The organism is Bradyrhizobium sp. AUGA SZCCT0105 (assembly GCF_018129565.1).
In the GTDB taxonomy this organism is placed as follows: Bacteria; Pseudomonadota; Alphaproteobacteria; order Rhizobiales; family Xanthobacteraceae; genus Bradyrhizobium.
Window position 1 is genome coordinate 1 of record NZ_JAFCMK010000019.1, and the last position, 56137, is coordinate 56137.

The 56137-nt window shown below is 64.6% G+C and carries 54 protein-coding genes, 2 tRNA genes and 1 pseudogene (1 of these 57 cut by a window edge); 24 read left to right on the plus strand and 33 right to left on the minus strand.

The window, feature by feature from the left end; genetic code table 11:
* Positions 1-675 (minus strand): annotated as a pseudogene (locus tag JQ573_RS40845) (hypothetical protein); the annotation flags it as partial.
* A 104-nt stretch (positions 676-779) separates the two neighbouring features.
* On the opposite strand from JQ573_RS40845, the gene JQ573_RS40850 reads away from it, so the two are divergent.
* Positions 780-1925: an OmpA family protein gene (locus JQ573_RS40850; RefSeq protein WP_312011753.1), complete on the plus strand. Its 1146-nt coding sequence runs from the start codon at positions 780-782 to the stop codon at positions 1923-1925.
* A gap of 233 nt (positions 1926-2158) precedes the next feature.
* Here the strand turns inward: JQ573_RS40850 and JQ573_RS38990 are convergent, their stop codons facing one another.
* The gene (locus JQ573_RS38990) at positions 2159-3916 is read right to left on the minus strand and encodes an alkaline phosphatase (protein WP_212320099.1); all 1758 of its coding nucleotides are present in this window, start codon (positions 3914-3916) and stop codon (positions 2159-2161) included.
* 104 nt (positions 3917-4020) lie between these two features.
* Positions 4021-4386 (minus strand): nuclear transport factor 2 family protein, encoded by a 366-nt coding sequence (locus JQ573_RS38995; protein ID WP_212320101.1) that lies wholly within the window; start codon positions 4384-4386, stop codon positions 4021-4023.
* Positions 4387-4483: 97 nt separating this feature from the next.
* On the opposite strand from JQ573_RS38995, the gene JQ573_RS39000 reads away from it, so the two are divergent.
* A complete protein-coding gene (locus tag JQ573_RS39000) occupies positions 4484-5071 on the plus strand; it encodes a TetR/AcrR family transcriptional regulator (protein WP_212320103.1) in 588 nt (195 codons plus the stop codon).
* Positions 5072-5302: 231 nt separating this feature from the next.
* Here the strand turns inward: JQ573_RS39000 and argG are convergent, their stop codons facing one another.
* The 6 genes from argG to JQ573_RS39030 form a co-directional block, all read right to left on the minus strand.
* Positions 5303-6640 (minus strand): argininosuccinate synthase, encoded by a 1338-nt coding sequence (gene argG / locus JQ573_RS39005; protein ID WP_212320105.1) that lies wholly within the window; start codon positions 6638-6640, stop codon positions 5303-5305.
* Positions 6641-6719: 79 nt separating this feature from the next.
* A complete protein-coding gene (locus JQ573_RS39010) occupies positions 6720-7502 on the minus strand; it encodes a phosphatase PAP2 family protein (RefSeq protein WP_212320107.1) in 783 nt (260 codons plus the stop codon).
* Positions 7503-7639: 137 nt separating this feature from the next.
* Positions 7640-8140, minus strand: coding sequence for a hypothetical protein (locus tag JQ573_RS39015; protein WP_212320109.1), 501 nt, complete (start codon positions 8138-8140; stop codon positions 7640-7642).
* A gap of 125 nt (positions 8141-8265) precedes the next feature.
* Entirely contained in the window at positions 8266-9480 is a 1215-nt protein-coding gene (gene rlmN, locus JQ573_RS39020; protein ID WP_212320111.1) for a 23S rRNA (adenine(2503)-C(2))-methyltransferase RlmN, read from the minus strand.
* Between the two features lie 74 nt (positions 9481-9554).
* Positions 9555-10112, minus strand: a complete 558-nt coding sequence (locus tag JQ573_RS39025; RefSeq protein WP_229166970.1) for an invasion associated locus B family protein — start codon at positions 10110-10112, stop codon at positions 9555-9557.
* Positions 10113-10352: 240 nt separating this feature from the next.
* Positions 10353-11192: an SDR family oxidoreductase gene (locus JQ573_RS39030; RefSeq protein WP_092121333.1), complete on the minus strand. Its 840-nt coding sequence runs from the start codon at positions 11190-11192 to the stop codon at positions 10353-10355.
* A gap of 105 nt (positions 11193-11297) precedes the next feature.
* Here JQ573_RS39030 and JQ573_RS39035 point away from each other — a divergent pair, with 105 nt between their 5' ends.
* From JQ573_RS39035 to JQ573_RS39045, 3 genes are all read left to right on the plus strand, one after another.
* Positions 11298-12278: an NADPH:quinone oxidoreductase family protein gene (locus JQ573_RS39035; protein WP_212320115.1), complete on the plus strand. Its 981-nt coding sequence runs from the start codon at positions 11298-11300 to the stop codon at positions 12276-12278.
* A 280-nt stretch (positions 12279-12558) separates the two neighbouring features.
* Complete coding sequence (locus tag JQ573_RS39040; RefSeq protein WP_212320117.1) at positions 12559-13377, plus strand: hypothetical protein; 819 nt, start codon at positions 12559-12561, stop codon at positions 13375-13377.
* 18 nt (positions 13378-13395) lie between these two features.
* Positions 13396-14568: a TAXI family TRAP transporter solute-binding subunit gene (locus JQ573_RS39045; protein WP_409334712.1), complete on the plus strand. Its 1173-nt coding sequence runs from the start codon at positions 13396-13398 to the stop codon at positions 14566-14568.
* A gap of 251 nt (positions 14569-14819) precedes the next feature.
* Here the strand turns inward: JQ573_RS39045 and JQ573_RS39050 are convergent, their stop codons facing one another.
* Both JQ573_RS39050 and JQ573_RS39055 read right to left on the minus strand, forming a co-directional pair.
* Positions 14820-15209 (minus strand): YkvA family protein, encoded by a 390-nt coding sequence (locus JQ573_RS39050; protein WP_212320119.1) that lies wholly within the window; start codon positions 15207-15209, stop codon positions 14820-14822.
* Between the two features lie 95 nt (positions 15210-15304).
* The gene (locus JQ573_RS39055) at positions 15305-15610 is read right to left on the minus strand and encodes a 4a-hydroxytetrahydrobiopterin dehydratase (protein ID WP_092121323.1); all 306 of its coding nucleotides are present in this window, start codon (positions 15608-15610) and stop codon (positions 15305-15307) included.
* Between the two features lie 211 nt (positions 15611-15821).
* Here JQ573_RS39055 and JQ573_RS39060 point away from each other — a divergent pair, with 211 nt between their 5' ends.
* From JQ573_RS39060 to JQ573_RS39070, 3 genes are all read left to right on the plus strand, one after another.
* Positions 15822-17228 (plus strand): TAXI family TRAP transporter solute-binding subunit, encoded by a 1407-nt coding sequence (locus JQ573_RS39060; protein ID WP_249132762.1) that lies wholly within the window; start codon positions 15822-15824, stop codon positions 17226-17228.
* 291 nt (positions 17229-17519) lie between these two features.
* Positions 17520-19082, plus strand: a complete 1563-nt coding sequence (locus JQ573_RS39065; RefSeq protein WP_212320121.1) for an alkaline phosphatase — start codon at positions 17520-17522, stop codon at positions 19080-19082.
* A 150-nt stretch (positions 19083-19232) separates the two neighbouring features.
* Positions 19233-20231 carry an N-acetylmuramoyl-L-alanine amidase gene (locus tag JQ573_RS39070; RefSeq protein WP_249132763.1) on the plus strand — a complete coding sequence of 333 codons (999 nt, stop codon included), beginning with the start codon at positions 19233-19235 and terminating at the stop codon, positions 20229-20231.
* A 26-nt stretch (positions 20232-20257) separates the two neighbouring features.
* Here the strand turns inward: JQ573_RS39070 and JQ573_RS39075 are convergent, their stop codons facing one another.
* Positions 20258-21418, minus strand: a complete 1161-nt coding sequence (locus JQ573_RS39075; RefSeq protein WP_212320124.1) for a hypothetical protein — start codon at positions 21416-21418, stop codon at positions 20258-20260.
* A 94-nt stretch (positions 21419-21512) separates the two neighbouring features.
* Positions 21513-21887 carry a response regulator gene (locus JQ573_RS39080; protein ID WP_212320126.1) on the minus strand — a complete coding sequence of 125 codons (375 nt, stop codon included), beginning with the start codon at positions 21885-21887 and terminating at the stop codon, positions 21513-21515.
* 200 nt (positions 21888-22087) lie between these two features.
* Between JQ573_RS39080 and JQ573_RS39085 the strand changes: the two genes are divergently transcribed.
* The 8 genes from JQ573_RS39085 (at position 22088) to JQ573_RS39120 (ending at position 30033) form a co-directional block, all read left to right on the plus strand.
* Entirely contained in the window at positions 22088-22852 is a 765-nt protein-coding gene (locus JQ573_RS39085; RefSeq protein WP_212320127.1) for a Crp/Fnr family transcriptional regulator, read from the plus strand.
* Positions 22853-23053: 201 nt separating this feature from the next.
* The gene (locus tag JQ573_RS39090; protein ID WP_212320129.1) at positions 23054-23773 is read left to right on the plus strand and encodes a prolipoprotein diacylglyceryl transferase; all 720 of its coding nucleotides are present in this window, start codon (positions 23054-23056) and stop codon (positions 23771-23773) included.
* Entirely contained in the window at positions 23754-25199 is a 1446-nt protein-coding gene (locus JQ573_RS39095; RefSeq protein WP_212320131.1) for a radical SAM protein, read from the plus strand. Before JQ573_RS39090 ends, JQ573_RS39095 begins: the two co-directional genes overlap by 20 nt.
* The gene (locus tag JQ573_RS39100) at positions 25196-25462 is read left to right on the plus strand and encodes a hypothetical protein (RefSeq protein ID WP_212320133.1); all 267 of its coding nucleotides are present in this window, start codon (positions 25196-25198) and stop codon (positions 25460-25462) included. Before JQ573_RS39095 ends, JQ573_RS39100 begins: the two co-directional genes overlap by 4 nt.
* Positions 25463-25500: 38 nt before the next feature.
* On the plus strand, positions 25501-26244 hold the full coding sequence (locus JQ573_RS39105) for a hypothetical protein (RefSeq protein ID WP_212320205.1): 744 nt from the start codon (positions 25501-25503) through the stop codon (positions 26242-26244).
* A 17-nt stretch (positions 26245-26261) separates the two neighbouring features.
* Positions 26262-26504, plus strand: a complete 243-nt coding sequence (locus JQ573_RS39110; protein ID WP_212320207.1) for a hypothetical protein — start codon at positions 26262-26264, stop codon at positions 26502-26504.
* 282 nt (positions 26505-26786) lie between these two features.
* A complete protein-coding gene (typA, locus tag JQ573_RS39115; protein ID WP_212320135.1) occupies positions 26787-28613 on the plus strand; it encodes a translational GTPase TypA in 1827 nt (608 codons plus the stop codon).
* 169 nt (positions 28614-28782) lie between these two features.
* Positions 28783-30033, plus strand: a complete 1251-nt coding sequence (locus JQ573_RS39120; protein ID WP_212320137.1) for an NAD(P)/FAD-dependent oxidoreductase — start codon at positions 28783-28785, stop codon at positions 30031-30033.
* A 16-nt stretch (positions 30034-30049) separates the two neighbouring features.
* Here the strand turns inward: JQ573_RS39120 and JQ573_RS39125 are convergent, their stop codons facing one another.
* The 4 genes from JQ573_RS39125 to JQ573_RS39140 form a co-directional block, all read right to left on the minus strand.
* On the minus strand, positions 30050-30955 hold the full coding sequence (locus tag JQ573_RS39125) for an HNH endonuclease (protein ID WP_212320139.1): 906 nt from the start codon (positions 30953-30955) through the stop codon (positions 30050-30052).
* An 88-nt stretch (positions 30956-31043) separates the two neighbouring features.
* A complete protein-coding gene (locus JQ573_RS39130; protein WP_212320141.1) occupies positions 31044-31451 on the minus strand; it encodes a thiol-disulfide oxidoreductase DCC family protein in 408 nt (135 codons plus the stop codon).
* A 59-nt stretch (positions 31452-31510) separates the two neighbouring features.
* Positions 31511-32839 (minus strand): SDR family oxidoreductase, encoded by a 1329-nt coding sequence (locus tag JQ573_RS39135; RefSeq protein ID WP_212320143.1) that lies wholly within the window; start codon positions 32837-32839, stop codon positions 31511-31513.
* A 17-nt stretch (positions 32840-32856) separates the two neighbouring features.
* Positions 32857-33324, minus strand: a complete 468-nt coding sequence (locus tag JQ573_RS39140; protein ID WP_212320199.1) for a DUF2269 domain-containing protein — start codon at positions 33322-33324, stop codon at positions 32857-32859.
* Positions 33325-33697: 373 nt separating this feature from the next.
* Here JQ573_RS39140 and JQ573_RS39145 point away from each other — a divergent pair, with 373 nt between their 5' ends.
* Positions 33698-34207: a GNAT family N-acetyltransferase gene (locus tag JQ573_RS39145; protein ID WP_194457662.1), complete on the plus strand. Its 510-nt coding sequence runs from the start codon at positions 33698-33700 to the stop codon at positions 34205-34207.
* Positions 34208-34372: 165 nt separating this feature from the next.
* Positions 34373-34903 (plus strand): inorganic diphosphatase, encoded by a 531-nt coding sequence (ppa, locus tag JQ573_RS39150; protein WP_024583161.1) that lies wholly within the window; start codon positions 34373-34375, stop codon positions 34901-34903.
* Positions 34904-35088: 185 nt separating this feature from the next.
* Here ppa and folD read toward each other — a convergent pair whose 3' ends face one another.
* The 3 genes from folD to JQ573_RS39165 are packed head-to-tail and all read right to left on the minus strand — an operon-like array spanning position 35089 to position 36625.
* Positions 35089-35973 carry a bifunctional methylenetetrahydrofolate dehydrogenase/methenyltetrahydrofolate cyclohydrolase FolD gene (gene folD, locus JQ573_RS39155; protein WP_212320144.1) on the minus strand — a complete coding sequence of 295 codons (885 nt, stop codon included), beginning with the start codon at positions 35971-35973 and terminating at the stop codon, positions 35089-35091.
* A 1-nt stretch (position 35974) separates the two neighbouring features.
* Complete coding sequence (locus JQ573_RS39160) at positions 35975-36298, minus strand: DUF167 domain-containing protein (RefSeq protein ID WP_097676855.1); 324 nt, start codon at positions 36296-36298, stop codon at positions 35975-35977.
* A 36-nt stretch (positions 36299-36334) separates the two neighbouring features.
* Positions 36335-36625, minus strand: a complete 291-nt coding sequence (locus tag JQ573_RS39165; protein WP_212320146.1) for a YggT family protein — start codon at positions 36623-36625, stop codon at positions 36335-36337.
* Between the two features lie 292 nt (positions 36626-36917).
* On the opposite strand from JQ573_RS39165, the gene JQ573_RS39170 reads away from it, so the two are divergent.
* Positions 36918-36993 (plus strand) — tRNA-Ala (locus JQ573_RS39170).
* Between the two features lie 143 nt (positions 36994-37136).
* Here JQ573_RS39170 and JQ573_RS39175 read toward each other — a convergent pair.
* From JQ573_RS39175 to JQ573_RS39205, 7 genes are all read right to left on the minus strand, one after another.
* Positions 37137-37946, minus strand: coding sequence for an enoyl-CoA hydratase (locus JQ573_RS39175; RefSeq protein WP_212320147.1), 810 nt, complete (start codon positions 37944-37946; stop codon positions 37137-37139).
* A 139-nt stretch (positions 37947-38085) separates the two neighbouring features.
* The gene (locus JQ573_RS39180) at positions 38086-38889 is read right to left on the minus strand and encodes a glutamine amidotransferase (protein WP_212320149.1); all 804 of its coding nucleotides are present in this window, start codon (positions 38887-38889) and stop codon (positions 38086-38088) included.
* 144 nt (positions 38890-39033) lie between these two features.
* Positions 39034-39813, minus strand: a complete 780-nt coding sequence (locus tag JQ573_RS39185) for an SDR family oxidoreductase (protein ID WP_212320151.1) — start codon at positions 39811-39813, stop codon at positions 39034-39036.
* A gap of 227 nt (positions 39814-40040) precedes the next feature.
* Positions 40041-40544, minus strand: coding sequence for a TerB family tellurite resistance protein (locus JQ573_RS39190; protein ID WP_092121262.1), 504 nt, complete (start codon positions 40542-40544; stop codon positions 40041-40043).
* A 160-nt stretch (positions 40545-40704) separates the two neighbouring features.
* Entirely contained in the window at positions 40705-42114 is a 1410-nt protein-coding gene (locus JQ573_RS39195) for an adenylate/guanylate cyclase domain-containing protein (RefSeq protein ID WP_212320153.1), read from the minus strand.
* Positions 42115-42257: 143 nt separating this feature from the next.
* Positions 42258-43643 carry a cytochrome P450 gene (locus tag JQ573_RS39200; protein ID WP_212320155.1) on the minus strand — a complete coding sequence of 462 codons (1386 nt, stop codon included), beginning with the start codon at positions 43641-43643 and terminating at the stop codon, positions 42258-42260.
* 83 nt (positions 43644-43726) lie between these two features.
* Positions 43727-45118 (minus strand): hydrolase, encoded by a 1392-nt coding sequence (locus JQ573_RS39205; RefSeq protein WP_212320157.1) that lies wholly within the window; start codon positions 45116-45118, stop codon positions 43727-43729.
* A 151-nt stretch (positions 45119-45269) separates the two neighbouring features.
* On the opposite strand from JQ573_RS39205, the gene JQ573_RS39210 reads away from it, so the two are divergent.
* The gene (locus JQ573_RS39210; RefSeq protein WP_212320158.1) at positions 45270-46949 is read left to right on the plus strand and encodes an MFS transporter; all 1680 of its coding nucleotides are present in this window, start codon (positions 45270-45272) and stop codon (positions 46947-46949) included.
* A 95-nt stretch (positions 46950-47044) separates the two neighbouring features.
* On the opposite strand, the gene JQ573_RS39215 is transcribed toward JQ573_RS39210, so the two are convergent.
* Positions 47045-47260, minus strand: coding sequence for a cysteine rich repeat-containing protein (locus JQ573_RS39215; RefSeq protein ID WP_212320160.1), 216 nt, complete (start codon positions 47258-47260; stop codon positions 47045-47047).
* A gap of 162 nt (positions 47261-47422) precedes the next feature.
* Positions 47423-47713: a hypothetical protein gene (locus JQ573_RS39220; protein ID WP_249132764.1), complete on the minus strand. Its 291-nt coding sequence runs from the start codon at positions 47711-47713 to the stop codon at positions 47423-47425.
* Positions 47714-47931: 218 nt separating this feature from the next.
* On the opposite strand from JQ573_RS39220, the gene JQ573_RS39225 reads away from it, so the two are divergent.
* Entirely contained in the window at positions 47932-48987 is a 1056-nt protein-coding gene (locus JQ573_RS39225) for a polysaccharide deacetylase family protein (protein ID WP_212320162.1), read from the plus strand.
* 235 nt (positions 48988-49222) lie between these two features.
* On the opposite strand, the gene JQ573_RS39230 is transcribed toward JQ573_RS39225, so the two are convergent.
* Complete coding sequence (locus tag JQ573_RS39230) at positions 49223-49657, minus strand: hypothetical protein (RefSeq protein WP_212320163.1); 435 nt, start codon at positions 49655-49657, stop codon at positions 49223-49225.
* 290 nt (positions 49658-49947) lie between these two features.
* Between JQ573_RS39230 and JQ573_RS39235 the strand changes: the two genes are divergently transcribed.
* Positions 49948-50811 carry a carbonic anhydrase gene (locus JQ573_RS39235; RefSeq protein ID WP_212320165.1) on the plus strand — a complete coding sequence of 288 codons (864 nt, stop codon included), beginning with the start codon at positions 49948-49950 and terminating at the stop codon, positions 50809-50811.
* A gap of 342 nt (positions 50812-51153) precedes the next feature.
* The gene (locus JQ573_RS39240) at positions 51154-52221 is read left to right on the plus strand and encodes a hypothetical protein (protein ID WP_312011754.1); all 1068 of its coding nucleotides are present in this window, start codon (positions 51154-51156) and stop codon (positions 52219-52221) included.
* Between the two features lie 122 nt (positions 52222-52343).
* On the opposite strand, the gene JQ573_RS39245 is transcribed toward JQ573_RS39240, so the two are convergent.
* The gene (locus tag JQ573_RS39245; RefSeq protein WP_212320167.1) at positions 52344-54971 is read right to left on the minus strand and encodes a glycosyltransferase family 4 protein; all 2628 of its coding nucleotides are present in this window, start codon (positions 54969-54971) and stop codon (positions 52344-52346) included.
* Between the two features lie 461 nt (positions 54972-55432).
* Positions 55433-55508 (minus strand) — tRNA-Thr (locus JQ573_RS39250).
* Here JQ573_RS39250 and JQ573_RS39255 point away from each other — a divergent pair.
* Entirely contained in the window at positions 55482-55619 is a 138-nt protein-coding gene (locus tag JQ573_RS39255; RefSeq protein WP_212320169.1) for a hypothetical protein, read from the plus strand. The genes JQ573_RS39250 and JQ573_RS39255 overlap by 27 nt on opposite strands.
* On the opposite strand, the gene JQ573_RS39260 is transcribed toward JQ573_RS39255, so the two are convergent.
* Positions 55616-56137, minus strand: the 3' portion of a protein-coding gene (locus JQ573_RS39260; protein WP_212320171.1) for a heme biosynthesis protein HemY. 1236 nt of this gene lie beyond the right edge of the window; the window shows 522 of its 1758 coding nt (coding positions 1237-1758); its start codon lies beyond the right edge, outside the window; its stop codon occupies positions 55616-55618. The genes JQ573_RS39255 and JQ573_RS39260 overlap by 4 nt on opposite strands.

Sequence of the window (56137 nt, forward strand, 5' to 3'; positions counted from 1 at the left end):
CGGCCGCACCCGCACGGCCCGAACCGCCCGCCGCGCGCCCGGCTCCGCCTCCGCCGGCAGCCGCGCCCGTGCGGCCCGAGCCACCCGCCGCGAAGCCGGCACCATCGCCAGCACCGGCACGGCCGGAGCCGCCCGCGGCTGCACCAGCGAAGCCGACCCCGCCACCGCCGGCGGCAGCGCCCGCACATCCCACGCCGACCCCACCGCCGCCGGCGGCAGCACCGCAGCGGCCGGGCACGCCACCGCCCGGCGCAGGACCCGCGCACGCGCCGCCGACCCCAGCACCAAGTGCCACTCCTGCAGCACCGGCTGCCGCTCCGGCAGCGCGCCCAGGCACGCCGGCTGCGACGCCGACGCCAGCCGCACCGGCGGCTCCGGGAGCTGCAACACCGGCGCCGGCCGAGCGCCGGCCTGGTGATCGTCCGGGTGGCGAACGTCCTGGCGGCGCCAAGCAACCGCCGGGCACGCCGCCCGGTGCGACGTCGCCGGCAACGCCCACGCCATCGACAACGACAACGCCTCCCGCAGCAGGCGGACAGCCGCCCGCACGGCCTGGCACGCCCGGCACCCCACCCGCCGTGACGCCTCCCGGCGCGACGCCGACGCCACCGGCGCCGGGTCAGCAGGGACGTCCTGCCACACCGCCCGGAACTCCAGCGACCCCAGGCGCCGCAATGGGCGCTCCCGGCGCGACACCGGCTCCGGGTCAGCCGGGACGCCCGGGCACTCCGCCGGCCGCTGGTGCTGCGCCCGCAGTGCCGTCGGCCCAAGGAGCGGCCATGGGCGCGCCAGCGGCACGTCCGGCCGGCCCCTCGGCACCGGGTGTCGTCCCCGGCTCGGCGGCCGCAACGCCCCCGCCCGACAAGGCGCAATACGCCCCGCCGACGGTCTCGTCCGCGTTCCGGGCCGCGCCAACGGTCACGGCGCCGCTTCCGCCGGCTCCGCGACGTGACAACGTCTCGCCGCTCGCGATCGGTGCCGCCGTCGGCGTCGGCGTGGTGGCCGGTGCGATCATCGGCGGGACCATCGCCGACCTGCACAACCAGCGGCAGGAAGTCGTCGAAGACGGCCGCACCATCTACACCGAGCCGGACCGCATCATCATCCGCGATCCGGGTGGTCAGGCCTATGTGCGCGGCGACGACGTCTATCGCTTCCGCTATGGCGCGCGCGACATTCGCACCGAGACGATCGGCGGCGAGACTCGCACCATCGTGGTTCGTCCCGACGGCAGCGAGATCATCACCGTGGTCGGTCCCGATGGCCAGATGCTGCGCCGGATCCGCAGGGATCCCGGTGGCCGCGAGCTCGTCATCATCGACAACAGCTATCGCGATCCGGGCGCGGTCGGCGGCTTCTATGTCGACCTGCCTCCGCCGGTGGTCCGCATCCCCTATGATCGCTACATCGTCGAGTCCGACAGCGCGGCGCCGGACGTGATCTACGACACCATGGAGGCACCGCCGGTGGATCGGATCGCGCGACGCTATTCGCTCGACGAAATCCGCTACAGCCCGAACGTCCGCATGCTGATGCCGTCGATCGACGTCAACAGCATCAACTTCGACTCCGGCTCCTGGCAGATCCCGCCGGATCAGGCGGCGAAGCTGCAGGCGATCGCCGACGGCCTCAACCGGGCCATCCAGCGCAATCCGCGCGAGGTGTTCCTGATCGAAGGCCACACGGATGCGACCGGCAACGACACCGACAATCTGTCGCTGTCCGATCGCCGTGCGCAGTCCGCCGCCGAGCTGCTGACGCAGCAATTCGGCGTGCCGGCGGAAAACCTGACCTCGCAGGGTTACGGCTCGCAATACCTGAAGGAGCAGACCGACGGACCGAGCCGTATCAACCGGCGCGTCACCGTCCGCCGCATCACCCCGCTGCTCAACGGCGGCACCGCCTCCGCAGCGCCGCCGCGCTGAACCGGCGCGAGATCACGATACGAAATGGCCGGGAGCGATCCCGGCCATTTTTGTTTGATGAAAGCATGCTGCCAGCCACGCAATCGTTCTGCCCCCTCTCCCGCTTGGGGGGGGTGGGGGTCTCTCCACAAGTCACATCGTGGAAGCAGCCCCCACCCGGATTGCATCTTCGATGCAATCCGACCTCCCCCGCAAGCGGGAGAGGTGCAGCAAGTATTCTGTCGCGTCGTTCGTCACTTCCCCGCCCCCAGCCCCAACGCGTCGACCATCACGCGAAACACCTCGGTGTTGTCCATCGCGCCGTGCACGCGCTCGCTGCCCGGCCCGGTCGCGGTGAGGATGACATCCTCGCCGGAATGCACGCTGGCGCCGATCATCGCCGGCAGATTGCCGAAGCGCAGCACGACGCCGGGAACGTCCTTGTATTTGTCGTTGGCCTTGAAGGTGTCGGGCTGATCGCCCTTCACGCTCGGCTCGTTCGGATCGTCGAGCTTCGGCCGGAACGTCTCGTAATGATCCGGCAGGCTGGCCGAGAAGATCGCGAGCCGCCGGCTGACATCGACGCGTGACGGATAGCCCTCGGCATCCGGCGCCGGGTAATTCGGGAAGCCGGCCTTGTCATAGACGCCGACGCGCTCGCGCAGCGGCACGTTCGGTGTCGCGGCCATGTCGTCATTGATGGTGCCGACCAGGCTGTTCGGATGGTTGTGGTCGGCCAGCACGAGGATCAGCGTGTCGTCGTTGCGCGCCTTGGCCCAGTCCTTTGCCAGCCGCACCGCATTGTCGAGCATGATGGTGTCGTAGACCGCGCGCTCCATGTCGAGCAGATGGGCGTATTTGTCGATCAGGCCGGACTCGACCATCAGGAAGAAGCCGGCATCGTGCTTCGACAGAACCGTGAGCGCCGCCTGGACCTGCTCGGTCAGGTCGGGCTGCTCGGGAAATTTCCTGACGCCGCCGCCCTTGAGGAACTTGCGGTCGAGCGCGCCGTCCATGTTGCCGGTGGCGAACAGGCCGAGCAATTGCCGCGTCTCCGGCCGTGCGGTGAGCGCATTCAACTCGCTGGCAGTGGTCGCAACCGGATAACCGGCGTCGCGGAAACGCGCGAGATAGTCGATGTCGTCCTTGCGTTTCGATCCCGCGGCGGATTGCGGCAGGAAGTTCGCGGCGCCGCCGCCCATCAGCACGTCGGGCTTCGCATCGAAATATTGCGCGACGATCGCATCATAAGCGGCGCGGCGGCGGGTATGCGCGACCATCGCAGCCGGCGTCGCGTCCTCGATTTCGGTATTGGTGACGATGCCGACGGCGAGCCCGGACCGGCGCTTGGCAAGACTCGCAATGGTCTCGACCCTGGGATCGTCGAGCGGATCTGGCGTGCGATCGGCATAGACGCCGAGCGCATTGACCGCGGCCTTGTGGCCGGTGGCGTAAGCGCTCGCGGCATTCGCCGAGTCGGTGATGATCGAATCCGAGCCTGCGGTCGCCACCAACGCCATGTGCGGCATGTCGTCGATGGCGAGCTTGCCGCGGCTCTTGCCTTCCGCGATTCCCTTGGAGAGGATTCTGGCGGCGACGCGATGCGCCGGCGACATCCCATCGCCAATGAACAGGATCACGTTCTTCGCCTTGCGCGGCCCGGTGTCGTAGACGGTCCAGGTCACCGTGCGGCTCTGCGTGCCGTCGCTGGCTTCGACCGTGACCATACCGGGCCAAGCGAGCGAGACATCGCGCAGCAACAACGCCGACTGGTCCCGGCCCGCCTCGCGCGCGATGAATGTACCGCTCTGGCCGAACACTGCGGCATAGTCGGCGCCGTTCAGCGTCACCTTCAGCCGGGCCTGATCGACCACGCCGGGAAATTCGACCTTGAAGTCGAATTTGGCGCCGACGAGGATCTCGGCGCGATCGATCGGATAGATGGTCTGGGCGAGCGCCGACGCCGCCGACAACACCAGCGTGACGGCCACGCCGGCCAGTGACTTGATCATGATCGATGCTCCGCCCCTTGCGCACAATGCGCGCCGGGGCGGAGGCTAGTTGCGGCGGATGACGCCGCAATGAGGCGGCGCCGGGACGTATTGCCGCAAGGGGGTCAGCGCGCCATCTGCTGCGGATCGTAGAAGAAGCGCTCCTCGACCAGCTCCTCGCCGCGCCAGGTCTGCCAGGCAACCTCCTCCATGCTGCGGACCTTGCCGTCCTTGCCGGTGAATTCGAAGCGCCAGCAGATCGCCGAATGATCGCCGTCGAGCAGCAGCGGCCCGAGCCGCGTGGTCTTCACACTGGTGACCGCGGCCAGCACCGCCGCCTCACGCGCCGCCAGCGCCTCGCGGCCGACGCGCCATTCGCCGTCGTTCTCCTGGGTGCGGGCATCGGCGGTATAGAAGTTCCTGATCGCACCGACATGGTCGTTGGATTCGACCGTATCAGCGAAGGCTTGCAGCGTCTTGAGTGAGGGCATCGGGCAATCTCCATTTACCGACTAGCGGTCGGCATTTATCGACTGATAGTCGGTAAGTCAACTGGCGCCGATCCGGAACCTGGGCTAGACATTCGCCATGGCAACCCAGGCCGAACGGCGCGAGAAGACCAGAGCCGCGATCGTCAAGGCGGCGCGGCGCATTTTTGGCGAGCGCGGCTTTGCGGCGGCGACGATGGATGACATCGCCAGCGGGGCGCGCGTCGCCAAGGGCGCGGTCTATCATCACTTCGCGACCAAGGAGGCGGTGTTCGAGGCGGTGTTCGACCAGGTCTCGATGGACCTCGTCGCCGATCTCGACCGCATCTCGCGCGCCGAGAACGATCCGCTCGCGGCGATGGCGGCGGGAACGCAGGGCTATTTCGCGGCGTGCTCAAAAGGCCCGACCGGCCAGATCATCTTGCGCGATGGCCCGGCCGTGCTCGGCTGGGAACGCTGGCGCGAGATCGACGCCAAGCATTTCGGCGGCAAGTTTCCGCGCGCGCTGACGGCCGCGATGGATGCCGGCGTGATCGCCAAGCAGCCGGTCGAGCCCCTGGCGCGGCTGCTGCTCGGCGCGGTGACGGAAGCCGCGGTCGCGGTCTCCGCGGGGCCCGACATCGGCAAGACCGGCACGGATTACGCGCGCGCGTTCCGTTCGCTGCTCGATGCGCTCAGGGCGAAATGAAATTGTACAGCAGCTTGCGCTACAAGCTCATAGTCCCGTCATCCTGAGGCGCGAGCTCTTGCGAGCCTCGAAGGATGAATCGGCCACCAGCCGGGCCGCGCATCCTTCGAGGCTCGCTCCGCTCGCACCTCAGGATGACGGAGATGGATTGCCTCTTTGTCGAGTTGCGAACGAGCTCGCCGAGGGCGGACCCGTTCGCCTGCCCGGGACGACACCGAGTTTTTGGCGACCTCAATCCTTGTCGTTCTCGAGCTGAAAAATCTGCGAGCCTTCGCCGCTCGAGAGCAGGCCGGTCTTGTTGTACAGCCCGAGCTTGGCGCGGGTATCGGCGATGTCCAGGTTGCGCATCGTCAGCTGGCCGATGCGGTCGGCCGGCGAGAAGGCGGCGTCCTCGACCTTCTCCATGCTGAGGCGCTCCGGCGCATAGGTCAGGTTCGGACTCTCGGTGTTCAGGATCGAGTAGTCGTTGCCGCGGCGCAGCTCGAGCGTCACCTCGCCGGTGACGGCGCGCGCCACCCAGCGCTGCGCGGTCTCGCGCAGCATCAAGGCCTGCGAGTCGAACCAGCGGCCCTGATACAGCAGGCGGCCGAGCCGCATGCCGCTGATGCGATACTGCTCGATCGTATCCTCGTTGTGGATCCCGGTGACCAGCCGCTCATAGGCGATGTGGAGCAACGCCATGCCAGGCGCCTCGTAGATGCCGCGGCTCTTGGCCTCGATGATGCGGTTCTCGATCTGGTCGCTCATGCCGAGGCCATGGCGGCCACCGATCGCGTTGGCCTCGAGGAACAGCGCGACCGGATCGGCGAACGTCTTGCCGTTCAGCGCGACCGGCTGGCCTTCCTCGAAGCGCACCACGACCTTCTCAGGCTTGACGTCGCAATCGGCGCGCCAGAACGGCACGCCCATGATCGGATTGACGATGGTGATGCCGCTCGCAAGGCTCTCGAGATCCTTGGCCTCATGGGTCGCGCCGAGCAAATTGCTGTCGGTCGAATACGCCTTCTCGGCGCTCATCTTGTAGGCGAAGCCCTGCGCGGTCATGAACGCCGACATCTCGGCGCGGCCGCCGAGCTCGTCGATGAATTGCTGGTCGAGCCAGGGCTTATAGATGCGCAGGCTCGGGTTGGTCAGCAGGCCGTAGCGGTAGAAGCGCTCGATGTCGTTGCCCTTGAAGGTCGAGCCGTCGCCCCAGATGTTGACGCCGTCCTCCTGCATCGCCGCGACCAGCATCGTGCCGGTCACCGCGCGTCCGAGCGGCGTGGTGTTGAAATAAGTGATGCCGCCGGTCGAGATGTGGAAGGCGCCGGACTGGATCGCGGCGATGCCCTCATGCACCAGCTGGGTGCGGCAATCGACCAGGCGGGCCTTCTCGGCGCCGAAATCCATCGCCTTGCGCGGGATCGCGTCGTAATCGGCCTCGTCGGGCTGCCCGAGATTGGCGGTGTAGGCGAAGACCTTGGCGCCCTTCAGCTTCATCCAGAGCAACGCCGCTGACGTGTCGAGCCCGCCCGAGAACGCGATGCCGACTTTCTCGCCGGTGGGCAGGCTTTTCAGAATCGTACTCATGGGACGGTCCAATCGGTCGAAATCGATGAGGTTTCTGGGGTGGCGATATCAAATTTCGGAAGGCGGAGCACGCCTTTAATCAGGCTTCCGTACCGCCGGGCTCGGCCTTGCCGTCCCGGCGCCAGCGCTGCATCAGGCGGTAACCGGGCATTGCCAGCCGTGTCAGCGCGGCATCGACCTGGGCGTCGGTCAGCCGGGTCGCGGCCCAGCGGTAGATCAGCGCATAGAACAGCCAGACGGTGAAGAACGACACCAGGCCCGCAATCGCCACATCGGTGAAGAAGTGCCCGCCAAAGGCCATTCGAAGCCCGCTGGTGACGATGCCAAACACGGTTGCCCCGGCAAAGGCCAGCGGCCGCCAGGCGGGCGGCGTCAGCGCCGCCGGCGCATAGGTCCAGAATGCGGTGGCGCCCTCGCCGGAGAAGAACGAGCAGTTGCGCGGGCAGCCGCCGCGCGGGTCCCACCACGGCATGAATTGCAAATCGCCGCCGAACTGCGTCACGAACACCGGCCGCGGCCGGCCCCAATAATTCTTGAAGGTGAGGTTGGTGAGCACGCCGGCCGAGAGCAGCATCGTGGTGAGCAGGAACACCGCGGCGCGGCCGGACATCAGCATCGGCCGATCCGGCCGGATGAATTTCCAGACGATGGTCACGATCGCCGGCAGCACCAGCGCCCAGGCGATCCACATCGCCGCGTCGCGCGCGAATGACGCCACCGCGTCGAGCTTCAGCGGGAAGGTGTTCTGCGCGGCATCGTAGAACAGCGCCGCCAGCTTCAGGTCAAGCTCGGGATAGATCCCGAACACGAGGCCAATGATGAGCGCGAGCGCCAGCGCGATGAAAAGTCCGGTCCGGTTCATGGCGCGCGGTTTAGCCGAGGCGATGGGGCATGGGAAGTGTGGGTTATCGTCGTCCTGAGGTGCGAGCTCTTGCGAGCCTCGAAGGACGTGATCTTGCTGCGGCCCATCCTTCGAGACGCCGTGCTGCGCACGGCTCCTCAGGATGACGGCGGTGTTTGCGGCCGCGATTGCGACGGCAAGGGCGGGGGCGGTGGCAAGCGGCGCGGCGGCTCGCGCCAGGCGCCGGCGCTGCGGCCGGCGATCAGCCAGTAGACCAGGCCGGCGACGATGCCGGCGCCGGTCATGATCTCCATGTGACGGCGCACGATGCCGTGGAACTGCATCATGTCAGGATCGAACGGAACGAGGCCGAGATAGCAGGCCGCGCCGACGATGGCGCCGCCGACGGCATAGGCCAGCACGCTCCTGATGAAAAGGGCCTCGGTGATCAGCACCACGATCAGCGCGGGCAAGAATGCAAAGCCTGATATGAAGATGAAGCCGAAGCCGAGCACGACGTTGACAGCGCTCTGGTCGATCTGCCCGCCGAAATCGCTGATCTCGGGATACAGCACCGCAACGACCACGATGATCCCGGCCACGAAGCAGGCCATCAGGAAGCCGAAGGCGACGACGAACAGGCGGCCGATCAGGGCCATGCTATAGACTCCCCGTCATTGCGAGGAGCGAAGCGACGAAGCAATCCATCCTTCAGCAAGCTCGGACATGGGTTGCTTCGCTTTGCTCGCAATGACGACGTGGAGAGCGTTGTCGATCACAGCACTCAATCCGTCATCGCCATCGCGCGCAGCGCCTGGCGCTCGCGGGCGGAGAGCTTTTCGGTCTCCGATTTGAGCTGACCGCAGGCGGCGAGGATGTCGCGGCCGCGCGGCGTGCGCACCGGCGAGGAATAGCCGGCGTTGAAGATGTATTCGGAGAACTTTTCGATCTGCTCCCAGTCCGAGCATTCGTAGGCGGTGCCCGGCCACGGATTGAACGGGATCAGGTTGATCTTGGCCGGAATGCCCTTGAGCAGCTTCACCAGGAGCTTGGCGTCGTCGAGCGAATCGTTGACGCCCTTGAGCATCACATATTCGAAGGTGATGCGCCGCGCGTTCGACGCGCCGGGATAGTCGCGGCAGGCCTGCAGCAATTCCTTGATCGGATATTTGCGGTTCAGCGGCACCAGCTCGTTGCGCAGCTCGTCGCGCACCGCATGCAGCGAGATCGCGAGCATCACGCCGATCTCGTCACCGGTGCGCTGGATGTTTGGCACCACGCCCGAGGTCGACAGCGTGATACGGCGACGGGAAATGCCGATGCCTTCATTGTCGCCGACGATCAACAGCGCATCGCGCACCGCGTCGAAATTATAGAGCGGCTCGCCCATCCCCATCATCACGATGTTGGTGACGCGCCGCGTGCCGTCCTCGCGGTCGGCCCAGTCGTTGAGCCGGTCGCGCGCCACCATCACCTGGCCGACGATCTCGCCGGCGGTGAGGTTGCGCACCAGCCGCTGCGTGCCAGTGTGGCAGAACGAGCAGTTCAGCGTGCAGCCGACCTGCGAGGAAACGCACAGCGTGCCGCGGTCGGTCTCGGGGATGTAGACGCACTCGACCTCGTGCGGCCGCTCGACCTTGTCGCCGCTCGGCAGCCGCAGCAGCCATTTGCGGGTGCCGTCGTTGGAGATCTGCTCGGCGACCACTTCGGGGCGGTCGACGGTAAAATGCTTCTCGAGCTCGGCGCGCATGTCCTTCGAGACGTTGGTCATCTCGCCGAAGTTCTTGGCGCCGCGGAAATACATCCAGTTCCAGAGCTGCTGGGTGCGCATCTTGCGCTGCGCGGGCGCCACCCCGATTTCGCCGAGGCGATCGGCGATCTCGGCGCGCGACAGCCCGATCAGCGACGGCTTGGCCGGCGGGACATAGGTCTCGAGCGGAACCTTTTCGACCAGCGCGCTGGCGCCGGACACGGCATGGGTGGTCACGGTGTCGGTCATGAAACCTCAAATAGGCCTTCCAGCCGGTGCTGGAAAGCCGCCAAATACCTCAATTTTGTCCCTCAGAGCCGGTCTTAACGCCGGCAGTCCTGCCCCAGCCGGTCGAGCGCCTGCGCCAGGCCCTTCAGCGAGAAGCTGTCGATCGTCTCGGTGCCCTTCGCCGAGACAGCTTTTACCGTCAGATCGGCCGATTTGCGCATGGCTTCCACCATCCGCTCCTCCTCGGCCGCATTCTTGATCCAGAGGCCGTCGCCCTGGGTGTACATCGCATAGGTCCCGCCGCCGACCTGGAGCGTCGATTCCGAGCCCGGCTTCACGGTGTAGCCGATCATGATCGAGACTTCGTTGACGACCTTCTCGGCCGGGCGGGTCGAGATGAAGGCATAGGCCGGATCGCGCGGCCGGTTCGGCGGGTTGGTCTTCGACGACGACGGCTTGGCGAGCGCAAAGCACACCTTCTTGCCGTTGGGCGATGCGGTGTAGGCGCCCCAGGTGCCGAATTGGCCGATCAGCGTCGGCTCCGCGCCGCCAGCGGCAGCCGCGGCGGCCGAAGGCGCCGGCTTGGCCGCTTCTTTCGCCGCATCTTTCTTGGGCGCAGCCTGCGCCGGCGCGAGGGAGACGATCCCGCACACGACACAAACAGCCAGTGATGTCAGAATCTGCCGCACGGCCAACTGGTTCCCCCATCATTGTGACTGGAAGATGGCCCGGCGATTCCCCTCCGCCGGCTCGGATGGATAACCGGGAAACGCTTTCTTGGGAAGGCAGTTGGGCCCGGACACGCGCGCCGGCCACAGCCGCACGCGCGTCCGTTGATTCTCAGTTCTTGCTCAGCGCTTGTTGTCGCGCATCAGCGCTTGATCAGCTCTTGGTCACCCCTTGGCGCGCGCCGCGCGCTGGCTCTCCCACTGCGCATCGGTCCATTGCAACAGGTCCTCGGCACCGGAACTGCGCAAATGGGCGCCGCCGTCCTGCACCACCATCTCGCCATTGATGTAGCCGGCCTGATCCGAGATCAGGAAGGCCGCGAGATTGGCAAGCTCGGAATGCTCGCCGGCGCGGCCGAGCGGATTGCGCTGCGACCAGGTCTCGCCGCGCGCTTCGGGACGCAACTGCCCGGTCGCGCCTGGCGTCGGGAACGCGCCGGGCGCGATCGCCACGGTGCGGATGCCTTTCGGGCCCCACTCGACGGCAAGGCTCTTGGTCATCGCCAGCACCGCGGTCTTGGCCATCGACGACGGCACTGTGAAGGCACGGCCGGTGATTGTGGAGGTCGAGAGGATCGAGAGCACCACGCCCTTATGCTTGCCTTCGATCCAGCGCCGGCCGGCGGCGAGCGTGCAGTACATCGTGCCATGCAGCGTGGGCGCGAGGATCGCGTCCGCGGCACGGAATGACAAATGTTCGCTCTGCGCAATAAAGGTTGCGGCAGCATTGTTGACGAGAACGTCGATCGGCGCCTCCTGCCAGACCTGATCCATCATCGCCTCGACCGCGGCGCCGTCGCGGATATCGCAGCGCGCGGTCGACACCTTGGCACCGAGCTCGCTGCGGAATTTGCCTGCGGTTTCCTCCAGCAGCCCCTCGCGACGCCCGCAGATGATCAGTTCGGCACCGAGTTCGGCAAAGCGAGCGCCCATCGCCGCGCCAAGACCGGAGCCGCCGCCGGTGATCAGGATGCGCTTTTTCGCTAGCAGGCCTTTTTCAAACATAGTTTGATCCCTCCGCACTGTATTGTCGCTCCGCCGCAAATCCGGCATGAAGCTTGTAGTCCAAGATCTTGCAGCTCTTTCTGCGTCCGAAACTCAGGTGTGTCCATGAAAGCCATCCTCTGCTCGCAATACTGTCAACCCGACGATCTCGTGCTGGCTGACGTGCCCGATCCGGTTGCGGGTCCCGGCGAAGCCGTGATCGCGATCAAGGCGGCGGCGCTGAATTTCTTCGACATCCTGATGATCCAGGGCAAGTACCAGATCAAGCCGCCGTTCCCGTTCTCGCCGGCCGCCGAAGTCGCCGGCGTGATCGAGAGCGTGGGCGCGGGCGTCACTGACCTGAAGGTCGGCGACCGCGTCGTTGCGTCATGTGGCCACAACGGCGCGCGCGACAAGATCGCGCTGCCGGCGAATACGATCGTGAAGATTCCCGACAATCTCGATTACGACCGCGCCGCCGGCATCATCATCATCTACGGCACCGCGCTGCACGCACTCGAAGATCGCGCGAGCCCGAAGCCGGGCGAAACGCTCGCGGTGCTGGGCGCCGCCGGTGGCACCGGCCTTGCCGCGTGCGAGCTCGGCAGGTTGATGGGTCTGAAGGTGATTGCCTGCGCATCGTCGGACGAGAAGCTCGCATTCGCCAAGCAGCACGGCGCCGAGCTGACGCTGAACTACGCCAAGGAAGATCTGAAAGAAGGCCTGCGCAAGCTGACCAACGGCAAGGGCGCCGACATCGTGTTCGATCCGGTCGGCGGCTCCTATGCCGAGGCCGCATTGCGCTCGACCGCATGGGAAGGCCGCTTCCTGGTGATCGGCTTTGCCGCCGGCGACATCCCGAAGATTCCGCTCAACCTCGCGCTGCTCAAGGGCTGCGACATCCGCGGCGTGTTCTGGGGCGCGTGGGCGCGGCTGAATCCGGAGAAGAACCGCAAGAACCTCGAGAAGCTCGTGCAGTGGACCGCGGAAGGCAAGATCTCCTCGCATGTCGACCGCACCTTCCCGCTGTCGCAGACCGCGGAAGCCTTGAAGGTGCTCGCCGGCCGCAAGGCGATGGGCAAGGTGATCCTGCATCCGGGAAGCTGACGACAGACGGCCGCGCACTCTCACCGTCACCCCGGCGCAACGGCTTGTCGTTGCGCCGCGCGCGCAATCGTGAGCAAACCTGTGAACTTTCTCCGAATTTGCGCGCGTTGCCGCAATCAAACCCAAATTTCTCCCGATTCGCAGCGACCGGGGCCGCTTTTTGGGCCCAATCGCAAGGCGATTAAGAGTTCGTAACGGGCGCTCAGGGACCCCAACAAAAACAACAACCAGACACCAGAGATGCCCGATTGTTGCGTCATAGTATCGGGGAAGCATCATCATGGTGGGGAATCCAACACGCGTTCAGGGCAGCGATCCGCCACGCGACGCGATCAACGCGCATATCAACGATCCCGAATTTGCACCTTATCGCTACCGGCGACCACATCGGGCAGCGATCGACATCGGCGCGGACGAACCCGCTCCGCTTTTTCTTTCAAGCCAAATCGATGACGCGGATTGGCACGGGCGCGCCACGATTCCACGTTCGCGCCTTCGCACCGGCCTGCTGACAATTTCGGCCGGCGCACTTGTCGCGGCTGCGGCGGTCGGGCTGTGGTCCATCGGCAGCGTGCGCGACGCGGTCCTGAGCGCCAAGGCCGCGCTGGTCGGCGTCTCGCCGATCGAGGCCCGCGCAGAAATCGCGGAAGCGGTTCGCGCCGTGACCACCGAGGTGTCGCCCGCCACTGCAACCCCGCCGTCGCGCGCGCAGATTGCGGCCGCCTATCAGGAAGCGATCAAGAGCGAAGTCGTTGCGCGCGAAACGCCCGCGGCTGCGCCGATCGAGCCACCACCACCGGTGGCGCCACCGGCAAGACGCCTCGATCCGGATGACATCGCAGGCCTCCTGAAGCGGGCCAACAGCCTGCTTGCGATCGGCGACATCGTATCGGCGCGGCTGCTGCTCGAGCGGGCCGCGGATGCGCAGGACGCGGACGCAGCGCTGCTGCTGGCGCGCACCTACGATCCCGACGTGCTGGGGACCCTGGACAAGCGGAGCATCACGCCCGATCCGGATGCGGCGCGCTTCTGGTATCGCAAGGCTGCCGAACTCGGCTCGCAGCCCGCACAGCAACGCCTCGCGCAATTGCAAAACTAGGCTCATCTCGAGGGACACATGCGACGCTTGTTTGGATTGGTACTTTTCACAGGCATGATGATTTGGGGCCTGGCGGCACGGGCCGAGCAGGCCGAATTCGACCCGGCCAAGGTCAGCGACAGCCTGAAGGCGATCTTTCAGTTCGGCTCGGTCAGCACCAAGCAGAGCCTCAACGCCAACACGGTCACGCTGATCTCCGGCACGATCGGCGGCACCTATGTTCAGTTCGGCGCCGATCTCGCCTCCGTGCTCGACGATGGCAACAAGTTGCGCATTCTGCCGATCGTCGGGCGCGGCTCGGTGCAGAGCGTCGCCGACATCCTGTTTCTGCAGGGTGTCGATCTCGGCATCGTTCGGTCTGACACGCTCGAATATCTCGAGCGGAAGGGCATTGCGAAAGATATCAAGAAGCAATTCACCTACGTGACCAAGCTCTACAACGAAGAGATGCATGTGATCGCGTCGAAATCGATCGGCAATCTCAGGGACCTTGAGGGCAAGACTGTCAGCGTCGACCTTCCCAATGGCGGCACCTTCGTGACCGCGCTGACCGTGTTCGAGCGGCTCGGAATGAAGCCGAAGGTTGTCTATGTCGAGCAGCGCATCGCGCTGGAGAAACTGAAGGCCGGCGAAATCGACGCCGTGATCGTGTGTGGCGGCAAGCCTTACAAGTCCGTGAGCGGCTTCAAGGACGATCGGTTCCACCTGGTGACGGTCAACTACGAGAAGCCGTTGCAGGGCGACTATCTGCCCGCGAGCCTGTCGGCCAAGGACTATCCCAACCTGATTTCGGGCGAGGAGCGCGTCGACACGATCGCCGTTCCTGCCGTGCTTGCGGCCTACAACTGGGCGCCGAACACGGAGCGCTACCACAAGCTGGCTAATTTCGTGGATGCGTTCTTCACAAAATTTCCGACGTTCCAGAATCCGCCGTTCCATCCGAAGTGGCGGGAGGTCTCCCTGTCGGCACCGCTGCCGGGTTGGCAACGCCTGCCGGTGGCCCAGCAATGGCTCGACCGCCATGGCGTCGAAGCCGTCTCGCGCAGCCGTTTCGATGAATTCCTGAAGCAGAGCCCAGCGGCCGCACGTCTGCAGAGCGACGCGGATAAGGAGGCGCTGTTCAAACAGTTCCAGGCGTGGGACGCGGAAAAAAATACGCGTTCTCAACTGCGCACCGGCGAGAAACGGTAGCCCCCCGGAACCCGGATGGAGCGCAGCCTGACCCGGGGCCTCGTGCGTGAGCTGACGCTCTCACCCAGGATTACGCTGCGCTCCATCCGGGCTACGCCTCCAACCTCCGCTTGAAAAGGGGAGGTCGCTTTGCTCGCAGAGCAAAGCGGGTGGGGATCTGCCCTCTCCGCAGATACAGCGTCGCCTGCGGCTGACCCCCATCCCGACCTTCCCCCTGTCAGGGGGAAGGAGAAGAGAGAGCGAAAGTCACTCTACGCCTGCGGTGCTGCCTCTTCCGGCACTCCGCGCTTCAGCGCGGCGCGCGCGGCTTCGCGATGCTCCGAGGTGATGTGGCTTGCCACCATGCGGATCGCGGTTGCGAGCACGGCGGCATCGTCGGTGAAACCGAGCACCGGCAGCATGTCCGGGATGAAGTCGAACGGCAGGATGAAATAGGCGATCGCGCCGAGCAGCGCGGCCTGGACATGGCGCGGCGTCTGCCGGTCGAAGGCGCAGTAATAGGCGGCCAGCAGATCCTCGGCGAACGGCAGCCGCGCCACCACTTTCTTGAACTTGATCCAGAAGCGGCGGCGCACGCTTTCCGGGTCCTGCGCCAGCCGGTCGGCAGGCCCGAATCCCGCGCCGGTATCGGTCGATGGCATCGCGAGGTTCCCTTTGGCGCCGCGCGACGGATCGGCGGCGGACGATGCGAATCTGGGGATGTCAGCCAACCGGCGCAAGGTTGCGCGCAGCCGGGTCAATTGACCCCGAACTGCCTCGCGATCGCGTTCATGGCCTTGGCGAGGTCGATATCGCGCTTGGTCACCCCGCCGACATCGTGGGTCGCCAGCACGACCTCGACCGTCTTGTAGACGTTCTTCCATTCGGGGTGATGGTCGCTCTTCTCGGCGACCAAAGCGGCGCGCGCCATGAAGCCGAAGGCCTCGTTGAAGTCCTTGAACACGAAGGTCTTTGCGATCGCCTCCCGTCCGGCCAGCTCCGACCAGCCGGCCAGTTCCCAAAGCGCGGCCTTCCTTGCTTCCGCTGACAGCCTTTCGACCATGGCAACCCTCCCGTTTGACGCCGACCTTAGCCTAACAACCGGCCTCCGGGTGGGATCCATGCCGAAAATAAGGCCGAAATAGCGTCCTATCGCCGCTGGTAACCATGACGGAGATGTAACATCTGTGGCTCCAGGAATTTGCTACAAATGCCTGATGTGTGCGCGTTGATAGTTTTGCGAGATTGAGCCCCGACGATTGTTTGCGAGATCGATGACAGACGGCTCCGCCAGCATATCGCCCAAGCCGCTGCGCTCTGCAAAGCGACGGCTGATGTTCGTCTTGATCGCGGGCGCGCTCGCCATCATCGGCGCGACGATCGCCGGCTATTATTTCGCGGTGCGTCCGGTGACGCTGCGGATCGCGGTCGGCCCGGCAAGCAGCGATGACCTCAGGGTCGTGCAGGCACTGGCGCAGGCCTTCAACAACCAGCAGCACACCCAGGTCAAGCTCCGCCCGGTGCAGACCGACGGCGCCAGCGCCAGCGCGCAGACACTGGCCGACGGCAAGGCCGATCTCGCCATCATCCGCGGCGATCTCGAGGTACCGAAGAATGCACAGGCGGTCGCGGTCCTGCGCAAGAATGTCGTGGTGATGTGGGTGCCGCCCGCAGCCAAGGGCAAGGGCCGCAAGGCCGCAAAGATCACCAAGATCGCGCAGCTTGGCGGCCGCAAGATCGGCGTCGTCGGCCGCACGCCTGCCAACGTCAATCTGCTGAAGCTGATCCTGCAGCAATACGGCGTCGACCCGATGAAGGTCGAGATCGTGCAATTCCCGGCCAATGAAGCGGTCGAGGCCATCAAGAATCTGAAGGCCGACGCCTATCTTGCCGTCGGTCCGGCCAACAGCAAGCTCACGATCGATGCGATCACGGCGTCGACCAAAGACGGCGGCGAGCCCACCTTCCTGCCGATCGATGCGTCCGAGGCGATCGCGCAGAACCATCCGGCCTATGAGGCCGCGGAAATTCCCGCCGGCTCGCTCGGCTCGGCCGACCGGCCCGACGACGAGGTGAAGACGATCAGCTTCTCGCACCATATCGTCGCGCGAAAGGGCCTGTCGGACGCGACGGTCGCGGCCTTCACCCGGCAATTGTTTGCGATCCGGCAGTCGCTCAAGAACGATTTCCCGCTCGCCGCCAAGATCGAGACGCCCGACACCGACAAGGACGCCACCATTCCGGTGCATCCCGGCGCGGCCGCCTTCGTCGACGGCGAGGAAAAGACCTTCCTCGACCGCTACAGCGATTACATCTGGTGGAGCCTGATGGCGTTCTCGGCGATGGGCTCGGCCGGTGCATGGTTCGCCGGCTATCTCAAGCAGGACGAGCGCAACACCAACACCTCGCAGCGCGAGCGCCTGCTGGAGATGCTGAAGGCCGCGCGGCAGAGCGATTCGACCGATGAGCTCGACCAACTGCAGGCGGAGGCCGACGACATCCTGCGCCACACGCTCGACTGTTTCGAGCATGGCGCCATCGAGGAGGGCACGCTCACCGCGTTCAACATCGCGCTCGAGCAGTTCCACAACGCCGTCGCCGACCGCAAGGCGCTGCTGCTCAGCATGCCGCAGAATTTGCAGCGGACTGCGAGCCAGTTCAGGGCCGCGGGCACGGCGTAGAGCCGCCACCACTCTATCCGCGAACTCTCTTCGCCTCTCCCGCTTGCGGGGGAGGCCGACGCGCGCAGCGCGGCGGGTGGGGGCTCTCCCCGCGATACGACTCGTGGAGAGAGCCCCCACCCCGCCCTCCCCCGCAAGCGGGAGAGGGAGCCTGGGGCAGGTGCTCCCCTCACGATCTCTGCTGCTCAGACATTCCCGCCCTCCATCCCCCTGTAATCTCTCCGTCATGGAATTTTTCTAGGTCTGTGCTGGCCCGCGGCGCATTGTCGCTGTGACCTGAGGAGGCTCCCCATGACGATCCGGTTCTCGCGAAATCTGACCCGCCGACGCTTTCTCTCCACGGCTGCTGCGGCCGGCGCCGGCGTGATCGCGATGCCTTATCTGTCGCGCGCGGCCGATCGCCCCGTGATCACCCATGGCGTGCAGTCCGGCGATGTCGGCGTCGACGGCGGCGTGGTGTGGGCGCGCGCTGACCGTCCCTCGCAGATGATGGTCGAGGTCGCGACGTCAGACTCGTTCAAGAATGCCCGTGCGCTGCCGCCGATCACGGCGCTGCCGGAAAGCGACTTCACCGCCAAGATGCTGCTGGAGAACCTGCCGTCCGGCCAGGACATCTTCTACCGCGTCCGCTTCCGCGACCTCGCCCATATCGACGTTGTCGGCGAGCCCGTGGTCGGCCGCTTCCGCACCGCGCCGAGTGACCGCCGCGACGTCTCCTTCGTGTGGGGCGGCGACGTCGCCGGCCAGGGCTGGGGCATCAATCCCGACGACGGCGGCATGATCACCTTCGCCGCGATGAAGAAGCATGCCCCGGACTTCTTCCTGCATTCCGGCGACACCATCTATGCCGACGGCGTCATCACCGCCGAGCAGAAGCAGCCCGACGGCAAGATCTGGAAGAACATCACGATCCCGGAGAAGGCCAAGGTCGCCGAGACGCTCGACGAATACCGCGCCGCGCACAAGTACAATTTCCTCGACACCAATCTGCGCGCCTTCAATGCCGAGGTGCCGATCTTCGTGCAGTGGGACGATCACGAGGTGACCAACAACTGGTCGCTGTCGAAGCAGCTGCCGGCCGCCTACAAGGAGCGCGACATCAACGTGCTCGCGGCGCGCGCGGCAAAAGCCTTCCACGAGATGTATCCGATGCGCGAAAGCATCGTCGAGCCGGGCCGGGTCTATCGCACGCTGAGCTACGGCCCGCATCTCGACGTGTTCATGCTCGACGAGCGCAGCTATCGCGGCCCCAACGGTCCGAACCTGCAGGAGACCTACGGCCCCGATGCCTATTTCATCGGGCCGGACCAGATGGCCTGGCTGAAGCGCGCGCTGCTCAACTCGCGCGCCACCTGGAAGGTGATCGCCTCCGACATGCCGCTGTCGCTGATCGTCTATGACGATGCCGCCAACAAGAAGGGCTCGGAAGCCTTCGCGCAGGGCGACGGACCGGCGCGCGGCCGCGAGCTCGAGATCGCCGACATCCTGCGCTTCATCAAGACGGCCGGCATCGCCAACACGGTGTGGTTGACTGCCGACGTGCACTATGCGGCTGCGCACTACTACAACCCGAACAAGGCCCAGTTCCAGGAGTTCGATCCGTTCTGGGAATTCGTCTCCGGCCCGCTGCACGCTGGCACGTTCGGTCCGAACGAGCTCGACAACACGTTTGGCCCCGAGGTGAAGTTCGTCAAGGCGCCGGGCGAAGCCAACCAGAACCTGCCGCCGTCGGCCGGCATGCAGTTCTTCGGCCACGTCAAGATCGACGGCAGGAGCGGACAGATGACGGTCAGCCTGCGCGACCGCGTCGACGCCGAGCTGTGGGCCATCACGCTCGATCCGAAGCCGGTGTAATCAGGTCGCAGCCGCGACGGAACCGGCCTCTCTGTGCTGAACGCCCTTGCTCCAAGGCAGGGGCGTCGCGATTGACGGGGGATGGACCTCGCCGGCCTCTTCCGGTACCGATATCAGAGCCGTTATGCTGGGGGCCCGGAGGGGCGGAGCATGAGGCGCTGCGAATTGATTCGCGTGCTCGGTGGCATCGTCGTGGGGCTTCGGCCGCACCGCTTGCTTGTCGTCGCGATCGCTATGTTCGCGCTGCTGCCGATTGAAGTCAGCGATGCCGGCTGGCTGCCTGATCTCTTCAAGAGCTCATCGAAGCACCCCAAAGCGCCAAAGCGCGCGAAATCGGCAAAGCCGGCCAGATTGGCAAGGCACCACGCGCCGTCAAAGCCACGCGCCACGCGGCTTGCCGCCCTTGGGCCGGTCGCCCTGCCGCCTTCCGTTCCCAAGTCGGCCGCAGCGAAATGCGATCCCTCGACATTGCGGATCGTGCTCGATGTCGGACATACCGCTGAATCGGAAGGCGCGATCAGCGCGCGCAATGTCGCCGAGTTCACCTTCAACCTGCGCCTTGCGCGGCTGATCGAGGAGAAGCTGAAGGCCGACGGCTTTGCCGAAACCAGGCTGCTGCTGACCGAAGGCAAAGCGAGACCCAGCCTGTTCAGGCGGGTCGCCGCCGCCAACAATCTGCACGCGGATCTCCTGCTGTCGATCCATCATGATTCCGTACCCAACAAGATGCTCGAGGACTGGGAGTTCGAGGGAAAGAAGCGCCATTTCAGCGATCGCTTCAGCGGCTACTCGGTGTTCGTCTCCCGCAACAATCCGGACTTCAAGACCAGCCTGCTGTTCGCCGAGCTGGTCGCCAGGGAAATGAAGGCCGAGGGGCTGCAATATGCCGAGCAATACAGCCAGCCCGTCATGGGCCACGACCAGCATCCCCTGCTGAACAAGGACACCGGCGTCTACAGTTACGATAAGCTCATCGTGCTGCGCAGGACCGCGATGCCCGCCGTCCTGCTGGAGGCGGGCTCGATCATCAACCGGGATGAGGAACTCAAGATGGACTCGCCCGAGCGCCGCAACGCGATCAGCAGCGGCGTCGCGTCTGCCGTCAAGGAATTCTGCGAGCCGCGATGGGCGCTCCTCGGCCCGCTCTGACCGCCGAGCGATCAGCTCCTCCCGGCTCAGCCTGGTTTGCCGGCCTTGATCTCCGCGAATTTGGCCAGCGCCTGTTCGAACTTGGGGCTGAAGAGCCACATCGCGTCGAGGATTTCGCGGAAGCTCGCGGATGTCCTTGCCCTGTCGGCCCGACCGAAAGCGAAGACGCTGTTGTTTCGCAGATATCCCATGATCCTGGGCTCGGAAATTCTGTAATTGACGAGGTCCCCTGACTTCAGCGCGGACCTGGTCGGGCTGGGAATGATCTGGATGAGCTCGAAGAGCTTCATCTGATCGATCGGATTGGGCAGCGCCTTTGCGATCGCCGGGACCTGCGGGAAGATATCCGCGTGCTCGTTCATGAGCGCATCGCGCACCGCGGTCCAGTGATTGAACCGGTGATCGAGATTGCCGACGCGCGCTTCTTCCATGTCGTCGCGACGGCGGAGCGCAGGATCGAGGGCCGCGATCGATTGCTTGATGGCGGCCCACTTCTTTCGACCGTTGCGATCTTCGGACGGGCCGGTCTGCAGGCTGCCCTTGTAGGTGTTCGACCGCGCATTTCCGGCATTTTGCTTGCCGCTTGTCTCGGCAAAGAACAGGCCGAGACTGATGCGACCGGCGACCGCGGCGCCAGCGGCATCCAGACCCCTGGCGCGCGCGATCACCGTCGCCAGCTCGACCACGTCCTTGAACGGCGTCTCGGAGCTTTGCGCGTTCGCGGGCGGCGCCTCCATCACATCGAAGAGCTTCCTGTACTCATCGAGCAGCGGCTCGTTGTCGGCGTCGAAATAGGCCGGAGGGATCCCGAATCTGTTGGGTCGTCCAATCCTGGACGGAAGCGCATCGGTGAGATCCTTGTATGCGCTCATCATCTCGACACGGGCAAGGTAGATGGCCTGGCCCGGCAAGTCGGGCAGCGGCTGATGGGAATCGATCTGCGCCCGTCGCTGGCGCAGGATCGAGACGAAGTTCTTCAGGGCATTGTCGTAGGCCTTGAGCGCGGCCGATTGCTCGCTCGTGAGCGCGGCTGGCTCGGCGATGGCTGGAGACACGAAACCGATGGCGACAGCCGAGGCCACCGACGACGGCACCGCACCAGCCATCGGATGCGTTGCAACCGGCGCGAGGAGCAGCCCGAGAGAGAGCGCCGCTGCGGGCGCAGCGGCAGATGTCCTGATCGCCATGACGGCTTTCCCGATGCCTGTGCGTCGCCGAATCCGACAGGTCGGATGGTAGACGACAGACGCACCGACGGCGAGGCCGAAGCCCGGCGATCGGTCAGTGTCCGTTTTTCAGCGCGGCTTCCAGCGCTTCGCTCGAACACGGCTTGGTCAACCGCGGCTTGCCGGCGAGCGATTCCGGCAGCCTGATATCAGCGCCATAGCCGGTGACGAATGCGAAGGGCACTTTCAGCGCATCCAGCCGCTCGGCAACCGCGAAGGTCTTCTCGCCCCTGACGAGGCCGACATCGAGCAGCGCGAAATCCGGTGCGCGCTCGGCGATCAATTCGAGCGCGCGGGCGACGTTCGCAGCGGTGCGCACCGTCCGGGCGCCGAAGCCCAGGATGGCGTCCTCGAAATAGAGCGAAATGATCGGATCGTCCTCGACCACGAGAACGTCACCGGGCATGCCGGCATTGGGGGCGGATTCCATAGCTCGGTGTCCATTGCTTCGATGATGGATGAGAGGACCGGATCAGTCCGGCCGGATGGCCCGCGACCGGCGCCCGAAAGCACGCCGGCTGTTCCCGAAATGAAACCCATCACATCGTAAGCTGCGGCGTCTGTTCACTAGTGCACATAAACCCGGGAACTTTTTCAGTATGGTCGGCGTTGGATTTGCAGGATTTCCCAATGATTGCGAAACGGACCGATTTGGCCGGGACGAATGACCGGCCGTTCAACAACCTGTTGCGCCGGCTCAACGCCGCCGACTACGAACTGATCGCGCCGCATCTTTCGGTGGTCGAGGCGGCGGCCGGCGATCTGCTCTACAATCCCGGCGATGACGTTCAGATCGTCCATTTCCCATGCGGACCGAGCCTTGCGTCCTATCTGGTGGCCAACGAGGATGGCCGCGACGTCGAGACCATCCTGGTCGGCCGCGAGGGCGCGGTCGGCGGCATCGTCAGCCAGGGATTTCTGCCGGCCTTTACCCGCATCACCGTCAAGTTCGGCGGGCCGTTCGTGCGGCTGCCGATCAGCAAGCTCGACGCCGCGAAGCTGACGTCGATCTCGGTGCGCAACATCTTCGCGCGCTATGCCGACTGCATGCTGGCGCAGATCTTCCAGTCGACCGCCTGCAACGCGATCCACTCGATCGAGCAGCGCGCCGCGAAATGGATCATCTCGGCGATCGAGCGCACCAATGGCGATGGCGTGGTGCCGCTGACGCATGAGCAGCTCTCGACCCTGCTCGGCGTCGGCCGCAGCTACACCAGCCGCGTGATCCAGAACTTCAAGGCGGAGGGCGTGCTGGACACGCGCCGCGGCGCGATCGTGATCCGCGACCCCGACAAGCTCAAGCTGCGCTCGTGCCTGTGCAACGACGCAGTGAAGGATCACTTCGAGGAAGTGCTACGCGGGGTGTATCCGAGCGAGGACAACCCGACGAACTAGGCTGGCACACGGCTCACCTCGCCCCGCTTGCGGGGAGAGGTCGGATCGCGCGAGCGATCCGGGTGAGGGGCGAGGCACACGACTCAACAAGCCGCGAGGTGCTCGCCGGATGGAAGCCCCTCACCCCAACCCTCTCCCCGTAAGAACGGGGAGAGGGAGAACCTATATCGCCCAACGCGAAAATCACGCTACACTCGCCCCATGAGTGGGGCTGAACTTCACGCCGTCTTCGACGTCGCAGCATGGTGCGCGGCCGCCGTCGCGATGTGGTGGCTGTCGCGGGTGCGGGGGCTGCAATTCCCGCGGCAATCCTTCGAGCTGCCCTACATCGCCGCGCTGGTGTTCGGCGCCGGCATCGGCGCCTACATCTTCGGCACGCTGAACCTGTGGTTCTCGGGCGTGCCCGGCATCGCCCGCTCGGTCGAGGGCGCGCTGGCCGGCGGCATCGTTGCGATCGAGCTCTACAAATGGCTGCATGGCATTTCGCTACGCACCGGGGCGCGGTTCGCGCTGCCGCTTGCGATCGGCGTCGCGGTCGGCCGGCTCGGCTGCTATTTCGCGGGGCTCGAGGATTTCACCTATGGCAAGCCGACCACGCTGCCCTGGGGCCATGATTTCGGCGACGGCGTCCTGCGCCATCCGGTGCAGCTCTATGAAAGCCTGGCGATGGCGGCGTTCGCGGCCTTCTATGTCTGGGCCGCGCTGAACCGCAACGCCGCATTCATCACCAATGGATTCTACCTCGTGCTGTTCTACTACGGCCTGCAGCGCTTCGTGTGGGAGTTCATCAAGCCGTATGGCGCGCTGATCGGTCCATTCTCGCTGTTCCACCTGCTGTCGCTATTTGTCATGGTTTATGCCGCCGTCATGCTGGCGACGGCCCCGAATGTGAGCTTGAAGCATGAACGCGCCGCTGCGTAAGTCCCGCCCTTACATCTTCTGGGGCCAGACCCAATCGCTTTGCGAGACCTGCCTGGCCTTGGTGCCGACCAAGATCCAGATATCAGGCAACGAGGTCTGGTACGAGAAGCGCTGCAAGCAGCACGGCGTGCAGTCGACCTTGGTCTCGACCGATGCGGCCTATTGGCGGCTGTGCAAGGATTTCATCAAGCCCGGCGACCGGCCGCTGGCCTTCCAGCGCCACACCGAATTCGGCTGTCCCTATGATTGCGGGCTGTGCCCGGACCACGAGCAGCACTCCTGCCTGGCGCTGATCGAGATCACCGAGCACTGCAATCTGACCTGCCCGGTGTGCTTTGCGGAGTCCTCGCCGGCGCGCACCAGCTTCACGCCGCTGGCGAAGATCGAGAAAATGCTCGATGCGCTGGTGGCGAGCGAGGGCGAGCCCGACCTGGTGCAGATCTCCGGCGGCGAGCCGACGCTGCATCCGGATTTCTTCGCCATTCTGGACGCGGTGCGCGCCCGCCCGATCCGTCACGTCATGATCAACACCAACGGCCTCAGAATCGCGCGCGAGCCGGACTTCGTGGCCAAGCTCGCCGAGAACAAGCGCGGGCTGGAAGTCTATCTGCAGTTCGATTCGCTGAAGCGCGAGGCGCTGGTCAATCTGCGCGGCGCGGACTTACGCAAGATCCGCCAGCAGGCGCTGGAGAATCTCGAGCGCGAGGGCGTCTCGACCACGCTGGTCGCGACCATCAAGCGCGGCGTCAACGACGCCGAGATCGGCGATATCGTCCGCCACGCGCTGACCTGGACATGCGTCCGCGGCGTCACGCTGCAACCGGTGCAGGACGCCGGCCGCAACGAGGATTTCAACAAGGACACCGACCGCATCATGCTGTCGGAGATCCGCCAGCACGTGATCGAGACCGGGGTGTTCGGCGACAAGGACATGATCCCGCTGCCGTGCAATCCCGAGAGCATCTCGATCGGCTACGGCCTGCGCAACGGCGACAAGGTGCTGCCGCTGACCTCGCTGATCCCGCAGGAACAGCTCGTCGCCGTGATGCCCAACACGATCAGCCCGGAGAAATATCCGGTGCTGCGCGAAAAATTCGTCGATTTGTTCTCGCTGTCGTCGGGACCGCTCAACACCTCTGAGCGAGTCTGCGAATTGCTGTGCTGCCTGCCGAGCTTCGAGGTGCCGGACGGCCTCACCTACGAGAACGTGTTCCGCGTCACCATCGTGCAGTTTCTCGACCGCTTCAATTTCTGCGTCGGCAACGTCAAGCGAAGCTGCATCCACTTTGTTACCGAAAGCGGCGCGATCATCCCGTTCGACACCTACAACCTGTTCTATCGCGACAGAAAGATCGACAGCATCCGCGCGAGCCTGGCCGGGCAGACCTACCGCGAGGCGCGGCAAGGTGACGGGGTGCCCCGATGAGCGACGACCGCCCCATCAATCCGGATGGATCTCCGCCCTCGCTGCCCCCGCCGCTCCCACCGCAACGTGGCGGCTGCGCGACTGCGTTCATGGTGCTGTTCGGGCTGATCCTTCTTCTGCCCGGGCTTTGCGCCCTCCTGTTCGGGTTCGGCGTCCTGAGCGAGTCGAGAACCGATCCCTCCATTCTCTTCCTGATCCTGCTCGGGCTCGCGGTCTGCTTTGCCGGTGTGATGCTGATCCGCGCCGCGATCAAGGGGAGCTAGGCATGTCACCGCGCAACAGACGCTGCATCTGACGGGCGATGAACGACGCCGACAGGCCGATCCCGAAGGGGCGATGGAAAGGTCCACCCGAAGGACCTCCGGACCACGTGCGGCCGCTGGTCACCGCGCCGGGCAGCGGCTGCGCGACGTCGTCACTTGTCATCGCCGGTCTCGCCCTCGCCGTCGTGGGGCTGGGCTGCCTGACCCTCGGCGTGATCATCAGCGGCGGCCCCATCGGCGCCAACCTCGGCATCTTGTTCGGCGGCCTCGCAGCTGGCGTTTGCGGTCTCGCTTTGACCTTGGCGGCCGCCCGCCAGCCGGCTCAACAGGAGCAGACCGAGACGTCGAGGGCCGGCTGCCTGTGGGCGCTGATGGCGATTTCCGGAAGCGTGATGCTCCTTCCCGGCCTCTGCTCTATGCTATTCGGAAGCGGTTACCTCACCGATTCAATATCGGGAGCAGCATTCCTTTCCAGCGGCTATTTCACGATTTTCCTGAGCGGTGCGTTGATCGGCGCAATGGGCGTGGGACTCCTGTGGTGGGTCATTGCCCGCGCAACCTTGAAAGCTGGCTTCACGATGATGATCGGCAACGTCTTGCTGCTACCGGGCTTCTATTTCGCTCTTTTCGGCGCCAGCCGCGGCCACGTCCGCACCTTGTTGGTGATCGGCCTTCCAGTTGCGGCATCGGGAATTCTCTTGCTCCGAAGAGCCATGCAGCGCCGCCTTCGCAAGGGACCAGATAATTCTGGTCTGGACCTGGCCCCACCGAACCTTGGATAGATCAATCGAGTGCAACATTGACTAACAATTACGACACGCCCCCGCCAACAGAGCCGCCGTGGCGAGAGCCGCGCCTGCCGCCCGGCTGCACCATCTTCATGCTGATCATCGGAGTGCTGCTGCTGATCCCGGGCGCCCTCTGCGTGGTCCTCAGTGTCACTCTGGGTGGGTCCAACGACCCGATCACCGGGCTCGCGGTGCTGGTGACGCTTGGCGGGCTCGGGCTGATTGTGTTCGCGCGGGCGCAGAAGCGGGGCTGAATCGGCCCCGAAAAGCCCCTCAAAACCGGCTTCCGGAGCGAAAATCAGGCACTTAAACCGCCAATAAACCGTTGTTTTTTGGCGTTTTCTGACTATATTGCGCCGCAACGCGCAAGGTGCCCGGTCCTCTGACCGGGCTTCCTTTTTGGGGTGATGCGTCCCCGTCAAATTTCTTGGGTATGAGCGTGATCCGGGCCCCGATTGGGCCACGTGAGCGAGCGGCCGGCCAAACTGGTCCGGCGAGATCGCGCATCTGACCATTGCACGACCAGAAGAAGAGCCATGAACCTTCGTAACGTCGCCATCATCGCCCACGTCGACCACGGCAAGACCACGCTCGTCGACCGCCTGCTGCAGCAATCCGGGACCTATCGCGAGAACCAGAAGGTCACCGAGCGCGCCATGGACTCCAACGATCTGGAGCGCGAGCGCGGCATCACCATTCTGGCCAAGGCGGCCTCGGTGCAGTGGAAAGATACCCGCATCAACATCGTCGACACCCCCGGCCACGCCGATTTCGGCGGCGAGGTCGAGCGCATCCTCAACATGGTGGACGGCGCGCTGGTGCTGGTCGATGCCGCCGAGGGCCCGCTGCCGCAGACCAAATTCGTGGTGTCGAAAGCGCTCAAGGTCGGACTGAAGCCGATCGTCGTGATCAACAAGGTCGACCGCCCCGACGCGCGCCCGACCGAAGTCATCAATGAGGTGTTCGACCTGTTCGCCGCACTCGATGCCTCCGAGGAGCAGCTCGACTTCCCGATCCTGTACGGGTCGGCCAAGCAAGGCTGGATGGGCGACAGCCCGGAAGCTTCGCATGACGCCGGCATGCAGCCGCTGTTCGACCTGATCGTGCGCCACGTCGCGCCGCCGAAGGTCGAAGAGGGCCCGTTCCGCATGATCGGCACCATCCTCGAAGCCAACCCCTATCTCGGCCGCATCATCACCGGCCGCATCTCATCGGGTTCCATCAAGCCGAACCAGGCCGTGAAGGTGCTTGGCGCCGACGGCAAGACCATTGAGCAGGGCCGTATCACAAAAATCCTGGCCTTCCGCGGCATCGAGCGCACCCCGCTGGAGGAAGCCGACGCCGGCGACATCGTCGCGATCGCGGGCCTCACCAAGGGCACCGTCGCCGACACCTTCTGCGACCCCACGGTCGAGACACCGCTGCCGGCGCAGCCGATCGATCCGCCGACGGTGTCGATGTCGTTCATCGTCAACAACTCGCCGCTCGCCGGCACCGAAGGCGACAAGGTCACCTCGCGCATGATCCGCGACCGCCTGCTGCGCGAGGCCGAGGGCAATGTCGCGCTGCGCGTCGTCGAGGCCGCCGACAAGGATTCGATGGAAGTCTCCGGCCGCGGCGAATTGCAGCTTGCGATCCTGATCGAGACCATGCGCCGCGAGGGCTTTGAGCTCTCGGTGTCGCGCCCGCGCGTCGTGCTGCAGAAGGACGAGGCGACCGGTGCGTGGCAGGAGCCGATCGAAGAGGTCGTGATCGACGTCGACGAGGAGCATTCCGGCGTCGTCGTGCAGAAGATGAGCGAGCGTAAGGCCGAGATGATCGAGATGCGCCCGTCCGGCGGCAACCGCCTGCGGCTGGTGTTCTACGCACCGACCCGCGGCCTGATCGGCTACCAGGGCGAACTGCTCACCGACACCCGCGGCACCGCGATCATGAACCGCATCTTCCACGGCTATGCCGCCTACAAGGGCGAGATCCAGGGCCGCCGCAACGGCGTGCTGATCTCCAACGACCAGGGCGAAGCGGTGGCCTATGCGATGTTCAAGCTGGAAGATCGCGGCCCGATGATGATCGAGCCGGGCTGGAAGGTCTACAAGGGCATGATCGTCGGCGAGCACACCCGCGACAATGATCTCGAGATCAACGTCCTGAAGGGCAAGCAGCTCACCAACATCCGCACCACCTCGAAGGACGAAGCCGTGCGCCTGACGCCGCCGATCCGGATGACCCTGGAAAAGGCGCTCGCCTATATCGAGGACGACGAGCTCGTCGAGGTGACGCCGAAGTCGATCCGGCTGCGCAAGAAGCATCTCGATCCGAACGACCGCAAGCGCGCCGAAAAGGCCAAAGAGGCCGTAGCTTAAGCCCGTCTGTCATGCCCCGGCTTGACCGGAGCATCCAGTACGCCGCGGCCTATCGGCTCTATCATCGCCGTCTCTGGAATAATGGATCACCCGCATACGCATGCGCGGGTGATGACAGTTATGCGCGTGGTGGCTTCAGGCGTCTTTCCAGACGTGCTAGAGCCGGGACATGAGTTCGCTTCCCTCCACGGTCGATGTTGCCGTCATCGGCGCCGGCGCTGCGGGCCTCGGCGCCGCGCATGCGCTGAAGGGCACCGGCCTTTCCACCATCGTTCTGGAAGCCCGCGACCGCCTCGGCGGCCGCGCCCATACGATCCAGGCTGCGCCTGACGTGGTGTTCGACGTCGGCTGCGGCTGGCTGCATTCGGCCGACCAGAACAGCTTTGTCGGCATCGCCGAACAACTCGGCTTCGAGCTCAACAAGGACCTGCCGCCGTGGCGCGAGCGCGCCTATGGCAAGGCGTTCCCGCAGGCCGATCGCGACGCATTCATGCTTGCGCTCGACCAGTTCTACGATCGCATCGAGCAGGCCGCGCGCGGCGACAAGGACGCATCCGCCGATCGTTATCTCGAGCCCGGCAACCGCTGGAACCCGATGATCAATGCGATCTCGACCTATGTGAATGGCTGCGAGCTCGACCAGCTCTCGATCCTCGACTTCGACGCCTATGAGGACAGCAACGTCAACTGGCGCGTCAGGCGCGGCTATGGCGCGCTGGTCGCGGCCTATGGCGAGCAAGTAGCGGTCGCGCGCAACTGCGAGGTCCGGCTGATCGACCACGCCGGCAAGCGCCTGCGCATCGAGACATCGCGCGGCGTGATTGAGGCGGACAAGGTGATCGTCACCGTGCCGACCAATCTGATCGCCGACGAGGCGATCCGCTTTTCGCCTGCGCTGCCGGGCAAGCTCGATGCCGCGCGCAGCCTGCCGCTCGGCCTCGCCGACAAGGTGACGCTGGCGCTCGCCGAGCCCGAGGCGCTGCCCAAGGAAGGCAATCTGCGCGGCGCCACCATGCGCACAGAGATGGGCACCTATCACATCCGCCCGTTCGGCCAGCCCTGCATCGAGGGCTTCTTCGGCGGCCGTTTTGCGCGAGAGCTCGAGGACGCTGGCGACGGCGCCATCGCCGCCCACAGCATCGACGAGATCGTCTCCTTCCTCGGCAATGATTTCCGCCGCAAGCTGAAGCCGCTCAGCGAATCCCGCTGGGCGCATGACCCGTTCGCCCGCGGCTCCTACTCGCACGCATTGCCCGGCCACGCCGACAAGCGCGCCGTGCTGGCAACACCGGTCGACGGCCGGCTGTTCTTCGCCGGAGAGGCCACCTCGCCACACTTCTTCTCGACCGCGCATGGCGCGCGGGACAGCGGAGAGCGGGCGGCGAAGGAAGTGATGGCTCTAACTAACCAACGAAAATAATCCCCCGACACCCGTCTCACTTCTTGAAAACGACGTCTCTGTGAAACTTTAGATAGTGCGGGTTTGGATAGAGGGTTTGATCTTTCGGGAGGTTTATCAGTCCGCTTTGATTAAGAAGCCTAACGGCGTCTTCGGGAACGTGGTTCTTAGAAACTAGTATCTTGTAATCATCGCCAATCGAAATCAGCCCTCGATCAAACATCCAGTGCACCGTTCCGGACAACGCCAGCCCATTCCGAACAGAGTCAGGTCCGTTTGATGCCACTGGCTGAATGTGTGCCGCCTGCACTTCAGGGCGGCCTCCACCGTTGATCAATCGCAAGCCCGTGATGGCACATCTATTGGAGTACGCCGCTCGCACGCTGTGCATAAAGGATTTCTCTCGAAACGGCCGAGAGATAACCATTTCGACAATTGGTCGTTCAAATGGCGTGGGCGGTTCTGAGTATCCGGGCGGCGACGGCACCTGCAGCGAAGGAACCTCGCTAAGAATCGGAGCAAAGCCAGCTCGCAAGATTCGGTCGAATTCGCTATCCGGGATCAGACGCACAGCCCGACCAAAAGCACCTTTGTTGGTGCTGCCGTCTTCTTTCTCGAGTGCGCTCTCGTAGTACTCGCCTTGCTCTTGAAACGGGACGACCGTATCGAAGTCCAGATACGTGGCGCTATCGATGATTGCAAAGTAGTGATCGGGTAATTCGACATCCTCGATCACCGAATTGACGCGAGCTACACCGAAATAGGACTGGCGACCTCCCCTACTCGATAGCTCGGCGCTTGACCTTCGTGGTTCGTAGTAGACGATGTAGTCACCGACGGTCTGCTGAACATAGTTAAGATATGTGCGCGGAAAGTGGTACCTCTCCTCAGGCAGGTCCTTATAGCTCGGAGTAACCTTGGACGTGAAAACTGCCTTGGTCATAAAACAAAACCTTCGCGCCTAACTATCTCAGCCTCCTTCAATCTAAAGTGGCTCTCGCTATTTGGATAGCCGCCGACGCTTCGGGCCTCTACTCCAACACCCGCGCCCGCATGTCCGCATCCGGCACAAAGCACGTCTCGTACTTCCCGAATATCTTGTAACGGTTGCGTGCGACGAGGCTGTAGACCGCATCGCGCAGCGGTTTGGGCACCGCGAACAGCTCGCGGGTCCAGCGCCAGCCCGGGAGATGGCTCAGCACCGTCAGTGCTGCGTCCGACTTCATCCGGGCGATGCCGCCATGGACCACGGCGTTGGTGTCGGGGTCATCAGGGTCGATACCAAAAGTCTTTGCCAGCCGCGTGCCGTAGTCGGACTGGATCGGCGTGAAGCGGAAGCGGCGCGTTGTGTCGCGGGCGATGACGAAGCGAACCCAGCGTGAGCAGAAGATGCAGACGCCGTCGTAGAGGATCACGTCGTCATCCGGCCACTTGCTCATCTTGATTTCCTTCGACGCGTTTTCTTCACGCGAACCGGTTCCCACTTCGCTCGAAAACGCTACCGGTTATCCAACATCAGCAGCGCGACCAGCATCAGCACGATTGCAGGCCCGGTCTTCACCAGCGCGCCGAGCGGCTCGATCCAGAGATCGGGCGTCAGGATCGCCGATCCGGCCATATAGCCGAGCGAAGCGATGATGCCTGCAACAAGACCGAACGCCGCGGTGAGGCGGAAGGCGATCAGTACGCCGATGCTGATGTCCATCAGGCTGGTCAAGACCGTCACCGGTCCGACCAGGGCAGGCGGGAAATGGTGCGCGCTCAGGATACCGGCTGCGGCGTCATAGGAGACGACCAGCGCGATGAAGCCGGACGCAACCCAGAACAGCACGAGGCTTGCGAAGATCAGCGCCTTGATCAGGAACAGCCGGGCAAACCATTTGTCCTGGATGGTCGCCGGGCGGCCGCCGACGGCTTGCGCGATCGTCTTCGGCACGATGCCGGTCGCGGTCATCCAGGCTGTGGGATCGCCGGTGACGCCGCGGCGCAGCTCGGCGATCGCGTTGGAGCGCAGCGGCGGCATCCACCCCAAGCGGCTCGTGAGATCGCCGAGACGGGCGCCGAGATCGATCAGCAACGGCGGTGTCGGAAGCCGAAAATGCTTTGCCGTGCCGAACGACCAGCGGAACTGGGCGATGACGCCGCCGAGCGAGATCGGCTGTGGCTGCATCAAATCCCATGTCACCGATCGCACCGCTGCATCGGCGATGTCACGCGTCGCAAGCCAGGCGATGGTGGCGGCGATATCCTCGACCGCGACCGCCTGGAACGGCGTCGCGGCCTCGTCGGCCGGCAAATCGACCGGCAGCGCCGCCAGCGCGCGCAGCATGGCGCTGCCGCCATAGGCCGAAGGCGCGATGACGAAGCCCGGACGCAGGATCGCGTGCGCGACCCCGGACGCCGCGATCAGCCGTTCGGCCTCGCGTTTGGTGGTACTGAAGGCGGTACGATCCTCACTAGCCGCGCCCGGAATCGAGATGTGCACGAGACGGATGGCGCGGTGGCTGTCGCTGACAGCCTGCAACAGCCGCGCCACGAAGTCGCGATGCACCGCGCGGGTGTCGCTGCCCAGACCATCCTGCAAAACGCCGACGCAATTGACGACAATGTCCGCCTCGTGGGTGCGAAGCAGCTGCGTCAGCGCAGCGGCATCCATCGACATCACGGGGAGCTCGAGGTCGGCCGCGCTCATCTTTTGTGCAGGCGTGAAATGCCGCGCGATCCCGATCACATGAAAGCCGCGCGCCCTCAGATCGTCGGTGATGGTGCGCCCGATCAATCCAGACGCGCCGAGCACGAGGATGTTGTGTGATGCGTCGTCACTCATGGGAATAGGATCATGCGTCAAAATGGCTTCGCGATCATCAGCCACAGGATGATCATCACCGATCCGAAGCCGGGAATCCCGAACAGGAACCAGCGGCGAAACAGCGCAAAGTAGCGCGGCGGCAGCGGAAGACCCTTCTCTGCGGCCGCCCGCGCGAGGTCGCGCATCTCCATCTGCATGAAGATGACGGGAACCCAGAACGCGCCGGCCAGCGCGTAGAGCGCCAGCGAAACCAGCAGCCAGCGCTCGGTCAGGCTTGTGGCCGACAGCATCATGAGCAGTCCACCGCTCACCGGCTGCAGCAGCACGGCGCTCAGCGTGAAGATCATGTCCGCGATCACGACGGTCGCCGCCGTGCGCGCGATGAAAGCCGCATCACGCGTGCGATGCGCGGCCAGCATGAAGAAGGCGATGCCGGTCCCGGTGCCGAGGATCACGATGGCGCCGAGCAAATGCAGATATTTGATCAGGAAGTAGAGCGTCATCGCAGTCCGCTCGTGATCAGGCCGGTCCCGGCGCGCAACAATACCGCCGCTGCCATAGGCCGGGTACGCGCGGAAATCCACTGCGGCGGCGCGGAAGCAGAACGCGCGATGCACCCGCGTTGCGCCTGGATTCGCTCGCAAAATTCCTGCGACGAATCAGCGCCGAACGGCCTATTTCCGAGCTGCGGCATTGTCATACAGCGCTCGCGATCCACGCTTTGCACAGGCCGGGATCGGCGATCGGTCCCGCGAACCCGGCGAGTGTCCTCTTTCGGTACAAGTTTTCATGACACTGATGCAAAAAATCCACACGTTAACCGATAATTAACGATGGACCTTGAAGGCGGCCCTCCGACTTGCTTTGATTACAAGCATGAGCACAACGCTAATCGAGGTCCGGCCGGCCAAAGCTGCAGACGCAGCCTCGGTGGCGTCTACCCATGACGAAGCCTGGCGCTCGGCGTATCAGGGAATCATCCCCGGCGCCGAACTCGAAAAGCTGATCAATCGCCGTGGCCCGCAGTGGTGGGACAGCGCCATCCGCAAGGGCAGCCGCGTCAGCGTGCTGGTGTTCGGCGACCGGATCGCGGGCTACGCCAATTACGGTCGCAACCGCGCCCGCAGCCTGCATTTCGAAGGCGAGATCTACGAACTCTACCTGCGGCCGGAATTCCAGGGTCTCGGCTTCGGCCGGCGCCTGTTCGCCGCCGCCCGCCGCGACCTCCTGCAGAGCGGCCTGAAGACCATGGTGATCTGGGCGCTCTCCGACAACGAGCCGGCGACCGAGTTTTACCGCGCGCTGGGCGGCCGCATGGTGGCGCGCTCCTCTGAGCGGTTCGGGCCGAAGTCGCTCGACAAGGTCGCTTTCGCCTGGTCCAACTGAAAATCCTGCTTCTCTCGCAGCTGCAGCAAGGCTAAACAGCCTGAGCGTTTGCGCGTGACGGTCAGCCCGGCTCCCAAGGCCAGGCTTGAAGCTGTTTCGCGGCCTGGCGGCGCCAAGCAAAAAATCACATCCTTCTCAACTTCCAAAGGCCACGCGGAGCAATCCATGCGTATCGACGCCATATCGATCGGAAAAAATCCGCCCCACGACGTCAACGTCATCATCGAGGTTGCCGTCGGCGGCGAGCCCATCAAGTACGAAATGGACAAGGAGGCCGGCACACTGGTGGTGGACCGCTTCCTCTACACGCCGATGCGCTATCCCGGCAATTACGGCTTCATCCCGCACACCCTGTCGGGCGACGGCGATCCCTGCGACGTGCTGATCGTCAACACCCGCGCGATCGTGCCGGGTGCCGTGATGAGCGTCCGCGTGGTCGGCGTGCTGCTGATGGAGGACGAGGCCGGCGGTGACGAGAAGATCATCGCGGTGCCGTCGTCGAAGCTGACCCAGCGCTACGACAAGGTGCACAACTACAGCGATCTGCCCGACATCACGCTGCAGCAGATCCAGCACTTCTTCGAGCACTACAAGGATCTCGAGAAGGGCAAATGGGTGAAGGTGCTGCGCTGGGGCGACGCCGAGGAAGCCCGCAAGCTGATCCTGGAAGGCATCGAGCGCGCGAAGAAGAAGTAGGCACGCTGCTTAGACTCCCTCGCCCCGCTCTTGCGGGGTCGAGACGAGCGAAGCTCGCTCTTAAAGGGCTGGGGTGAGGGGCCGCCTCCGCGAGTTGCGAACGTCGGGAGACCTGTACCCCCTCACCCGGATTGCATCTGGCGATGCGATCCGACCTCTCCCCGCAAGCGGGGCGAGGTAAGAACTCACACCGCAGGCGCCGGCAGGCCGGCAATCGCGCAGGCGGCGCGCAGCGTGTTGACCAGGAGGCACGCCACCGTCATCTGGCCGACGCCGCCAGGCACCGGCGTGATCGCGCCGGCGACGCCGAGCGCTTCCTGGAATGCGACGTCGCCGACCAGCTTCGGCTTGCCGCCGGGAACCGGAATGCGGTTGATGCCGACATCGATCACGGTCGCGCCCGGCTTCAGCCAGTCGCCACGCACCATCTCCGGACGGCCTACCGCCGCATAGACCAGATCGGCCTGGGCGCAGAGCTTCGGCAGATCGCGCGAGCGCGAATGCGCGATCGTCACCGTCGCGTTCTCGTTCAGCAGCAATTGCACCAGCGGACGGCCGACCAGATTGGAGCGGCCGATCACGATCGCGTTCATGCCCTCGAGCGAGGGGTGCACGCTCTTGGTCAGGATGATGCAGCCGAGCGGCGTGCAGGGCGACAGCGCGGCCAATCCGCCGGCGAGCCGGCCGGCATTGTTCGGATGCAGGCCGTCGACGTCCTTGGCCGGGTCGATCGCATTGATGATGGTCTCGGTGTGCAGCGATTTCGGTAGCGGCAGCTGCACCAGGATGCCGTGCACCTTCGGATCGCGGTTGAGCTGTGCGATCAGCGCCAAGAGATCGGGCTGCGACACATCCTCCGGCAGCTTGTGCTCGAACGAGGCCATCCCTGCGGCCTGGGTCTGGGTGTGCTTGCTGCGGACATAGACCTCGCTCGCCGGATCATGGCCGACCAGCACGACGGCGAGCCCCGGCGTGAGCGCATGGTCGCGCTTGACGCGGGCGACCTCGTCGGCGACGCGGGCGCGAAGCTCGGCGGCGATGGCTTTTCCGTCGATGATGCGGGCAGTCATGTCAGTCCCTTGTTTCCTGCTGGGTCAGCTTCCTCAACATTTCGCCAAGCCCTTTCGGGTCGCCGTCCACCGCCACCTGCTTCAGCCGCGAGGTGGCGCCGGACAACAGCTTCACCCTGGCCTTGGGCACGCCGAGCGCCTTGGCCAGCAGCTCGGTCACCGCACGGTTGGCCTCGCCGCCTTCCGCAATGGCGCGGACCCGCACCTTCACCACCGAGCGGCCATTGGCCAGCGTTTCGATCCCGTCGATGTCGTCGCGGCCGCCACGCGGCGTCACGCGCAAGGCGATACTGATGCCCCCGGTGGAATAGCGCCAAGGATCCATCGCCAGGGCTCCATCAGCAAGCGTCGATCGCGAGGATCAGATCACGTTGGGATAGATGTAATAGGCGATCACCCGCTGGATGAACATGATGATGAGGATCACGATGATCGGCGAGATATCGAGACCGCCCAGATTCGGCATCACGTTGCGAATCGGCCGCAGCACCGGCTCGGTGATCCGGTACAAGAACTCGGCCACCGCGGAGACGAACTGGTTGCGCGTGTTGACCACATTGAAGGCGATCAGCCAGGACAGGATGGCGGAGGCGATCAAGAGCCAGACATAGAGGTCGAGGACGATGATGACGATGTCGAGAACAGCGCGCATATGATGGGGGCTCGCGGGTGGGACGACCAGGTGAAGCGCAACGAGACCGGACTGAACCGCCAGCGCGCTTCTCGTTTGAGCAGGATCTTTTCGGAAAGCCGCCATTTTCGCTGGCGCGGCCCGCCGGGTCCGGATCATGTTCTAAATATCGGTTCATCCCCCCGCAAACAAGGGAAGTTCCCGGCGGGACGGGCCGAAAACCGTTGTTTCACCGTTCTTGACTTGACCTTGGGCGGGACTGTAAATGGCGCCCGACTGACGGCCGGGATACTCAGCAACACCCGGCCGCAATGGGGCCATAGCTCAGCTGGGAGAGCGCGTCGTTCGCAATGACGAGGTCGGCGGTTCGATCCCGCCTGGCTCCACCACGCTTCGCCCTTCGGGCTACGCGTGGCGCAGCCGCGCAGACCCGAAGGGTGAAGCGTGGTGTCCGGCGAAGCCCGAAGGGTGAAGCGTGGTGTCCGGCGAAGCCCAAAGGGCGAAGACGGACCTTATCGTCGCCAATCCCCTCTCACGTCCCCGTAAACCGCGGCGGGCGCTTCTCCACAAAACTCGCGACGCCCTCCCTGAAATCATTGCCCTTGAGCGCGATCTGCATTTCGCGGTTGGCATCGATGGTGGCTTCGGCGAGCGTCTGGAACGGCACGTCGTAGACCTGGCGCTTGATCACCGCGATCGCGCTCGGCGAGACGAAATCGGCGAGATCGCGGGCATAGGCATAGGTTTCCTCGCGCAACTTCTCCGGTGCAGAGAGCCGGTTGACGAGGCCGATGCGCAGCGCCTCCGCGGCCGACACGCGCCGCGCCGACATCAACAGATCGAGCGCGTTGGCGTGGCCGACGATGCGCGGCAGCATCCAGCTGATGCCGTGCTCGGCGATCAGGCCGCGCCGCGCGAAGGCGGTGGTGAACACCGCGCTGTCGGCCGCGAAGCGCAGGTCGCAATACAGCGCATGGACCAGGCCGATGCCGGCCGTGGCGCCGTTGAGCATCGCGATCACGGGTTTCTTGATGGCGGGGTAGTAGGCGTAGCGCGTCTGCCAGTCGGCGCGGCGGTTCATGTCGAACGGGATGTTCTCGCCGCGCCGGACCTCGTTGGGGTCGATCCCCTTCAGCGCTTCCATGTCGGCGCCGGCGCAGAAGCCGCGGCCCGCGCCGGTCAGCACGATGACGCGAACATTGTCGTCATTGGCCGCCGCCTCCATCGCGTGGCGCACGTCGCGCTCCATGATCGCGGTCCACGCATTCATGCGGTCGGGGCGGTTCAGCGTGATGGTCGCGATCCTGTCGCTGACCTCATAGAGGATGTGTTCGTAGCTCACGACGATCTCCCTGTGCTGTGTTTGTCTTGTTGTTCTGAGTTCGCGCGACCATGCGGCGCCGCGCGCAGCCGTTGCGAGACTAGCACAGAAGCGAAAATGAAAAGCCGTGTTGTGTGACGCGCGAAATTCCGCGCGGCGGCTATTCCGCAGCCTGCAGCATGACCGGCCGCGGCACGCGCGCGATCCAGCCGTCGATGAAATGCTTCAGCCATGCGCGCTCGGCGGCATCGTGCACGGCGCGCTCGGCGAAGTGCAGATGACCCGGCTGCGCGCCCGGCGAATCCATCCGCGCGCAACCGCGCGTGGTCCAGCGATGCATCATGGCGTAGGTCACGTCGGGATGGAATTGCAGGCCGAAGGCGTTGCCGAGCTGGAACGCCTGCACCGGGAAATCATCGCCCGCTGCGAGCAGGTCCGCACCCGTGGGCAATTGAAAGCCCTCGCCATGCCAGTGATAGACCCGCGCCGGCCAGTCCTGGCACAACGCGCGGCCTGCCTCCGTCGGCCGGACCGGGTAATAACCGACCTCGACGCGGCCTTGCGGATGCGCCGCGACCTTGGCGCCGAGTTGCCGCGCCAGCATCTGCGCACCGAGGCAGATGCCGAGGAACGGGCGCTGCTCGCGCAGCGGCACTGAAATCCAGTCGATCTCGCGTCGCACATAGTCGTCGGGATCGTTGGCGCTCATCGGCCCGCCGAAGATCACCGCGCCGGCATGCGCCTCGAGCGTGTCGGGCAGCGCGTCACCGAAGCGCGGGCGACGGATGTCGAGCGGGTAGCCTAGGGCGCGCAGGGCGTTGCCGATCCGGCCGGGCGTCGATGTCTCCTGATGCAGGACGACCAGCACCGGCCGCAGCGACGCCTGGTCTGCCGGCGTGACCGCGGCCTGCCTTCGGCTCGCGAAGGGCACCACGACACGGCTTTGGTCAGACCGGAACGACATAGCCTCTGCTTAAAGTTTCGGCACGTAAGGCACGATCATAGCTAAGTGGTCGTTAACATCGTGTGAGTTTGCGCACACCCGTGCGAAGCAAATCGCGGGCCAGAAATAAGCTTAACGGCGATGAACGGGCTTTTTCGGGTGAGGCTAGCGCTTGCGCAGCTGAAATCCGCCGACCGCGGTCAGGATGAAGGAGCGCGGAAACAGCCGGAGCAGGAACGGCACCATCTTGATGAAGGCGCCGGGCAGCACGGCGCGCTTGTTGGCCATCAGGCCGCGATAGGCCTGGCGGGCGACCTCCGCCGGCGGGACGTTGAGGATGGCGGAATCGAATCCGGGGGCGAAGCCGGCGCGGTCCTGGAATTCGGACGGCACGGGACCCGGGCAAACCACGGTGACGCGCACGCCCTTCGGCGCCAGCTCACAGCGCAACGCCTCGGAAAACGACAGCACATAGGCCTTGCTGGCATAGTACACGGCCATGCCGGGGCCCGGCAGGAATCCGGCGATCGAGCCGAGATTGAGGATGCCGCCGCGGTTGCGGATCAGCTGGTCGGCAAAACGCAGCGTCAGGTCGGTCAGCGCGCGGATATTGAGGTTGATGATGTTGAGCTGTTCGGCGCGGTCGCGCTCCACAGCCAGGCCGAACAGGCCGAAGCCGGCATTATTAACGAGATATTCGACCTCGACGCCGGCCTCAGTCAGGGCCTGCGCGATCCTGTCGCCGGCATCGGTCTGCTGGAGATCGCAGGGAATCACGATCGGCGCCGCGCCGCCCTTGGCTCCGAGCTCGTCGGCGAGCGTCTTCAGGCGATCGGCGCGCCGCGCCACCAGCGCCACGCGGTGACCATTCGATGCGAACACGCGCGCCAGTTCGGTGCCTATGCCCGCCGATGCCCCGGTTATCAGCGTCACACGCTCAGTCACGTTTCAAACTCTTACTGCAAATTCTAGTGAGGTCCCCAACGGGGCGACGAGAGCATAGGGATGCGGTGTGACGCAAGCCGCGTATGGGCTTGTGGATAGCGGCGGGGCCGCTGGTTTCGTGACGAAACGACCGATTTTCAGTCGGATCGCCCACAATCGCGGCGGACATTAAAATTTCGTCATCCGCAACGCCGGCAGGGGGGCGTCCGCCCACGCCGGCAGCCGTGTCAGATTGCCGCGTCGGCCGTGCCCCAGGGGCCCTTTGGCAGCTCCGCCTGCTTCTCGGCGACCCGGTGCTTGAGATCGATGCGGTCGCGCGAGGAAATGCCGAGCAGATCGGCAGCACGCCAGACCACATTGTCCTCGAACTCGCTGACCTGGCCGTCGGCATAGACGAGCTCCCACATCATCTCGACGATGCGCAGCCGTCCCTCCTCATTCACCGAGCGCATGATCACACTGGTAAAGTGATAGAGATCCACGGCCTCGCCCTCCACGCGCATGGCGGAGGCGATCAACTTGTCGGCGGTGCCGGGATCGAGCTGGAAACGGCTCTCGATCAGGCTGTGCAGCTTGCGCGTCTCGGCCGGCGTCGGCTCACCATCCAGTGAGACGACATGCACCAATAGCGCGGTCGCCGCCAGGCGGTAGTCGCCGTCATCGAAGGCGCGGTCAGCCTGGGCATCGGGGGAGACGATATCGGCAATGAATTGGCGGAGTCCGTCGAGCATCGCTCTCTCTGTGGGATGAAGCTGTCCGGAAAACCGCTACGCACCTTTCCGGATCATGCGCTATTGAAATCTATATGGCGTGGAAACAGAACCGACGCAATCCGCGCGGGTTCCCGCGGCGGCATTACGTTTCAGCAAGCATTACGTGTCGGCAATGTGACTACGGTATCTCGTACACCACGAGCTTGTCGGCAATGCCGCGCAGCGCCGCTTCCTTCTGGATCGGCTTGATCGCCGCGCGATCGAGGATGCCCGCGACCTCCGCTGCTTCCATCACCGGCTGGGTCAAATGGATTTCCTGTGACGTCGACAGGCTCTGCACCCGTGCGGCGATATTCACGGTCTGGCCGAAATAATCCTGCCGCTCGTTCAGCGTCACCGCGAGGCACGGCCCCTCATGGATGCCGATCTTGACGATCAGATCTTCCTTGCCGCGCTCGGTGTTGAGCTGCTTCATCGCGGCCCGCATGCGCAGGCCCGCCGACAATGCGTGCTCGGGCCGGATGAAGGTCGCCATCACGGCATCGCCGATCGTCTTCACGACTGCGCCGTGTTCGGAGGCGATGATCTCGAGCAGCGCGTGGAAATGCGCGCGCACCAGATCGAACGCGGCGAGATCGCCGACCCGCTCATAGAGCGCGGTCGAACCCTTCAGATCGGTGAACAGGAAGGTCAGCGCGGTGATCTTCAACCGCTGGTCGACGGTGAGGTTGTCGGCCTTGAACACGTCGCGGAAGGTCTGGTTCGACAGCATCCGCTTCGCAGTGAGGATCGGCTTGCGCTTGCCGAGCAATTTGTGCAGCGGATCGCCCGCGATCCAAACCGAAGGCAGCACGCGGACGTCGGCGTGATTCTCCAGCGAGAGCCGCAGTGGCCCCGGCCGCATCGTCGAGGTGCCGGTCGGCGCATGAGACTTGTTGAACGCGATCGAGAATTGCTGGCGCTCGGTGGTCGGCTCGCCCTCGACAGCAAAGAAGTGCGCCGAATGCGTCACCGGCTCGAACACGATGACGAACTGATTGGGCAGATTGAGCGACAGGATCGCCTTTTCGCCGGGCGGCAATTCGAGCCCCTCCAGCGTCACCTCGTTGATCAGGGTCGACACCGCGCTCTCGTCGAACTCGATCCCGGAACTCCAGAATATCTGGCGGAAATATTCCCAGATCGGCAGCGTGTTCGGCTCGTGCGCGGCGATGTGACGGACCCGCGGGCTGACGGTGAAGGCAACCTCGACCAGCTCGTCGACGGAGGCCTCGTAACCGGCTGCGCACAGCGCGCAATTGTAGTCGTCATGGCGCAGCGACTTCAGCGTGGTGTGGGCGTCGAGCACGCCGCCACACCCCGGACACAGCACGTTCCAGCTCATGTCGAACAGGCCGAGCCGCGAAGCATGCAGGAAGCCGGAGATCACCTTCTCCTGGTCGAGCCCGGTGCGGCTGGAGAAATCCAGAACGTTGATACGATTGAGCTCGCGGTCATGGCCGTCCGCGATCAGCTGCTGCATGGCATCGACGACGGCCGGATCGGTCGTCTGCCTGAGGACTGCGAAGTGGGCTTGCGTATCGCTCATGGTGAGCCTCTAGAGCATGATCCGGAAAAGTGTGTAGCGGTTTTCCGCAAAGATCATGCTCAAAACAATGAGATAGAGCGGGATGACGATTCGACGAAGAGTCAACCCGCTGTAGATGAGCATTGCGACACCGTCGCGCAAGGTCAGCGCGACTTGATCGTGAACACCGGCGAGCGGTTCGGCTGTGTCGTCACCACGCCGATCGGAAGCACCGGATCCTTGTCCGCCAGCGCGACGCGGAACGTGCCGATGATCCGCGCAAGCGCAAGCGTCGCCTCGACCAGCGCGAAATGCGCGCCGATACAGACCCGCGCGCCGACCCCGAACGGCAGATAGGCGAAGCGATCAGGCGGCGTTTCCGTCATGAAACGCTGCGGCACGAACGCGTTAGGATCGCGCCACAACTTTTCATGCCGGTGCAACAGCCACGGCGCGATCAGGATTACGTCATGCTTCCTGACCGGACGGCCCGCGATCGTATCGGGACCGGCGGCCGCACGCGCGATCAGGAACGCCGGCGGATAAAGCCGCATGGTTTCGTCGATCACCGCACGGGTGAATTTCAGCCGTTCGATGTCGAGCGCGCCTGATGTCGTCACGCTCCTGACTTCTGCCGCCAATTGTTCCTGGGTCTCGGGATCGAGCGCCAACAGATAGAGCGCCCAGAACAGCGCGGTCGCGGTCGTCTCATGGCCGGCCAGGATCATGGTCGCGATCTGGTCACCGAGCTGGGCGTCGGTGAAGGCCTCGCCGGTCTCTGGATCGCGCGCGGCGCCCATCAGGTCGAACAGGTCGCGGGCCGGCGCGTTGTCATCCTTACCGGCGGCGCGACGCTCGGCCATCAGCTGGCCGACAAACGCGGTCCAGCGCTTGCGGAAACGGGCGCGCCGAAAATCCTGCAGGGTCGGCCAGCTCAGGGGCAGCACCAGGTCGAGCATATGCGGCCGTGCCAGCGTGTCGCCATACTCCATCACGAAGGCGCGCAGCGCGGCGCCGTGGCGATCCATGCCGAACGAGAACATAGTGCGGCCGGCGATCTCCAGCGTCATGCGCTGCATCACCTCGCGCAGATCGACCGGGCCGCCGCTCGCGGCCTTCAGCTTGGCGATGGTCTCGTCGACCGCCGCGATCATGTACGGCACCAGCGTCGTCACCGCACGCGGCGTGAACGCCGGCGCCAGCGTGCGGCGCTGATGCTTCCACGCGCGGCCCTCGGCGATCAGCAGTCCCTCGCCCAGCATCGGACGCAGCACGCGAAGGCCCGCGGGCGTGCGGGTGTAGTTCTCGTAATTGTCGACCAGCACGTGGCGGATCGCATCCGGCGTATTGAGGATGAAGCTCGAGTGGTTGAGGAAGCGGCCCTGGACGATGTCGTCCTCATAGGCGCGCTGGCCCCAGGTCTCGATCGGCGAGTTGCGCATCACCCGCATCCGCTGGAGCGCGCCCATGTCGTCGGGCGCGCGCGGCGGCGCGGGCGGGACCAGGGGACGCCGCGTGACCGTGATGTCGTAGACTTCCGCTATGCTCATGGTCCTCGCTTCCTGCCTCACGCAACGGCCGATCCGGCTATGCGATCCCGGCGCCATGAAGGCGCGCGGACCCTGCACCAGACCTAATAAGTCAGCTCGGCGACTGCAATCCGATTCTCCGACGCCGGCCAGGCCCGCGCCACGATGCGCTCCCCATTGAAGATCGCCGCCACCGGACGGCCGACATCGGCCGCGGCGAGCCGCAACGTCGTCACCGCATCCGTCGGCACGCCGGATTTGACATCGGCCGGTTCCTTGCCATCGAACAGCACGATATCGCGCGGTAGCCCGAAATAGCCGCGCGGCCGTGACATCAGCACGATGGCGCCCGCACCGGCGTCGGCAGGCAGCAGCGGTCGTGCCGCGCGCAGATGCACGATCTCGGACGAGCGCGGAAACGGCGAGCGATAGATATGCGTCGTCACCGCATCAGGCGAGGTCAGCACGAATTCGAGCGGCCAGGATGGATCGACCTGCGCCGGCCCCCAGCGGCCGTCGGCGCCGGTCTGCGAGCTGTGCAGCGGGCCACTGAGGCGCTCGCCGGTTTCGGCCGACACGCGATGGATATCGACCGTGGCACCCGGCACCGGCTGGTTGGTCGGCACGCCGCCGGGCGTGCCCGTGACGAGGCCGCTCAGCCTCACCGCCGTCTCCGGCACGATCTCGATCCGCGACGGCTCGTGCCCCGCGATGAATTTGTAGATCTCGCGAAAGGCGCGCGGATGATACGCGGTCTCGCGATGATCCACGGCACCAAGCACCAGATTGGTCGCGCCTTTCAACGCCGGACCTTCGGCCGTGACGTTGGTCGGCGTGCCCGGCTTGCCGATGAAGCGGCCGTCGGCTTGCGCATATTTGTCGAGGCCATCGCTGCGCAAGGTCAGGAATGCGGTGCCAGCAGTCACTTCGCTGTCGCCGTCGTTCAGCCCGCGCAGGAACGGACCGCGCCCGTTGAACTCGTTGCCGAGCCCGTCGTCCGATGCATACACACCATGATTGGGTGTGCCGCACAGCACCGCATGGCTGATGTCACCGCCGCCGCCATTCCTGATGGTGTTGCGGATCGCATTGCCGCCGCGCGAATTTCCGACCAGCGCGATGCGTGCGGCGCCGCTCTTCTGCTTCAGCTCCCTGACCGCCTCGGCGAGCTCGCGGCGCTGATCCTCGGTCGAGGAGCGGCCCGCCTGCTCGACCTTGTCGTCGGTGCGCGCCAAGGGATTGGTGAAATTGATCGCGGCCATGCGCTCACGCGGAACGCCGTTGGATTCCATCCGCCAGAGCGTCGTCAACCAGAGCGCTGCGTGATCGCCATTGCCATGCACGAACAGGATCGGCGGGATGTCACCGGCGGGCGCCGGCTGCGCTAGGGCCGACTGAACCAAGGCCGCCTGCGCCAGGCCCGGGACGGCAAGACGGCCGGCCAACAGGGACAGCGCGCCGGCCCCTTGCAAAATTGTTCGCCGCGACAGCGCCATCGGTCCCCTTCCTCAGGTCTTTCAGTGCTTTAGCTGTGTCCTACAGCCCGTAAGGATACCGTAAACGCTGGACAGGACACGCGTTTCGCGGGCATCAGTTGATGCAGCCGGAATCATTCAACAAGCCATAGCAGGCCAACCGGAACCGGATATGACCGCACCGCCTGATCGACCCGACAGTATCACCGCGCCGTTGCGGCACTCAATCTTCAGGCGAATCTGGCTTGCCAGCCTGCTCTCCAATCTCGGCATCCTGATCCAGGGCGTCGGCGCCGCCTGGGCGATGACCCAGATGACCGCGGAGGCCGACAAGGTCGCGCTGGTGCAGACCGCGCTGATGCTGCCGGTGATGCTGATCGCGATGCCGGCCGGCGCCATCGCCGACATGCATGACCGCCGCATCGTCGCCCTGGTGTCGCTGGCGATCGCGCTCTCCGGCGCCACCACGCTGACGGTGCTGGCCTGGTTCAACCTGGTGACGCCGAACATCCTGCTCGCGCTGTGCTTCGTCGTCGGCAGCGGCATGGCGCTGTTCGGCCCAGCCTGGCAATCCTCGGTCAGCGAGCAGGTGCCGTCGGAGACGCTGCCCGCCGCGGTCGCGCTGAACGGCATCAGCTACAACATCGCGCGCAGCTTCGGCCCGGCGATCGGCGGCATCGTGGTCGCCTCGGCAGGCGCGGTGGCGGCATTCGCCGCCAATGCCGTGCTGTATCTGCCGCTGCTCGCCGTGCTGTTCCTGTGGAATCGCGTCAGCGAGCCGTCGCGGCTGCCGCGCGAGCGGCTGAACCGCGCCATCGTCTCCGGCGTGCGCTACATCACCAATTCGCCGTCGATCAGGATCGTGCTGACCCGCACCATGGTGACCGGCATCATCGGCGGATCGGTCTCGGCGCTGATGCCGCTGGTGGCGCGCGACCTGCTGCATGGCGGCGCGCAGACCTACGGCATCATGCTCGGTGCCTTCGGCATGGGCGCGGTGATCGGCGCGCTCAACATCAGCGAGATCCGCAGCCGGCTCAGCGGCGAAGCCGCGATCCGCGTCTGTGCATTGACGATGGGCGCGGCGATCGCCGCGGTTGCCGTGAGCAGGCAGCCGGTGATCACCGCCGCCGCGCTGGTGGTTGCCGGCGCGGTGTGGATGCTTGCGATCGCGCTGTTCAATATCGGCGTGCAGCTGTCGGCGCCGCGCTGGGTCGCAGGGCGTTCGCTTGCGGCCTTCCAGGCCTCGATCGCCGGCGGCATCGCAATCGGAAGCTGGTGCTGGGGCCGCATCACGGACCTCGGGGGCGTCGAGATGGCGCTGTTGATCTCCGCCGGGCTGATGCTGCTGTCGCCGGTGCTCGGCTTCTGGCTCAGGATGCCGCCGATCGGCGCGCGCAACGAGGACGCGACCGATATGCTGGCCGATCCCGAGGTGCGGCTGCAACTGACCGGGCGCAGCGGCCCGCTGGTGGTCGAGATCGAATACCGGGTGGCGCAGGACAATGCCCGCGCCTTCCACAATGTGATGCAGGACGTGCAGCTCAGCCGCCAGCGCAACGGCGCCTATGGCTGGTCGATCGCGCGCGACATCGCCGATCCCGAATTGTGGACCGAGCGCTATCATTGCCCGACCTGGCTCGATTTCCTGCGCCAGCGCAACCGCGCCACCCAGATCGAGCGCGAGCTGCATCAGAAGGCGGCCGACTTCCACATCGGCGCCGATCCAATCCGCGTGCGCCGGATGCTGGAGCGTCCATTCGGCTCGGTGCGCTGGAAGGACGAGACCCCGGACCGCGCCGCCAAGGAAGTGATCCCGGTGGTCGCGACCGCGGCGGGCAGCAGCACGTAGCGTTGATGCTGTCGTTCCGGGATGCGCGGGGCGCAGACCCGGAACCTCGAGATTCCGGGTTCGCTTCGCGCCCCGGAATGACGATGGCTAAAAACTCACTGCCCGTTGTCGATGAGCGTCTGCTGGCAGGCCTTGCTGAGGCGGCTGCGATGCTCCTTCAGGCAGGCCAGCACGACCTGATCGCCCTCGCTGAGATGGGCGCGGCAGAACCGCGAGGCGTCGCGCGAGCAGGCATCACGCCCCTGCTGCTGTGCCGAGGCGGCCGACGTCAACAGAACCAGTGCAACGACGGCGAACAGAAATCGGGTCATCTTCAAAGCCTCTAAGGAATGCAACGCCGGTTCTATAGCGTTTCAGGGCCGCGAAGAAGCTTGAAACGGCCGCGCGAAACGGCAGGTTCCGCCCCGGGATGACTATCCGGAGCGGCCTGCGTCTCGTCGCCGCTGGTTTGCCCCATCAGATGCCGCGCAAAATCACTCCGCGGCGGCCCTGCGCTGGGCGGCGAGATCGCGATCCAGCACCACGCGGCAGCCGCTGCTCAGCTGGGAGCGATTCTTGACCATGCAGGCAGTGATCCTGGGGATGTTCGGGATCTCCGCGCTGCACAGCCGGAACGCATCGCCCGAACACATCTGCTGCGCCTCGGCGCTGAACGCAAAGCTCGCGGTCGACGACAGCACGGACACGGCGGCCGCAAGAGCCAGCGCGACACCGGCGCTGCGAGCGGCACGTTCCAGAACCCGGCTCTTCAAGATGGTGGTCATGATCGGCTCCCATCAGCACCGCAAATGGCGGGGCCCGTTGTTTGATGGGTCCGATCCTGCACGGCAGCGAGCTGACCGACTGTGACGGTCATCACGCAAGCGTAAGCCGCACTTTTTCTTGTCCTTCCGGCGCCCTGTTGGGATCGCGTTAAGACCTTGTTGGCATTAATCGGTCGTTACGGGTGTGGCGTATCCTTGAGTTCCGAGAGAGTGTAGCGATGCGTAGTGCGTTGGGCCTGATGCTGGCCAGTGTTGTAGCGGCGATCGTGATCGCCGGCGTGTGGTTCTGGACCTCCTCGCCGCGTGCCGACGCGGCTCCTCCGCAGACAACTGCCGCAGCCAAGGCCGAGCCGCTTCCTGCGGCGGCGGCAAAGCAGGCTGCCAGGGACGATGTCGAGACGACCGCCGCGCTGTCGAAGCGCGCCGATGCCACCCAGGCGGCGGCCCCGGCCGCAGCCCCCGCCCCGGCGCCAGCCCCGGTTGCCGCCGCACCCAGATGCGCCAATCCCGATGCGCTCGGCATCAGCCGGACCGTCGTGGTCGACACCACTGGCGGCCCGGGTTTCGGCTTCCTGCAGTACAAGCAATATGACTTCCTGACCGACAAGGAGGTCGTGCTGACCTTCGACGACGGTCCGTGGCCGACCACGCCCGCCGTGCTCAAGGCGCTGGCGGACGAGTGCACCAAGGCGGTGTTCTTCCCGATCGGCCTGCACACCACCTATCACCCGGACATCCTCCGCCAGGTCGCCGCCGCCGGCCACACCATCGGCGCCCACACCTGGTCGCATGCGCATCTGGCGAGCAAGAAGCTCACCGAGCAGCAGGCCAAGGACGAGATCGAGAAGGGTTTTAGCGCGGTGAAGCTGGCGCTGGGTGCGAACCCCGCCCCGTTCTTCCGCTTCCCCGCACTGGCGCACACCCCAGCGACAACAGCCTATCTCGGCACCCGCAACATCGCGATGTTCTCGGTCGACGTCGACTCCAACGACTTCAAGTCCAAGAGCTCGGACGAGGTCATCAACAACGTGATGACCAAGCTCGACAAGGAGCACAAGGGCATCATCCTGATGCATGACTTGCAGAAGCACACCGCGCAGGCGCTGCCGACGCTGCTGCGCAAACTGAAGGCAGGCGGCTACAAGGTGGTCTGGATGAAGGCCAAGACCCAGATCGAGACGCTGCCCGAATACGACGCGATGATGGCGAAGACCGAGAAGCCGATCGCAACGGGCCGGCCAATCGGCAACGTCGTGCAGACGATCGCCGACTAGCACAGCCCACGCATTGAATACGCCAAACGCAAAGCGCCCCTGGATCCGATCCGGGGGCGCTTTCGCTTTCTGATCGCAGCCACCTTCTGCTGGTCCGACACGGCCAAACGACCTTGAAGGCCTATGCGCCTTCGAGAGTGGCGCCATCGCGCCCGGTAGCTGCGGCTCCTACCAAAATATCGAAAACAACCCCATGCAAAGTAGCTGGCGGGTGCCGGCGCTCGACAAGGCGTGGCTACCAGTAAATCCCGTGGCGATGCAGCTCGCCGATGATGCGGCCCTCGGTCCAGCGCCGGGCGTGGCGGCGATGGCTCGACCTGTACCAAGTCGTCCGCTGCTCCGGCGCCGGCCTTGCGTCCGGTGCCGCTGACGGCTGGACATTCGCTTGCTGCTGTACGGGCGTCTGCTGCACGGACGGCTGGGCTTGCGGCTGCGGAGCGGGAGCCGCAACCGGCGCTGCCCGCTCGACATATTTTGGCGCTTCCGGCGGCATTGGCGGCGGCGCGACGGCGGGCGCCGCCGGCGCATCGGCAACCTTGTCCGCCGTATTGACCGAATTCGACGCGGCGGCCGGTAGCGAGCCTGCCCCGCCCAACGACAGGCTTCGTTCGCCGGCCTGCGCGGAAGCGGAAGTCAAAACCACCGCCGTGATCAGGATGAGTTTGCGCATTGTTGTTCTCCCGTTGGTGGCGGGAGACTAGCCACGTCGTCCGAGCCACTATGTGAGCTGCTTCACGCAGCCGTCGCGTGCCGCATTCATCTCCCTGTGATCGTCAGCCCCAACAACGCTGACACCTCGGCGGCGTCCTGGAGAGGGTCATCTCCGCCATCCCCGCCTTGCAGCAGCCTTGATCTGGATCAACGGCGGCTTTCCATTGGGTCGTTCAATGGGATTGCAGGTTCGGTTCGTTGTGCACGTCGCATTTGCTTGCCTGAATATCCCAGCGCAGCGCGGCTTCTATGAAGACCTTCGATATCACGTATCGCTATAGCAGCGACGATGTCTCGATCAGGCCAACCCCGCCGGACAGTCATACGGCTTTGCTGCGTCTGGAGCAGGGCAACAAGAGCTTCGCCACGCTCCTTGACTGCGACGAGGGGGCGAGCGTGGTACAGCAGATCATCCCGGTCGATCTGCGTGACCTGGGCCTGCCGGCCGACAGCGCCGTACCGAAGCAAAGACCGTTCGCCGCAGTGCTCGGCTGCTCCGACGCCCGCGTGCCAGTTGAACTCATTTTCAATGAAGGGCCCAATGATCTCTTCGTGGTCCGCGTCGCGGGCAACGGGCTCGGAATAGAGGTGCTTGGAAGCCTCAAATACGCCGTCGAGAACCTTGGCGGGAGCCTCAAGCTCATCGTCGTGCTCGGCCACAGCGGATGCGGCGCGCTCACGACAGCCGTCGATGTATTCCTGAATCCGCGTGAATACTTGCCGCTCGCGACCAAGCGTTCGCTCCGCAGCATTCTCGACGGTGCGCTGGTCGTGGTGCAGACTTCCGAGAGAAAGCTGGTCGCCGCGTTCGGGCCAGCGGTGGTACGCGAGCCCGGATATCGAAAAGCCTTGATCGAGACATCGATTGCCACCAACGCCGCGCTGGCGGCTTACTCAATACAAGAAGAATTGAGGAGCAACGACTACACCGGGATCGAAGCGGTTTACGGCGTCTATCTTCTGGAGAGCCGCGCGATATGGGCTCCCCGTTCCAGTGATGCCGATGGGATTGGGCTGGCGGCGGCACCTCGAGACCTTGCAGCGTTTGTGGAACTCGGCAACGCCATCGTGCGCTCGCGGCGTATTGAATCGCTTGTGAACGCGAAAGATTGATCGGAGCCTTCTCCCCTTCCCTATCCGAACGGAGACCATGCCCTTGCCGGGAGACCAGCCGCGTCGGGCCCAGGATCCCGTGAGCTGCATCACGCCAGGAGAATGGTAGCTGCCAACAGGCTGGCATGGTTCAGCCGGATTGTTGAAACTTGGTCCTATCGGTCGGCTCGCATCCGCGTACGGTTGTGCACCTTGAGACATGGTCTCGGCGCAACGTCGTTTGCCTGCGCACGCCAGCGCCCACAGCACTGACTTGTGTGCCGCCCCTCAGGTGGAGAGCCGGGAATAGATTCGTCGGTTTGGGTTTCTCCTTCGCACGACGCCCGAACTCTGGAGAACTCAGTGAGTGCATTTGAACAAGGTCGCGTACGGTCCGGCGACGGCGGCTTGGCGAATGCGGCCGCCGAAAAGCTCCGTTCGATGATCCCGGTCGCCGGCGCGATCGCCTATCCGTTCCTGCTCGATGGATTTCATCTCGCGGTCTCGCCCGCTGACGGTCCGATGTCGTTTGGGCGGCTGGCGCTGGCGGCGCTTCTTCTGCTGGCCGCGACGGCCGCGCCCTTGCTGGGTCTGGCCTGCGCCTATTGGCTGACCAAGCCAGCGCCTTCGTCGTTCGAGCTGCGCGCCCGGCGGCTCGCCTATCTCAGCATCGGTGCGCCGCCGCTGTTCGTGCTGACCGGCGTCGGTCTTGGATTGCTGCACATCCATGTCAGCGACGAGCTCGTCTGGGTCGCGGGTTGGCTCGCCGCGTGTCTCTATGTGCTGCTCGGCGGCGAGCAAGAGCGGCCGGCAACATCGGCCGCGGCTCCTCCGTCCATTGCCGGATGGCGTGTCACGCATGGCATCGCCGCGGCGGTCATCCTTCTCTATGTCGCGTTTCACCTCACCAATCATCTGCTCGGCCTGCTCGGACCCGAGGTTCATGCCGCCGTGATGAAGTTGGGCCGGACGGTCTATCGATCGTCCGTGGTCGAGCCGGTGCTTGTCGCTTTGATGCTGTTCCAGGTCGCCGTCGGAGTGCGGCTCGCCTGGCGCTGGAGTTCACGGCCGGCGGACGGATTCCGCGTGTTTCAGATCGGCTCCGGCGTCTACCTCGCGGCGTTCATCGTCACCCATCTGAATTCCGCGTTCGTCTCGGCGCGAGCCGTGCACCACATCGACACCAATTGGGACTGGGCGTCGGGCGCACCGACCGGCCTGATCCCCGACGCCTGGAGCATCCGCCTGGTGCCGCACTACGCCCTCGGCGTCTTCTTCGTCCTCGCGCATCTCGCTTCAGGATTGCGCGGCGTCCTGATCGCGCACGGCATGGCGACGGCGGTCGCCAACCGGATCTGGGCAACCGGGCTCGCAGCCGGCGCGCTGATCGCAATTGCGATCATGAGCGGACTGTGTGGCGCGCGGATCTAGAGCGTTTTGGAGCGAGGCCTGTCCCGCACTTGATGCGGGATGGACACCGGTTCGCGTGAAGAAAACGCGTCAAAGCAAGAATCTAGAGCTTCGGTTCTGATTGAATCAGAACCGAAAATGCTCTAGGCGGCGCAAATCGTTCGATAAGCGGCCAGTTGGAGCGCGACGACGCGCTGCGCGGAATGACACTTCTCAAACCACAGACGCGCGGCATCGCCGCGGCCATTGCCGTCCAGCGGATCAGCAAGAACCTCGAGAATCCGGGCCGCGCACGACTCGACGCTGTCGGCGACCAGGCAGGGCGGCGCCGCTCCAAAGAACTCCGCTGATTGGGTTTCATCAAGGTTGGTTATAACGCGGCGTCCGAGCGCCATTGCCTCAAAGGTAACGCCGCCGATCGCTGGTATCCTGAACTGATCGACGACGACGTCGCTCGCGCAGTACCGCTGTCGAAGCTCCGCCTTGTTCAACGACGGTATCCACGAAACCATGTCTTCAATTCGAAGTTCCTGAATGAGTTCCTTGCTTCGGTAAACGTCAACACCCCACTCGACCAGGATGATGCGAAAATCGCGATCCGCTTGCGCAACCTGCGCTGCCGCCCTCAAGAACAGATCATTGCCCTTCTGCATCGAAACAGGTGCAGCGTGCCAATGATGGCGTGTCGGGCTAAAGAATGTGGTGACCTTGGGGTCCCGCTTCGGAATCTTGAGGCCTGCTCGAAAGCTTGAAATCTTTTCATCGTCGAAGGCATGCGGAAGATAAACGGTCCGCTCTCTCTTCAACTTCAGCCGTGCCACAGACGGCAGCACGTCCGAGTTGGTCACGAAGGAGAAAGCCGCATTCTTGTACGACGCCGAACAAAGAATGCCATTATAGGTTTTCTCAAAGGGCATTTCGCGCAACGTGCCATGCTCGTAACATGTGTAATTCTTGAGTCCGTTGATGAACGGAATGAACCCGTCGATCGAATAGCCCTGAATGATGTCATAGTGCTCCAATACGTCAGCGAATTCATTGGCAATGCTGGATGCGAAGGCTTCGACCAGGACCAGGGCTTCTGCCGGATAATCCGTGAACTGTCGCAGCAGGTCACCAAGACGTGCCGCACGTTGCGAAGCGTTTCGATCCTCGCCCTTGCCGTATCTTTCGAAGTAGCGAAACTCCGGGCGGTCGACGATGTCCGGCTGGGTCACCACGGCAATGCCTGACGAACCGACGTCAGCGGCCGCGCCGTTGCTTGCGGCCGGCGTCACGATGTCAAGATTTGGGATCGTCAAGACATCGCTTTCGCTTGCAACCGGCGTCGCGGCGTCAGGATCCGGTATCGTGAAGGCATCAGCAGGAAACTCGAAACCATAACGCGGCAGGCCGCGGCTGCGTCTCTGACTTCGCCAGATTGCGACCGCGAAACTTGGCCTGGCGACAGCGCCGGTTTCCGCCTCACGCCGCAAATGAGCAAATACATATTTCGTCAGCAGGGAGCGATAGATCGATGTAAGGCGGCTAGGTCCTTGGGGATTTGGTGACCGCGGATCGCGAGACGTCCCATCTTCATTGCTTTCGCCTGCAGCCGGCGTCGCGGTGTCAGGATTCGGGGTCGTGAAGGCATCGGCAGGAAACTCGAAGCCAAAGCGCGGCAGGCCGCGGCTGCGTCTCTGGTTTCGCCAGATTGCGACCGCCAAGCTCGACCCGTCGACAACGCCGGTTTCCGCCTCACGCCGCAAATGAGCAAATACGTACTTCGTTAGCAGGGAACGATAGATTGATACGAGGCGGCTTGGTCCTTTGGGACTTGATGACCGCGAGCCGCGGAACGTCCGATATTGATTGCCTTCGCTTGCAGCCGGCGGCGCGGTGTCAGGATTCGGCATCGTGAAGACATCAGCGGAAAACTCGAAGCCAAAACGCGGCAAGCCGCGGCTGCGTCTCTGGCTTCGCCAGATTGCGACCGCCAGACTCGCCCCGGCGACAACGCCGGTTTCCGCCTCACGCCGCAGATGAACAAAGACGTACTTCGCCAGTAAGGAGCGATAGGTTGAGACGAGGCGGCCTGGTCCTTCGGGATTTGGATATTCGTTGGCGAGAGATCGGCTTTGCCCAGGCCGCGGATCTGGCGAGGCCAACTTTGATGAGGCCGACGAAATCGGGGAGAGTGCAGACTCAGGCCCTATGGTCGCCCCTGGCAGGACGATGGTCGGTTGATCGAGCGGCTGCGGGATTGCCTTGCTTGACTGGAAGTCCTGAAACTCACGCGCAATTGAAATTGTGTCTACCAGATGCTCCGGCATCGGTGGACGGACCCGGCTCTCTGCGGCAGCGATGCCATCAAGCATCTCCCAATACCTTGCCTGCAGCAGCGTCCAGAAAAATGCTGCGGCTTCGCCGTCACCGGCGTTCTTCGCACGAAGGTACGAGAGGCAATCGAGAACGGGACCTTGCGCAAACCAATCCGGTCGTCGCCAACCGCCCAACTCGGTGGCCCACCAATCCGGGAACATGTTGTCGACGTTGCCATCGAAGCTTGCGGCCTCCCATTCCGGGCAACCCATGACGTGATAATAGTTATAGCAAATGACATCCGATTCGATTCCAAAGCGCCGCTGAATCAAAGCATTGTTGTAGGCGTTGTTCGCGATATTGCCGATATGCAGGACGCGCAGCGGGCGATTGTGGGCGCGTTGGAACTCCCTCAGGAAGGCAAGCTGTAGTTGAAATTCGCTATCACGATCCTTCTGCACCAACGTCATTCCCCAGCAATCGTAGTTCAGGTATTAGGCTTCCGCGCGAGAACGCACAATCTACGAACACCGATTCCGCAGCGCTTATTCTGCTCCATGTCGCGTCTCATCTCACCAATCATTTAGTCGGCTTGCGCATTTGGTGCGGTTGGCGTTGCGCTGGAGTTCGCGACCGGAGGATGTGTTCCGCGTGTTGCAGATCGGCTCGGGCGTTTATCTCGCCAGGTTCACGTCACCCATCTGAATACCGCGTTCGTCTCGGCGCGGGCCACGCATTCGGCGTTTTCTTCGTGTTTTCGCATCTCGCGCCGGGGTTGTGCCATGTCCTGACGCACCGCGGGGCCGCCACGGTCGCCAACCGGGCAGCCGGCGGACCGGTCGCGATTGCGATCATATGCAGATTGTGCCGTGCGAGAATCCAGGCGAGTAAATCTCGCCTGCGCATCGAGACGGGGGATGTTCCTGAGGAGTGGTGCCGCAAGAGGGACTCGAACCCCCGACCCCGTCATTACGAATGACGTGCTCTACCAACTGAGCTATTGCGGCGAACCGTTCGGCAACGGCCTGACAACGCGCCACCTGATATCGGGCATGACCCCGATTGGCAAGGAAAACGCGGTTATTGAACCGCACACCGGTTATCTAACCGCCGATTAGCTTCCCAAACGTGACAGAAATCCGCGCCAACCGCCGATCTGGGCCTTGGCCGGGCCGATTTGTTCCGCAAATTCGTCCACGGCGCCGTCCTCGTCGACCCCGGGGTCGTCGGGGGCCCGAACGATCGGGATTACGGCCGGAATGGGCGCAGGCGCCGCCTTCGGCAGGTCGGTCCGGGAACGGAACAGCGGGGCGGGGGCCGGTGGAGCCGATTCGGCGGCCGGCGGCGGCGCCAGCTCCGGCTCCGGGGCGGGCGTATCGGCCTGAATTGGGGCCGGGTCGGCCTCGATCGCCGCCGGCACCGGGGCGTTGTCCTGCACAGGCGGCGTGGCCGGTTCGAGTGGCTTGGCCTCGACCGGCTCAACCGGCTTGGGCGGGGGCAGCTTGCTGGCGACTTCCTTTGGCGGCTCGACCCGGCGCGGCGCCAGCATCGCCTCCTCGAATGGCGAGGGCTCGATCGCATTGCCCTTGTCGGACGGCAGCGCCGCCACCGGCGTCTGCCACTGGAAGGCATCGAG

Excerpts from the sequence above, each read along its gene's own strand:
- JQ573_RS39140 (WP_212320199.1), bottom strand. The coding sequence starts at position 33,324 with ATGACGCTCTACTTCCTGATCAAATATCTGCATTTGCTCGGCGCCATC.
- JQ573_RS39105 (WP_212320205.1), top strand. The coding sequence starts at position 25,501 with ATGAACGACGCCGACAGGCCGATCCCGAAGGGGCGATGGAAAGGTCCA.
- JQ573_RS39120 (WP_212320137.1), top strand. The coding sequence starts at position 28,783 with ATGAGTTCGCTTCCCTCCACGGTCGATGTTGCCGTCATCGGCGCCGGC.
- JQ573_RS39225 (WP_212320162.1), top strand. The coding sequence starts at position 47,932 with ATGCGTAGTGCGTTGGGCCTGATGCTGGCCAGTGTTGTAGCGGCGATC.
- JQ573_RS39195 (WP_212320153.1), bottom strand. The coding sequence starts at position 42,114 with ATGAGCGATACGCAAGCCCACTTCGCAGTCCTCAGGCAGACGACCGAT.
- rlmN (WP_212320111.1), bottom strand. The coding sequence starts at position 9,480 with ATGACCGACACCGTGACCACCCATGCCGTGTCCGGCGCCAGCGCGCTG.
- JQ573_RS39055 (WP_092121323.1), bottom strand. The coding sequence starts at position 15,610 with ATGGTCGAAAGGCTGTCAGCGGAAGCAAGGAAGGCCGCGCTTTGGGAA.
- JQ573_RS40850 (WP_312011753.1), top strand. The coding sequence starts at position 780 with ATGGGCGCGCCAGCGGCACGTCCGGCCGGCCCCTCGGCACCGGGTGTC.
- JQ573_RS39190 (WP_092121262.1), bottom strand. The coding sequence starts at position 40,544 with ATGCTCGACGGACTCCGCCAATTCATTGCCGATATCGTCTCCCCCGAT.
- JQ573_RS39220 (WP_249132764.1), bottom strand. The coding sequence starts at position 47,713 with ATGACCACCATCTTGAAGAGCCGGGTTCTGGAACGTGCCGCTCGCAGC.
- JQ573_RS39085 (WP_212320127.1), top strand. The coding sequence starts at position 22,088 with ATGATTGCGAAACGGACCGATTTGGCCGGGACGAATGACCGGCCGTTC.
- JQ573_RS39160 (WP_097676855.1), bottom strand. The coding sequence starts at position 36,298 with ATGGATCCTTGGCGCTATTCCACCGGGGGCATCAGTATCGCCTTGCGC.
- JQ573_RS39010 (WP_212320107.1), bottom strand. The coding sequence starts at position 7,502 with ATGAACCGGACCGGACTTTTCATCGCGCTGGCGCTCGCGCTCATCATT.
- typA (WP_212320135.1), top strand. The coding sequence starts at position 26,787 with ATGAACCTTCGTAACGTCGCCATCATCGCCCACGTCGACCACGGCAAG.
- JQ573_RS39135 (WP_212320143.1), bottom strand. The coding sequence starts at position 32,839 with ATGAGTGACGACGCATCACACAACATCCTCGTGCTCGGCGCGTCTGGA.
- JQ573_RS39075 (WP_212320124.1), bottom strand. The coding sequence starts at position 21,418 with ATGGCGATCAGGACATCTGCCGCTGCGCCCGCAGCGGCGCTCTCTCTC.
- JQ573_RS39080 (WP_212320126.1), bottom strand. The coding sequence starts at position 21,887 with ATGGAATCCGCCCCCAATGCCGGCATGCCCGGTGACGTTCTCGTGGTC.
- JQ573_RS39200 (WP_212320155.1), bottom strand. The coding sequence starts at position 43,643 with ATGAGCATAGCGGAAGTCTACGACATCACGGTCACGCGGCGTCCCCTG.
- JQ573_RS39205 (WP_212320157.1), bottom strand. The coding sequence starts at position 45,118 with ATGGCGCTGTCGCGGCGAACAATTTTGCAAGGGGCCGGCGCGCTGTCC.
- JQ573_RS39090 (WP_212320129.1), top strand. The coding sequence starts at position 23,054 with ATGAGTGGGGCTGAACTTCACGCCGTCTTCGACGTCGCAGCATGGTGC.
- JQ573_RS39100 (WP_212320133.1), top strand. The coding sequence starts at position 25,196 with ATGAGCGACGACCGCCCCATCAATCCGGATGGATCTCCGCCCTCGCTG.
- JQ573_RS39215 (WP_212320160.1), bottom strand. The coding sequence starts at position 47,260 with ATGACCCGATTTCTGTTCGCCGTCGTTGCACTGGTTCTGTTGACGTCG.
- JQ573_RS39095 (WP_212320131.1), top strand. The coding sequence starts at position 23,754 with ATGAACGCGCCGCTGCGTAAGTCCCGCCCTTACATCTTCTGGGGCCAG.
- JQ573_RS39000 (WP_212320103.1), top strand. The coding sequence starts at position 4,484 with ATGGCAACCCAGGCCGAACGGCGCGAGAAGACCAGAGCCGCGATCGTC.
- JQ573_RS39165 (WP_212320146.1), bottom strand. The coding sequence starts at position 36,625 with ATGCGCGCTGTTCTCGACATCGTCATCATCGTCCTCGACCTCTATGTC.
- argG (WP_212320105.1), bottom strand. The coding sequence starts at position 6,640 with ATGAGTACGATTCTGAAAAGCCTGCCCACCGGCGAGAAAGTCGGCATC.
- JQ573_RS39060 (WP_249132762.1), top strand. The coding sequence starts at position 15,822 with ATGACAGACGGCTCCGCCAGCATATCGCCCAAGCCGCTGCGCTCTGCA.
- JQ573_RS39145 (WP_194457662.1), top strand. The coding sequence starts at position 33,698 with ATGAGCACAACGCTAATCGAGGTCCGGCCGGCCAAAGCTGCAGACGCA.
- JQ573_RS39040 (WP_212320117.1), top strand. The coding sequence starts at position 12,559 with ATGGTGGGGAATCCAACACGCGTTCAGGGCAGCGATCCGCCACGCGAC.
- JQ573_RS39015 (WP_212320109.1), bottom strand. The coding sequence starts at position 8,140 with ATGGCCCTGATCGGCCGCCTGTTCGTCGTCGCCTTCGGCTTCCTGATG.
- JQ573_RS38995 (WP_212320101.1), bottom strand. The coding sequence starts at position 4,386 with ATGCCCTCACTCAAGACGCTGCAAGCCTTCGCTGATACGGTCGAATCC.
- JQ573_RS39245 (WP_212320167.1), bottom strand. The coding sequence starts at position 54,971 with ATGACGTTGGTGCAGAAGGATCGTGATAGCGAATTTCAACTACAGCTT.
- JQ573_RS39035 (WP_212320115.1), top strand. The coding sequence starts at position 11,298 with ATGAAAGCCATCCTCTGCTCGCAATACTGTCAACCCGACGATCTCGTG.
- JQ573_RS38990 (WP_212320099.1), bottom strand. The coding sequence starts at position 3,916 with ATGATCAAGTCACTGGCCGGCGTGGCCGTCACGCTGGTGTTGTCGGCG.
- JQ573_RS39210 (WP_212320158.1), top strand. The coding sequence starts at position 45,270 with ATGACCGCACCGCCTGATCGACCCGACAGTATCACCGCGCCGTTGCGG.
- JQ573_RS39235 (WP_212320165.1), top strand. The coding sequence starts at position 49,948 with ATGAAGACCTTCGATATCACGTATCGCTATAGCAGCGACGATGTCTCG.
- JQ573_RS39070 (WP_249132763.1), top strand. The coding sequence starts at position 19,233 with ATGAGGCGCTGCGAATTGATTCGCGTGCTCGGTGGCATCGTCGTGGGG.
- JQ573_RS39030 (WP_092121333.1), bottom strand. The coding sequence starts at position 11,192 with ATGTTTGAAAAAGGCCTGCTAGCGAAAAAGCGCATCCTGATCACCGGC.
- folD (WP_212320144.1), bottom strand. The coding sequence starts at position 35,973 with ATGACTGCCCGCATCATCGACGGAAAAGCCATCGCCGCCGAGCTTCGC.
- JQ573_RS39050 (WP_212320119.1), bottom strand. The coding sequence starts at position 15,209 with ATGCCATCGACCGATACCGGCGCGGGATTCGGGCCTGCCGACCGGCTG.
- JQ573_RS39125 (WP_212320139.1), bottom strand. The coding sequence starts at position 30,955 with ATGACCAAGGCAGTTTTCACGTCCAAGGTTACTCCGAGCTATAAGGAC.
- JQ573_RS39130 (WP_212320141.1), bottom strand. The coding sequence starts at position 31,451 with ATGAGCAAGTGGCCGGATGACGACGTGATCCTCTACGACGGCGTCTGC.
- JQ573_RS39045 (WP_409334712.1), top strand. The coding sequence starts at position 13,396 with ATGCGACGCTTGTTTGGATTGGTACTTTTCACAGGCATGATGATTTGG.
- ppa (WP_024583161.1), top strand. The coding sequence starts at position 34,373 with ATGCGTATCGACGCCATATCGATCGGAAAAAATCCGCCCCACGACGTC.
- JQ573_RS39065 (WP_212320121.1), top strand. The coding sequence starts at position 17,520 with ATGACGATCCGGTTCTCGCGAAATCTGACCCGCCGACGCTTTCTCTCC.
- JQ573_RS39230 (WP_212320163.1), bottom strand. The coding sequence starts at position 49,657 with ATGCGCAAACTCATCCTGATCACGGCGGTGGTTTTGACTTCCGCTTCC.
- JQ573_RS39180 (WP_212320149.1), bottom strand. The coding sequence starts at position 38,889 with ATGTCGTTCCGGTCTGACCAAAGCCGTGTCGTGGTGCCCTTCGCGAGC.